At 66.7% G+C, this 48,810-nt stretch carries 52 protein-coding genes and 1 tRNA gene; 34 read left to right on the forward strand and 19 right to left on the reverse strand.

What is annotated here, in order from left to right; all coding sequences use genetic code 11:
* The 8 genes from KHO18_RS20715 to bfr all read left to right on the forward strand — a co-directional run.
* Window positions 1-1,366 (forward strand): ammonium transporter (locus KHO18_RS20715; protein ID WP_280527766.1); only part of this gene is annotated, 1,366 nt, incomplete at its 5' end.
* A gap of 423 nt (window positions 1,367-1,789) precedes the next feature.
* The gene (gene gshA / locus KHO18_RS20720; RefSeq protein WP_144198991.1) at window positions 1,790-3,085 is read left to right on the forward strand and encodes a glutamate--cysteine ligase; all 1,296 of its coding nucleotides are present in this window, start codon (window positions 1,790-1,792) and stop codon (window positions 3,083-3,085) included.
* Window positions 3,086-3,106: 21 nt separating this feature from the next.
* The gene (gene gshB, locus KHO18_RS20725; RefSeq protein ID WP_144198989.1) at window positions 3,107-4,054 is read left to right on the forward strand and encodes a glutathione synthase; all 948 of its coding nucleotides are present in this window, start codon (window positions 3,107-3,109) and stop codon (window positions 4,052-4,054) included.
* Between the two features lie 109 nt (window positions 4,055-4,163).
* Entirely contained in the window at window positions 4,164-4,619 is a 456-nt protein-coding gene (locus tag KHO18_RS20730) for a PTS sugar transporter subunit IIA (RefSeq protein ID WP_144198987.1), read from the forward strand.
* On the forward strand, window positions 4,588-4,857 hold the full coding sequence (locus KHO18_RS20735) for an HPr family phosphocarrier protein (protein WP_092292115.1): 270 nt from the start codon (window positions 4,588-4,590) through the stop codon (window positions 4,855-4,857). Before KHO18_RS20730 ends, KHO18_RS20735 begins: the two co-directional genes overlap by 32 nt.
* A gap of 49 nt (window positions 4,858-4,906) precedes the next feature.
* On the forward strand, window positions 4,907-6,664 hold the full coding sequence (gene ptsP, locus KHO18_RS20740; RefSeq protein WP_144198983.1) for a phosphoenolpyruvate--protein phosphotransferase: 1,758 nt from the start codon (window positions 4,907-4,909) through the stop codon (window positions 6,662-6,664).
* A gap of 239 nt (window positions 6,665-6,903) precedes the next feature.
* Window positions 6,904-7,209: a (2Fe-2S)-binding protein gene (locus KHO18_RS20745; RefSeq protein WP_144198981.1), complete on the forward strand. Its 306-nt coding sequence runs from the start codon at window positions 6,904-6,906 to the stop codon at window positions 7,207-7,209.
* A gap of 98 nt (window positions 7,210-7,307) precedes the next feature.
* Window positions 7,308-7,787 (forward strand): bacterioferritin, encoded by a 480-nt coding sequence (bfr, locus tag KHO18_RS20750; protein WP_011296489.1) that lies wholly within the window; start codon window positions 7,308-7,310, stop codon window positions 7,785-7,787.
* Window positions 7,788-7,973: 186 nt separating this feature from the next.
* Here bfr and KHO18_RS20755 read toward each other — a convergent pair whose 3' ends face one another.
* From KHO18_RS20755 to gpmA, 3 genes are all read right to left on the reverse strand, one after another.
* Window positions 7,974-8,726, reverse strand: a complete 753-nt coding sequence (locus KHO18_RS20755; RefSeq protein ID WP_144198979.1) for a HesA/MoeB/ThiF family protein — start codon at window positions 8,724-8,726, stop codon at window positions 7,974-7,976.
* A 106-nt stretch (window positions 8,727-8,832) separates the two neighbouring features.
* Window positions 8,833-10,461 carry a S41 family peptidase gene (locus tag KHO18_RS20760; RefSeq protein ID WP_144198977.1) on the reverse strand — a complete coding sequence of 543 codons (1,629 nt, stop codon included), beginning with the start codon at window positions 10,459-10,461 and terminating at the stop codon, window positions 8,833-8,835.
* 219 nt (window positions 10,462-10,680) lie between these two features.
* Window positions 10,681-11,427: a 2,3-diphosphoglycerate-dependent phosphoglycerate mutase gene (gene gpmA, locus KHO18_RS20765; RefSeq protein WP_149136805.1), complete on the reverse strand. Its 747-nt coding sequence runs from the start codon at window positions 11,425-11,427 to the stop codon at window positions 10,681-10,683.
* A 109-nt stretch (window positions 11,428-11,536) separates the two neighbouring features.
* Here gpmA and KHO18_RS20770 point away from each other — a divergent pair, with 109 nt between their 5' ends.
* The 5 genes from KHO18_RS20770 to KHO18_RS20790 all read left to right on the forward strand — a co-directional run bounded on the left by KHO18_RS20770 (window position 11,537) and on the right by KHO18_RS20790 (window position 15,227).
* Window positions 11,537-11,950, forward strand: a complete 414-nt coding sequence (locus KHO18_RS20770) for a rhodanese-like domain-containing protein (RefSeq protein WP_144198973.1) — start codon at window positions 11,537-11,539, stop codon at window positions 11,948-11,950.
* Window positions 11,951-12,040: 90 nt separating this feature from the next.
* On the forward strand, window positions 12,041-12,298 hold the full coding sequence (gene grxC, locus KHO18_RS20775; RefSeq protein WP_149136804.1) for a glutaredoxin 3: 258 nt from the start codon (window positions 12,041-12,043) through the stop codon (window positions 12,296-12,298).
* 174 nt (window positions 12,299-12,472) lie between these two features.
* On the forward strand, window positions 12,473-12,991 hold the full coding sequence (secB, locus tag KHO18_RS20780) for a protein-export chaperone SecB (RefSeq protein ID WP_092291614.1): 519 nt from the start codon (window positions 12,473-12,475) through the stop codon (window positions 12,989-12,991).
* 209 nt (window positions 12,992-13,200) lie between these two features.
* Window positions 13,201-14,229: an NAD(P)H-dependent glycerol-3-phosphate dehydrogenase gene (locus KHO18_RS20785; RefSeq protein ID WP_144198969.1), complete on the forward strand. Its 1,029-nt coding sequence runs from the start codon at window positions 13,201-13,203 to the stop codon at window positions 14,227-14,229.
* Window positions 14,230-14,240: 11 nt separating this feature from the next.
* Window positions 14,241-15,227, forward strand: a complete 987-nt coding sequence (locus KHO18_RS20790; RefSeq protein WP_211943784.1) for a Bug family tripartite tricarboxylate transporter substrate binding protein — start codon at window positions 14,241-14,243, stop codon at window positions 15,225-15,227.
* Between the two features lie 34 nt (window positions 15,228-15,261).
* Here KHO18_RS20790 and trmL read toward each other — a convergent pair whose 3' ends face one another.
* Together trmL and KHO18_RS20800 are read right to left on the reverse strand one after the other, a co-directional pair.
* Window positions 15,262-15,732, reverse strand: a complete 471-nt coding sequence (gene trmL, locus KHO18_RS20795) for a tRNA (uridine(34)/cytosine(34)/5-carboxymethylaminomethyluridine(34)-2'-O)-methyltransferase TrmL (protein ID WP_144198965.1) — start codon at window positions 15,730-15,732, stop codon at window positions 15,262-15,264.
* Between the two features lie 67 nt (window positions 15,733-15,799).
* Entirely contained in the window at window positions 15,800-16,414 is a 615-nt protein-coding gene (locus KHO18_RS20800) for a ComF family protein (RefSeq protein ID WP_244844952.1), read from the reverse strand.
* A gap of 141 nt (window positions 16,415-16,555) precedes the next feature.
* Here KHO18_RS20800 and KHO18_RS20805 point away from each other — a divergent pair, with 141 nt between their 5' ends.
* The 8 genes from KHO18_RS20805 to KHO18_RS20840 all read left to right on the forward strand — a co-directional run bounded on the left by KHO18_RS20805 (window position 16,556) and on the right by KHO18_RS20840 (window position 23,264).
* On the forward strand, window positions 16,556-17,494 hold the full coding sequence (locus KHO18_RS20805) for a methyltransferase domain-containing protein (RefSeq protein WP_144198963.1): 939 nt from the start codon (window positions 16,556-16,558) through the stop codon (window positions 17,492-17,494).
* A gap of 273 nt (window positions 17,495-17,767) precedes the next feature.
* Window positions 17,768-18,283, forward strand: coding sequence for a DUF2244 domain-containing protein (locus KHO18_RS20810; RefSeq protein ID WP_092291622.1), 516 nt, complete (start codon window positions 17,768-17,770; stop codon window positions 18,281-18,283).
* Between the two features lie 61 nt (window positions 18,284-18,344).
* Entirely contained in the window at window positions 18,345-19,625 is a 1,281-nt protein-coding gene (coxB, locus tag KHO18_RS20815) for a cytochrome c oxidase subunit II (RefSeq protein ID WP_144198961.1), read from the forward strand.
* A 41-nt stretch (window positions 19,626-19,666) separates the two neighbouring features.
* Window positions 19,667-21,301, forward strand: a complete 1,635-nt coding sequence (gene ctaD / locus KHO18_RS20820) for a cytochrome c oxidase subunit I (RefSeq protein ID WP_144198959.1) — start codon at window positions 19,667-19,669, stop codon at window positions 21,299-21,301.
* Window positions 21,302-21,313: 12 nt separating this feature from the next.
* Window positions 21,314-21,463 carry a cytochrome oxidase small assembly protein gene (locus KHO18_RS20825; RefSeq protein ID WP_211943794.1) on the forward strand — a complete coding sequence of 50 codons (150 nt, stop codon included), beginning with the start codon at window positions 21,314-21,316 and terminating at the stop codon, window positions 21,461-21,463.
* Between the two features lie 12 nt (window positions 21,464-21,475).
* The gene (locus KHO18_RS20830) at window positions 21,476-22,072 is read left to right on the forward strand and encodes a cytochrome c oxidase assembly protein (RefSeq protein WP_144198957.1); all 597 of its coding nucleotides are present in this window, start codon (window positions 21,476-21,478) and stop codon (window positions 22,070-22,072) included.
* Between the two features lies 1 nt (window position 22,073).
* On the forward strand, window positions 22,074-22,295 hold the full coding sequence (locus KHO18_RS20835; protein WP_144198955.1) for a DUF2970 domain-containing protein: 222 nt from the start codon (window positions 22,074-22,076) through the stop codon (window positions 22,293-22,295).
* Between the two features lie 108 nt (window positions 22,296-22,403).
* Window positions 22,404-23,264, forward strand: coding sequence for a cytochrome c oxidase subunit 3 (locus KHO18_RS20840; protein ID WP_144198953.1), 861 nt, complete (start codon window positions 22,404-22,406; stop codon window positions 23,262-23,264).
* Between the two features lie 100 nt (window positions 23,265-23,364).
* Here KHO18_RS20840 and KHO18_RS20845 read toward each other — a convergent pair whose 3' ends face one another.
* Window positions 23,365-23,574: a twin transmembrane helix small protein gene (locus tag KHO18_RS20845; RefSeq protein ID WP_144198951.1), complete on the reverse strand. Its 210-nt coding sequence runs from the start codon at window positions 23,572-23,574 to the stop codon at window positions 23,365-23,367.
* A gap of 69 nt (window positions 23,575-23,643) precedes the next feature.
* Here KHO18_RS20845 and KHO18_RS20850 point away from each other — a divergent pair, with 69 nt between their 5' ends.
* From KHO18_RS20850 to KHO18_RS20870, 5 genes are all read left to right on the forward strand, one after another.
* Entirely contained in the window at window positions 23,644-24,414 is a 771-nt protein-coding gene (locus KHO18_RS20850; RefSeq protein WP_144198949.1) for an SURF1 family protein, read from the forward strand.
* A 7-nt stretch (window positions 24,415-24,421) separates the two neighbouring features.
* Window positions 24,422-25,078 (forward strand): SCO family protein, encoded by a 657-nt coding sequence (locus tag KHO18_RS20855; RefSeq protein WP_144198947.1) that lies wholly within the window; start codon window positions 24,422-24,424, stop codon window positions 25,076-25,078.
* Window positions 25,079-25,084: 6 nt separating this feature from the next.
* Window positions 25,085-26,197: a COX15/CtaA family protein gene (locus KHO18_RS20860; RefSeq protein ID WP_144198945.1), complete on the forward strand. Its 1,113-nt coding sequence runs from the start codon at window positions 25,085-25,087 to the stop codon at window positions 26,195-26,197.
* A complete protein-coding gene (gene cyoE, locus KHO18_RS20865; protein ID WP_211943785.1) occupies window positions 26,194-27,132 on the forward strand; it encodes a heme o synthase in 939 nt (312 codons plus the stop codon). Before KHO18_RS20860 ends, cyoE begins: the two co-directional genes overlap by 4 nt.
* A gap of 95 nt (window positions 27,133-27,227) precedes the next feature.
* Complete coding sequence (locus KHO18_RS20870) at window positions 27,228-27,845, forward strand: SCO family protein (protein ID WP_144198941.1); 618 nt, start codon at window positions 27,228-27,230, stop codon at window positions 27,843-27,845.
* Between the two features lie 68 nt (window positions 27,846-27,913).
* On the opposite strand, the gene rpoH is transcribed toward KHO18_RS20870, so the two are convergent.
* Entirely contained in the window at window positions 27,914-28,816 is a 903-nt protein-coding gene (rpoH, locus tag KHO18_RS20875) for an RNA polymerase sigma factor RpoH (protein ID WP_244844960.1), read from the reverse strand.
* A gap of 410 nt (window positions 28,817-29,226) precedes the next feature.
* On the opposite strand from rpoH, the gene KHO18_RS20880 reads away from it, so the two are divergent.
* Complete coding sequence (locus KHO18_RS20880; protein ID WP_211943787.1) at window positions 29,227-30,102, forward strand: pirin family protein; 876 nt, start codon at window positions 29,227-29,229, stop codon at window positions 30,100-30,102.
* A 16-nt stretch (window positions 30,103-30,118) separates the two neighbouring features.
* Here KHO18_RS20880 and ybiB read toward each other — a convergent pair whose 3' ends face one another.
* The 4 genes from ybiB to KHO18_RS20900 form a co-directional block, all read right to left on the reverse strand.
* Window positions 30,119-31,114 (reverse strand): DNA-binding protein YbiB, encoded by a 996-nt coding sequence (gene ybiB / locus KHO18_RS20885; RefSeq protein ID WP_144198935.1) that lies wholly within the window; start codon window positions 31,112-31,114, stop codon window positions 30,119-30,121.
* Between the two features lie 95 nt (window positions 31,115-31,209).
* Window positions 31,210-32,013 (reverse strand): ABC transporter ATP-binding protein, encoded by an 804-nt coding sequence (locus KHO18_RS20890; RefSeq protein WP_211943788.1) that lies wholly within the window; start codon window positions 32,011-32,013, stop codon window positions 31,210-31,212.
* Between the two features lie 24 nt (window positions 32,014-32,037).
* Window positions 32,038-32,949 (reverse strand): nitrate ABC transporter permease, encoded by a 912-nt coding sequence (ntrB, locus tag KHO18_RS20895; RefSeq protein WP_244844953.1) that lies wholly within the window; start codon window positions 32,947-32,949, stop codon window positions 32,038-32,040.
* Between the two features lie 48 nt (window positions 32,950-32,997).
* Window positions 32,998-34,305: a CmpA/NrtA family ABC transporter substrate-binding protein gene (locus KHO18_RS20900; protein WP_144198931.1), complete on the reverse strand. Its 1,308-nt coding sequence runs from the start codon at window positions 34,303-34,305 to the stop codon at window positions 32,998-33,000.
* Window positions 34,306-34,845: 540 nt separating this feature from the next.
* Between KHO18_RS20900 and KHO18_RS20905 the strand changes: the two genes are divergently transcribed.
* Together KHO18_RS20905 and maiA are read left to right on the forward strand one after the other, a co-directional pair.
* Window positions 34,846-35,547, forward strand: coding sequence for a fumarylacetoacetate hydrolase family protein (locus tag KHO18_RS20905; protein ID WP_149136789.1), 702 nt, complete (start codon window positions 34,846-34,848; stop codon window positions 35,545-35,547).
* 4 nt (window positions 35,548-35,551) lie between these two features.
* On the forward strand, window positions 35,552-36,199 hold the full coding sequence (gene maiA / locus KHO18_RS20910; protein ID WP_211943789.1) for a maleylacetoacetate isomerase: 648 nt from the start codon (window positions 35,552-35,554) through the stop codon (window positions 36,197-36,199).
* Between the two features lie 85 nt (window positions 36,200-36,284).
* On the opposite strand, the gene KHO18_RS20915 is transcribed toward maiA, so the two are convergent.
* On the reverse strand, window positions 36,285-38,621 hold the full coding sequence (locus tag KHO18_RS20915; protein WP_211943790.1) for a carboxypeptidase-like regulatory domain-containing protein: 2,337 nt from the start codon (window positions 38,619-38,621) through the stop codon (window positions 36,285-36,287).
* A 235-nt stretch (window positions 38,622-38,856) separates the two neighbouring features.
* On the reverse strand, window positions 38,857-40,188 hold the full coding sequence (gene ftsY, locus KHO18_RS20920) for a signal recognition particle-docking protein FtsY (protein WP_377731807.1): 1,332 nt from the start codon (window positions 40,186-40,188) through the stop codon (window positions 38,857-38,859).
* Between the two features lie 60 nt (window positions 40,189-40,248).
* Here ftsY and KHO18_RS20925 point away from each other — a divergent pair, with 60 nt between their 5' ends.
* The 5 genes from KHO18_RS20925 to KHO18_RS20945 all read left to right on the forward strand — a co-directional run bounded on the left by KHO18_RS20925 (window position 40,249) and on the right by KHO18_RS20945 (window position 44,942).
* Window positions 40,249-41,799 (forward strand): M16 family metallopeptidase, encoded by a 1,551-nt coding sequence (locus KHO18_RS20925; RefSeq protein WP_144198923.1) that lies wholly within the window; start codon window positions 40,249-40,251, stop codon window positions 41,797-41,799.
* Window positions 41,800-41,808: 9 nt separating this feature from the next.
* Window positions 41,809-43,176 (forward strand): M16 family metallopeptidase, encoded by a 1,368-nt coding sequence (locus KHO18_RS20930; protein WP_211943791.1) that lies wholly within the window; start codon window positions 41,809-41,811, stop codon window positions 43,174-43,176.
* Window positions 43,177-43,293: 117 nt separating this feature from the next.
* Window positions 43,294-43,938, forward strand: coding sequence for a 16S rRNA (guanine(966)-N(2))-methyltransferase RsmD (gene rsmD, locus KHO18_RS20935; protein WP_187645087.1), 645 nt, complete (start codon window positions 43,294-43,296; stop codon window positions 43,936-43,938).
* Between the two features lie 192 nt (window positions 43,939-44,130).
* Window positions 44,131-44,616 (forward strand): pantetheine-phosphate adenylyltransferase, encoded by a 486-nt coding sequence (coaD, locus tag KHO18_RS20940; RefSeq protein ID WP_011515175.1) that lies wholly within the window; start codon window positions 44,131-44,133, stop codon window positions 44,614-44,616.
* 65 nt (window positions 44,617-44,681) lie between these two features.
* Entirely contained in the window at window positions 44,682-44,942 is a 261-nt protein-coding gene (locus KHO18_RS20945) for a YfhL family 4Fe-4S dicluster ferredoxin (protein WP_144198919.1), read from the forward strand.
* Window positions 44,943-45,051: 109 nt separating this feature from the next.
* On the opposite strand, the gene pth is transcribed toward KHO18_RS20945, so the two are convergent.
* The 6 genes from pth to KHO18_RS20975 form a co-directional block, all read right to left on the reverse strand.
* Entirely contained in the window at window positions 45,052-45,648 is a 597-nt protein-coding gene (gene pth, locus KHO18_RS20950; RefSeq protein ID WP_144198917.1) for an aminoacyl-tRNA hydrolase, read from the reverse strand.
* Window positions 45,649-45,770: 122 nt separating this feature from the next.
* Complete coding sequence (locus KHO18_RS20955) at window positions 45,771-46,388, reverse strand: 50S ribosomal protein L25/general stress protein Ctc (protein ID WP_144198915.1); 618 nt, start codon at window positions 46,386-46,388, stop codon at window positions 45,771-45,773.
* 170 nt (window positions 46,389-46,558) lie between these two features.
* Complete coding sequence (locus KHO18_RS20960) at window positions 46,559-47,512, reverse strand: ribose-phosphate pyrophosphokinase (RefSeq protein WP_092291674.1); 954 nt, start codon at window positions 47,510-47,512, stop codon at window positions 46,559-46,561.
* Window positions 47,513-47,610: 98 nt separating this feature from the next.
* Window positions 47,611-47,687: transfer RNA gene (locus tag KHO18_RS20965), tRNA-Gln, on the reverse strand.
* Window positions 47,688-47,747: 60 nt separating this feature from the next.
* The gene (gene ispE, locus KHO18_RS20970) at window positions 47,748-48,626 is read right to left on the reverse strand and encodes a 4-(cytidine 5'-diphospho)-2-C-methyl-D-erythritol kinase (RefSeq protein WP_211943792.1); all 879 of its coding nucleotides are present in this window, start codon (window positions 48,624-48,626) and stop codon (window positions 47,748-47,750) included.
* Window positions 48,623-48,810 (reverse strand): outer membrane lipoprotein LolB (locus KHO18_RS20975; protein WP_244844955.1); only part of this gene is annotated, 188 nt, incomplete at its 5' end. The genes ispE and KHO18_RS20975, both read right to left, overlap by 4 nt.

Below are 48,810 nucleotides of genomic sequence, written 5' to 3' on the forward strand. Positions count from 1 at the left end.
GGCCCCTGCCGCCGCCGCTGCTGCGCCGGCCGAAGCTGCCCCCGCCGCCGCACCCGTGCCGAACAAGGGCGATACCGCCTGGCTGCTGGTCTGCACGGCCTTCGTCATCCTGATGACGCTGCCCGGCCTGGCCCTGTTCTACGGCGGCCTGGTCCGCTCCAAGAACATGCTCTCGGTGCTGATGCAGTGTCTGGTGATCTTCTCGGTGGTGTCGATCCTGTGGGCCATCTACGGCTACAGCTTCGCCTTCACTGAAGGCAACGCCTTCTTCGGCGGCACTGACCGGCTGTTCATGAAGGGCCTGACGGTGGACGCCGTGGCCGCCACGTTCAGCAAGGGCGTGGTCGTGCCGGAACTGGTGTTCTTCGCCTTCCAGTGCGCCTTCGCCGCCATCACCTGCAGCCTGATCATCGGCGCCTTCGCCGAGCGCGCCAAGTTCTCGGCCGTGCTGGTGTTCGTGGTGCTCTGGTTCACCTTCGCCTACATCCCGATGGCCCACATGGTCTGGTTCTGGCCGGGTCCGGACGCCTACACCGACGCCGCTGCCGGCACCGCCGCCACGGCCAAGTCGGGCTGGCTGTTCCAGAAGGGCGCGCTGGACTACGCCGGCGGTACCGTGGTGCACATCAACGCCGCTGTGGCGGGCCTGGTGGGTGCCTTCATGTACGGCAAGCGCATCGGCTTCGGCCGCGAGGCGATCCGTCCGCACAGCCTGACCTTCACCATGGTCGGTGCCTCGCTGCTGTGGTTCGGCTGGTTCGGCTTCAACGCCGGCTCGGGCCTGGAAGCCAACGGCGGCGCCGCCCTGGCCTTCGTCAACACGCTGCTGGCTACCGCCGCCGCCGTGCTGTCGTGGACCTTCGGCGAGTGGATCGGCAAGGGCAAGCCGTCGATGCTGGGTGGTGCCTCGGGCGCCGTGGCCGGCCTCGTGGCGATCACCCCGGCAGCCGGCTTCGTCGGCCCGATGGGCGCCATCGTGATCGGCCTGCTGGCTGGCCTGCTGTGCCTGTGGGGTGTGACCGGCCTGAAGCGCCTGCTTGGCATGGACGACTCGCTGGACGTCTTCGGCGTGCACGGCGTGGGCGGCATCCTGGGTGCGCTGCTGACCGGCGTGTTCGCCGCACCGAGCCTGGGCGGCACGGGCATCTATGACTACGTGGCCAACAAGGTGGCGGACGATTATTCGATCGCCGGCCAGGTCTGGATCCAGTTCGAAGGCGTGCTGACCACCATCGTGTGGTCGGGCATCGTGGCCCTGGTGGCCTACAAGCTGGTCGACATGCTGATTGGCCTGCGCGTTCCGGAAGAGGAAGAGCGCGAAGGCCTGGACATCACCTCCCACGGCGAAACCGCCTACGAGGTCTGATATCCGCGACAGAGTTGTGCTGGAGAGCTGATTGGGAATCTTCTCTCAGGAGTTTCGCCCGGCCTCGTGCCGGGCTTTTTTCTGCCCGAAAGCCGCCCGAGCGGGCGCGGGGCCAGTACCGGCAAGGCCCCGCGGGGTATTCGCAGAGTGCTTAAATCGGATCTTAAAAAGTCTCAATTGTCTTTAAGGGGAGCCGCACATACAGTGCGAGTGAGGCAGTTTCCTCCACCTGCAGAACGCTCCCCGTATCTGTCAGGCCATTTGAAAGCGCGGCACACGCCGCGCTTTTTTTTTGCCCGGCCGCCCCCACATCCCAGATTATTATGCTGGCCGCTGCATATGGTTATGCGGCGGGCGCCAGCAGCCTATTGGCCGTTCCTCTACAATCGGGGCGGACAATAAAGACGATCAATTAGGATGGATATGGTCCCGCATCTCATCACCGCGCTGAACGGTCCGCTGCTCGAACTCGAAAAGAAGATCCTGGACGCGACCCCGTCCATCGAGCGCTGGTTCAGGCTGGAATGGCAGGAGCATACCCCGCCGTTCTACTGCTCCGTGGACCTGCGCAATGCCGGGTTCAAGCTGGCGCCGGTGGATACCAACCTGTTCCCGGGTGGGTTCAACAACCTCGCCCCTGAAATGCTGCCGCTGGCCGTCCAGGCCGCCATGGCCGCGATCGAGAAGATCTGCCCGGACGCCAAGAACCTGCTGCTGATCCCCGAGCGGCACACCCGCAACATGTTCTATCTGCAGAACGTGGCGCGGCTGTCGCTGATCATGCGCCAGGCCGGCCTCAATGTGCGGCTCGGGTCGCTGTCCGAAGACATTACCGAACCCACCCCGATCGAGCTGCCCGACGGCCAGACGCTGGTGGTGGAGCCGCTCGCGCGGCTGGGCACCAAGGGCCGCCGGCTGGGGCTGAAGGATTTCGACCCCTGTTCGATCCTGCTCAACAACGACCTCTCGGCCGGCATCCCGCCCATCCTCGAGAACATCAACGAACAGTACCTGCTGCCGCCGCTGCATGCGGGCTGGTCCACGCGCCGCAAGAGCAGCCACTTCGCTGCCTATGACGAGGTGGCGAAGAAGTTCGCCAAGCTGATCGATATCGACCCGTGGATGGTCAATCCCTACTTCGCCCGCACCACTGGCGTGGATTTCCACGAGCGCGTGGGCGAGGAAGAACTGGCCGATGCCGTGGAAGGCGTGCTGAAGAAGATCGCCAAGAAATACCGCGAGTACGGCATCAAGGAAACGCCGTACGTGGTGGTGAAGGCCGATGCTGGTACCTATGGCATGGGTATCATGACCGTGCGCGACCCGTCCGAGGTCAAGGGCCTGAACCGCAAGGAACGCAACAAGATGAGCGTGGTGAAGGAGGGGCTGGAAGTCTCCGACGTCATCATCCAGGAAGGCGTGCACACCTTCGAGAAGGTGAACGAGGCAGTGGCCGAGCCGGTGGTCTATATGATCGACCGCTACGTGGTGGGCGGCTTCTACCGCGTGCACACGGGCCGCGGCAACGACGAGAACCTGAACGCGCCGGGCATGCATTTCGTGCCGCTGGCGTTTGCCCCGAACGGCATTCCGGACAGCCACGCCAAGCCCGGCGCGGCCGTGCCGAACCGCTTCTATATGTATGGCGTGGTGGCGCGGCTGGCGCTGCTGGCGGCCTCGCTGGAACTCGAGAAGACCGATCCGAACCCGATCATCTGAGCCAGGAACCCAGATCCCACCATGCGCATCCTGTTCATTACCGATCCGCTGGAGACCTTCAAGACGTACAAGGACTCCACCTACGCCATGATGAAGGAAGCGGCGGCGCGCGGGCACGAACTGTCGTTCTGCCTTCAGTCGCGACTGTCGCTGGACAATAACGTGGTGGAGGCGGTGACGCAGCCGCTGCGCGTCACAGACGATGCGACCGACTGGTTCCGCCTCGGCGACCCGGTGCTGGCGCCGCTGGCCACGTTCGACGCGGTGCTGATGCGCAAGGACCCGCCGTTCGACATGGAATATGTGACGAGTACGTGGCTTCTGGAGCTGGCCGAGGCGCAGGGCGCCCGCATCTTCAACAAGCCGCAGGCGATTCGCGACCACTCGGAGAAGCTGGCCATCGCCCGCTATCCGCAGTTCGTCACGCCGACCCTGGTCACGCGCGATGCGGACCGCATCCGCGCCTTCCATGCCGAGCACCAGGACATCATCGTCAAGCCGCTGGACGGCATGGGTGGCATGGGCATCTTCCGCGTGGGGCCCGATGCGATGAATCTTGGCGCGATCGTCGAGACGCTGGGCGACAACGGCGCCCGCACGCTGATGATCCAGCGCTACATTCCGGCCATCAAGCAAGGCGACAAACGCATCCTGCTGATCGGCGGCAAGGCGGTGCCGTACTCGCTGGCGCGGATTCCGCAGGGCACCGAGATCCGGGGCAACCTGGCCGCTGGCGGGCTGGGGCGCGCCCAGGAACTGAGCGCGCGCGACCGCGAGATTGCCGAGACGCTGGCGCCGGGCCTGTTCAGTCAGGGCCTGCTGCTGGTGGGGCTCGACGTGATCGGCGACTGCCTGACAGAAGTCAATGTGACGAGCCCGACCTGTTTCCAGGAAATCACGCAGCAGACCGGCTTCAACGTGGCCGCGATGTTCGTCGATGCACTGGAAGCCGCCGTCAACAACAAATAAGACAGTCGGGCGACGCTAGGGCACCACACTCCGGGGACGGGGGCGGTATCGCGGGATTTGGCCGCGAGGCCGCCTGCTACAATTCGGGCAGTCCAACGGATTCACCATCATGGCAGGAATTCTGATCATCGCGCACGCGCCGCTGGCTTCGGCGCTGCGGGATTGCGCTGCCCACGTCTATTGCGGCCAACCGCCGCGCGTGGAGGCCATCGACGTCGTTCCCGACGCCGACCCCGCCGTGGTGCTCGCCGAAGCCCGGCGCCGCCTGGCCGCGGTCTCCGAGGCCAACGGCGCCCTGGTGCTGACCGATATTTTCGGGGCCACGCCGGCCAATATCGCCGCGCGCCTGGCCGATCCCGGCAAGGTCAAGGTGCTTGCCGGCGTCAATCTTCCCATGCTCGTGCGGGCGATCTGCTACCGCACCGAGGTGCTCGACCAGCTTGCCACCAAGGCGCTGGCCGGCGGCGCGCAGGGCGTGCTGCAGGTCGGCAACACCACCGTCCAGAACCAAACCGCCAATCATCCCGACAAATATGCTGCTGAGGGACACAACCATCATCAATAAGCTCGGGCTCCATGCCCGCGCCTCCGCCAAACTGACGCAACTGGCGGGGAGTTTCGCCAGCCAGGTCAAAATGTCCCGCAACGGTCGCCAGGTCGATGCCAAAAGCATCATGGGCGTCATGATGCTTGCGGCGGGCATTGGTTCGACGGTCACGATCGAGACCGATGGCCCCGACGAGAACGAGGCGATGGACGCGCTGCTGGCGCTGATCGCCAACCGGTTCGGCGAGGGCGAGTGAGTATCGACGCACAATACCGAATTCCTAAACGTTCCTGACGGAGCGGTTCATGCCTTTTGCCTTGCACGGCATTCCGGTTTCGCGAGGGGTCGCCATCGGGCGGGCCCACATCCTCGCGCCGGCTGCGCTCGACGTTTCGCACTATCTGGTCGATGAAGACCGGCTCGATGCGGAGGTGGAGCGATTACGCTCGGCGCGCGCCGCCGTGCGCGCGGAGCTGGTGACGCTCAAGCGTGACCTGCCGCGCGACGCGCCCGAGGAAATGGGCGCGTTCCTGGACGTGCACGCGATGATCCTCGACGACGAGGCGCTCTCGCGCGAGCCCGAGGCCCTGATCCGCCAGCGCCGCTACAACGCCGAGTGGGCGCTCACCACCCGCCTCGAGGAACTGATGCGTCAGTTCGACGAGATCGAGGACGAGTACCTGCGCGAGCGCAAGGCCGACATCCAGCAGGTAGTGGAGCGGATCCTGAAGGTGTTGGCCGGCGCACCGGTGCTGGCGCCGGCGCCCGTGCCGGCCCTGGCCCCGGATGGCGAGCCTGCGCCAGGCGTGATCGTCGTGGCGCATGACATCGGCCCGGCGGACATGCTGCAGTTCCGCCAGACCGTGTTCCATGGCTTTGTGACCGACCTGGGCGGGCGCACCTCGCACACGGCCATCGTCGCGCGCAGCCTGGACATCCCGGCCGCCGTGGGCGTGAAAAGCGCCAGCGAGCTGATCCGCCAGGACGACTGGATCATCATCGATGGCGACGCGGGGCTGGTCATCGTCGATCCGTCGGCAATCATCCTCGAGGAATACCGCCACCGCCAGAGCGAACGCGCGCTGGAAAAGAAGCGCCTGCAACGGCTGCGCCACACGCCTTCCGTGACGCTGGACGGGCTCGAGATCGAGCTGCTGGCCAATATCGAACTGGCCGAGGACGCCACCGCCGCGCTGGCCGCCGGCGCGGTCGGGGTGGGGCTGTTCCGCTCCGAATTCCTGTTCATGAACCGGCGCGATGCCATGCCCGACGAGGAGGAGCAGTTTGCCGCCTACCGTCGCGCGGTGGAGGCGATGCACGGCCTGCCCGTGACCATCCGCACCATCGACGTCGGCGCCGACAAGCCGCTGGACCTGCGTGGCGACGACTTCGAGACCGCACTGAACCCGGCGCTCGGGCTGCGCGCGATCCGCTGGTCGCTGTCCGAGCCGGGGATGTTCCTGACCCAGCTCCGCGCGCTGCTGCGCGCCTCGGCGTTCGGCCCGGTGCGGCTGCTGATTCCGATGCTGGCGCACGCGAGCGAGATCGACCAGACGCTGGACCTGATCGCCCAGGCCCGGCGCCAGCTGGACGAGCGCGGCCAGCCGTACGACCCGAGCATGAAGGTCGGGGCGATGATCGAGATCCCGGCCGCCGTGCTGCTGCTGCCGTTGTTCCTCAAGCGCATGGATTTCCTGTCGATCGGCACGAACGACCTGATCCAGTACACGCTGGCCATCGACCGCGCCGACAACGCCGTGGCCCACCTCTACGACCCGCTCCACCCGGCCGTGCTGCAACTGATCGCCCGCACCATCCGGGAAGCCAACCGGGCTGGCGTGCCCGTGGCCGTGTGCGGCGAGATGGCGGGCGACCCGGCCATGACGCGTCTGCTGCTGGGCATGGGCCTGCGCGAGTTCTCGATGCACCCGGCGCAGTTGCTGCGCGTGAAGCAGGAAGTGATTCACGCTGACTGCGAGAGCCTCGGCCCGCTGGTGGACCGCGTGCTCAACTGCTACGAGCCCGAGGAACTGGCGGCGGCGCTGAAGCAGTTGGCGCCCTGAGTCCGACCCTCTCCGGTCTCACACAACCCTTGATTCCTTAGGGTTTTTGTCTGCGATGCTGGCGAACGCGGGGTCACTTTTTCATGCGAAAAGTGGCCCCGGAAAAGCATCCGTACCGCCTGTGTGGCGCCATACCCCCAAGGCGATTAATGGGAATTGTTATCATTCTGGTTCTCTGATATTCTGGTCTCCATCGCTGTTCGGCATGCCGGTGCCGACACCGCCCCCAGGAGGTATTTGTGTACGTCTGCATCTGCAACCAGGTTACCGACCACGAGATTCATGGCGCCGCCCATCTTGGCGTCTCGACCATGGACGAACTCGCCGAGACCCTCGGCGTGGGCACCTGCTGCGGCCGTTGCCGCGACTGCGCGAAGCAAGTGCTGTGCGAAGGCGTGGCCGCTGTGCAGACGATGCGTGCCTCCTCGGTATCGACCATCCAGGTCGTAGAGATTTCTTCCTGTTCCACGGCTACGTCACGTGCGATAATGGACACTCGTGACCCGGCAGTCGCGAACGATCAGCGTACCGCGCTGGTGGCCTGATCCGTTCGGGCTGTACCGCGGTTCCGACTGCAATGGGGCGCCACTTGGCGCCCCTTCGTGCTTTTGCGCGGGTCCGGTTGTCATGACAGGAGCCCCCTATGAAAGGTGACAAGAAAGTCATCCAGCATCTGAACGCCCAGCTCAAGAACGAGCTGACCGCGATCAACCAGTATTTCCTCCACGCCCGCATGTATCGGCACTGGGGCCTGAAGAAGCTCGGTGATGTCGAGTACAAGGAATCGATCGGCGAAATGAAGCACGCCGACCGCCTGATCGACCGCATCCTGATGCTTGACGGCCTGCCGAACCTCCAGGACCTGCACAAGCTGCTGCTCGGCGAAGACACCCCCGAGATGCTCAAGTGCGACCTGAAGCTCGAGCAGACCGCGCACGCCACCGTAAAGGAAGGCATTGCGTACTGCGAGTCGGTGGGCGATTACGTGAGCCGCGAGATCCTCGTGGACATCCTCACGGACACCGAGGAACACATCGAATACCTGGAGACGCAGCTCGACCTGATCGACAAGGTTGGCCTGCAGAACTACCTGCAGTCGCAGATGGAGCCGGGCGAGCAATAAGCCTCCGGCACACCGCGCGGTGCCTGGCGGCATCGCGCATCCGTGTGGAACGGGTTATTAACCGTTCTCATTCGGATTCTTTTCTTCATCCAGCATTCTCGGCAGCACATCGCGCAATCAGGCGAACCGGCGGGGAGGGGGCTCCACCGCCGGGATCGCCGGGCCGATGGCTCGCTAACGCTTCCGTTAGTGATGCCCGCCGCAGACCTCGCAGGCCGGCGTGCGCGCCAGCCGCATCGTGGTCCACTCCATCGACATCGCATTGACCATCAGCAGCCGGCCGGCCAGTGTCTGGCCGACGCCGGTCAGCAGCTTGAGCGCCTCCGCCGCCTGCACCGTGCCGACCATGCCGACCAGCGGGGCAAACACGCCCATCGTTGCGCAGGCGGCTTCGGGCGCCGGTTCCGAGGGCGGGAACAGGCAGCCGTAGCACGGGGCATCGGCATCGCGCAGGTCGAACACGCTGACCTGGCCGTCGAAACGCAGCGCGGCGCCCGAGACCAGCGGCTTGCGATGGGCGAGGCAGGCGCGGTTCACCGCGTGGCGTGTGGCGAAATTGTCACAACAATCGAGCACGACATCGGCGGCCGCCACCAGCGCGTCCAGTTCCGCATCGCCCACGCGCTGGGCGACCATCCGCACATCGACATCGGGATTGATCCGCAACAGCCCTTCCCGGGCCGACTCCACCTTGGGCCGCCCCACGTTGGCCGTGGTGTGCAGGATCTGGCGCTGCAGGTTGGTCAGGTCCACGTCGTCATCGTCGACGATGGTGATGCGCCCCACGCCGGCCGAGGCCAGGTAGGGCAGCGCGGCCGCCCCGAGCCCGCCCGCGCCGATCACCAGCGCATGGCCCGCCAGCAGCCGCTCCTGGCCCTCGATGCCGAGTTCGTCCAGCAGGATATGGCGCGAGTAGCGCAGCAGTTGGTCGTCGTTCATGGTGCGGGGGTGCGAAAGTGCGGTCGTGCGATATCGTGCGCTGGAAACAACAACGGCCCGTCGGTGAGCACCGCGGGCCGTCGTCGGACTACCTGGATTCAGCGCGTCAGCGCGCCTTGCCAGTCGGCGTGCCCAGCGGCTCGCCAATCGGCGCGCTGGCGGGCGGCTGGCTGGCGGGCTTGGCCGGGGTCTTGTCAGCCGGCTTGGCGGCGGGTTTCGCCGGGGCCTTGTCGGCGGTCGGCGTGGCCTTGGCCTTGCCCGTGTCGGTGTCCGGCTTGCCGGCGGCCTGCGACGCCTCGAGCCGCGACTTCGACCGCTGTACCGGCTTGCCATTGAGTTGGGCGATGGCCTGCTGGAGCATGAAGTCGTCGGCCGAGCCGAATTCCACCGGCTTCTTGCGGCGATCCTTCTCGCGTTCCTCCGGCGTCTTCTTGGCGTTCTCTTCCTCGAGACGGCGCAGTTCGTCCACCCGGCGCTGCTCGCGCGCGTTCATTTCCGGCTCTTCCGACTCCTGCTTGTTGTGCAGGTGGCGCTCGGTGTCGATTTCGCGCGTGATCAGCGCGTCGTCCGGATCGCCCTCGGGATTCTGGTCGACCGGGATGTCCGGGCGGATGCCCTTGGCCTGGATCGACTTGCCCGTCGGCGTGTAGTAGTACGCGATGGTCAGCTTGATGCCGGTGTCATTGGTCAGCGGGCGCACGGTCTGCACCGAACCCTTGCCGAACGTGGTCTTGCCCATCAGCGTGGCGCGATGGTGGTCCTGGAGCGCGCCGGCCACGATTTCCGATGCCGAGGCCGAGTAGGCGTTGGTCAGCACGATCATCGGAATCTTCTTGAACAGCGGCGGGAGGTCCTTGAGCGGATCGTCCTCGAGCGACGAGAGGCGGTAGTTGTTGAAGGTGGCCTTGTAGACGCGCTTGGCATCGGGCACCTGGCCGTTGGTCGAGACCACGGTGGCATCTTCGGGCAGGAACGCCGCGGCCACGCCGACCGCGCCCTGCAGCACGCCGCCGCCGTTGTTGCGCAGGTCCAGGATCACGCCCTTGAGGCCCGGGTTCTTCTCGGCCATCTCGCGCAGGCGGCGGCCCAGGTCGGACACCGTGCGCTCCTGGAAGCTCGTCAGGCGGATCCACCCGATGGTGTTGTTGTCCAGCATCTTGGTCTTGACCGACTGCACGCGGATCTCCGCGCGCGTGATCGAGACCGGGAACGTGCGTTCCTCGCTCTTGCGGTAGATCGTCAGCGTGACCTTGGTGCCGGGCTCGCCGCGCATGCGCTTGACCGCCTGCTCCAGCGGCAGGCCGCGCACGGGCTTGTCGTCGATGCGGGTGATCAGGTCGCCCGGCTGGATGCCGGCGCGGAAGGCGGGGGTGTCCTCGATCGGGTTGATGACCTTGACCAGGCCTTCCTCCTGCGAGATCTCGATCCCCAGGCCGGCAAAGCGGCCGCGCGTGCCTTCCTGCAGTTCCTTGAAGTCCTTCTCGTCCAGGTAGGCCGAGTGCGGGTCGAGGCTGGCGACCATGCCCTTGATGGCTTCGGTCAGCAGCTTCTTGTCATCCACCGGCTCCACGTACTCGCGCTTGATCTGGCCGAAGATGTCGGACATCAGCCGGAGCTGGTCGAGCGGCAGGGGGCCGGACGAGTTCTGGGCCGTCGCCGAGATCTGCAGCGTGGCCAGCACGCCGGCAACGACGCCGACCGAGACTAGGCTAATGTTCTTGAGCGTCTTACGCATGTGGGGCAGCCTGAACAGTATGAGGATTGGCTAGGGGGGCGATCCGGGTGCCTGGCCTTCAGGCCGGCGGCGCCGGATTTGTCCGACAGTATAAGAGGGTGCGCAGAAAAAGGCCTGCGGGGGCTTGCGCGCCGGGTGGGCGCGGTCACACATGGCCATCGGCAACCCGCCCGCGCCTACCCGGACCAGACCGGGGCGGGCGCGGGCTGCGGCCTGTCGTCAGCGGGCCTTGCCCTGGTTGGCCACGGCCGCCAGCGAGGCGGCCAGGGCTTCCTGGTCGCCCAGGTAGTAATGGCGCAGCGGGCGCAGGTTGGCGTCCAGTTCGTAGACGAGCGGGATGCCATTGGGAATGTTGAGGCCGACGATGTCGTCATCCGAAATCTGGTCGAGGTACTTCACCAGCGCGCGGATGCTGTTGCCATGGGCGGCAATCACCACGCGCTTGCCCGATTGGATGTCCGGAGCGATCGATTCGTTCCACAGCGGCAGCACACGGGCCACGGTGTCCTTGAGGCATTCGGTCAGCGGCACCTGGTCGCGCGGCACGTTGGCATAACGCGGGTCGTTGAACGCGGCGCGTTCATCGTCCGGTTGCAGCGCGGGCGGCGGGGTGTCGTAGCTGCGGCGCCAGACCAGGACCTGCTCGTCGCCGTACTTGGCGGCGGTCTCGGCCTTGTTCAGGCCCGACAGCGCGCCGTAGTGGCGTTCGTTCAGGCGCCATTCGTTGCGCACCGGAATCCACATTTCGTCCATTTCGTCCTGCACGTACCAGAGCGTGCGGATGGCGCGCTTGAGCACCGAGGTGTAGGCGATGTCGAAGCCATAGCCCGCTTCCTTGAGCAGCTTGCCGGCCTGCCTGGCCTGGGCGGCGCCGGTTTCGGTCAGGTCGACATCGACCCAGCCGGTGAAGCGGTTTTCGAGATTCCACGTGGATTCGCCGTGGCGGATGAGAACGAGCTTGTACATGCTGCTTCCAGGGTAGTAAGTGACCTGCGGCGCCCGCCCGCAAATAATGACGGGGGCGCGAAACCGCGTATTTTATAATGCCGCCGACCCAACCCAACGGAATGCCATTGTGAATTTCTTCGCCGATTACAACAACCTGGCCCTGATCGCCATCGCCGTGGTCTCCGGCGGCCTGCTGGCCTGGCCCCAGATCAAGAGCGGCACGGGCGGCAAGCGCCTCAATACGGCGGCCGCCACGCAGCTGATCAACCGGCGCAATGCGGTGGTCGTGGACATCCGCGACGCCGCCGAGTTCGCCAAGGGCCACATGCCGCAAGCGAAGAGTGCGCCACTTGCCGACCTGCCGTCGCGTGCCAGCGGCCTGGCCCGCGACAAATCCGTCCCCATCATCGTGATCTGCCAGACCGGCCAGCGCTCGGGCAAGGCCCAAGCAGCGTTGAAGGAAGCCGGGTACAGTGAGGTCTACGCGCTCGAAGGCGGCATGACGGCCTGGCAACAGGCCGGCCTGCCGGTCGTCAAGTAAGCGCGACAGCCCCATTTCACAGCAGCGAAGCGGCGCGGTACCGCCCGGGGCGGACCGCGCCGCCGCATTTTGAAGACAAGGAGAATCCGCATGGCCCGCGTCGTCATGTACAGCACGGTGGTGTGCCCCTATTGCCAGATGGCCGAACGGCTGCTGAAGCAACGGGGCGTTGAAGCGATCGAAAAGATCCTGATCGACCGCGAACCGGGCAAGCGCGAGGAAATGATGTCGCGCACCGGCCGCCGCACCGTGCCGCAGATCTATATCGACGAGACCCATGTGGGTGGCTTCGACGACCTCTCCGCGCTGGACCGCCAGGGCGGCCTGGTGCCGCTGCTGGCCGCCTGATCCGGCGCGCGCCCGCCTGCCCGCCGTCTACCGGATATCTGAGACGATTCTGATTCGGCGGCGAGCGGGTGAATTCGCCATCGGCGTCATGTACCATATGCGCTTTCCAGCCGGGCCCCGCGCCCGGCAGAGACCAAAAATCGATTCCAAACCGATTCAACCGGGAAGCCTTTCATGAGCGACGAGCAACAAGCCACCCAGCAGGACGATCAGCCCTTCTTCAACATCCAGCGCGTGTACCTGAAGGACATGTCGCTGGAGCAGCCGAACTCGCCGGCCATCTTCCTCGAGTCGGAAGCGCCGGCCGTGGAAGTGCAGGTCAACGTGGCCGCCGCGCAACTGCAGGAAGGCATTTTCGAAGTGGTGGTGACCGGCACGGTGACCACCAAGGTGCAGGACAAGGTAGCGTTCCTGGTGGAAGCCCACCAGGCCGGCATTTTCGACATCCGCAACGTGCCGGTGGAGCAGCTGGACCCGCTGCTGGGCATCGCCTGCCCGACCATCCTGTACCCGTACCTGCGCGGCAACGTGGCCGACGTGATCACGCGCGCCGGCTTCCAGGCGATTCACCTGTCGGAAATCAACTTCCAGGCGCTGTACGAGCAACGCCTGCAGCAGGCCATGGAAGAAGCTGGCCAGCAGGGCGGCGAGTCGGGCATCGTGATGCCTGATGGTTCGCAGGCACGCCACTGAGGCACCGGCAAAAACGATTCTGGCGTCGTTGCGCGGCCTTGCCGTACCACTTGTACTGTCTGCGGCCGCGCGCCTAGCCAGAACCGCTTCGCTTCGTTTTGCCGGCGCCTCAGGGTGCCAGGCAGAACGGGCGACTTAAAACGGGGCTTCGGCCCCGTTTTGATTTCCCCCGCCATACTGACGTTATCCGCCATTCCGCCAGAATCGCCATGAAACTGACCTTCCTCGGCGCCGGGGCCTGGGGCACCGCCCTGGCCAGCCACGCGGCCACCGTGCACGACGTGGTGCTCTGGGGCCGCGATGCCGCGCAACTGGCCGATATCGCGCAAACCGGCATGAACGCGGCCTACCTGCCCGGGGTGGCGCTATCCCCCCGCCTGGCCTGCGAAGCCGATTTCGATACCGCCGTGGATCACGCACTGGCAGACCCGGACGGGCTGCTGGTGGTGGCCACGCCGGTTTCCGGCCTGCGCGAGATGACGCGCCGGCTGGCCGCGCGCCATGCCGGCCGGCCGGCGCCGTTGGCCATGCTCTGGCTCTGCAAGGGCTTCGAGGCTGACACCCACGCCATGCCGCACCAGATGGTGCGCGAGGAGCTCGATGCGCTCGGCGTGGCGCCGGGCCAGATCGAATATGGCGTCCTCACCGGGCCGAGCTTCGCCAAGGAGGTAGCCCAGGGGCTGCCGTGTGCGCTGACGGTGGCGGGCACGTCCCATGCGCTGGCGGACCGGGCCCAGGCGGCGTTCCATCACCACGCCATGCGGATCTACGGCAGCGACGACCTGATTGGCGTGGAGGTGGGCGGCGCGGTCAAGAACGTGCTGGCGATTGCCACCGGCGCCAGCGATGGCCTGGGCCTGGGGCTCAACGCGCGTGCCGCGCTGGTCACGCGCGGGCTGGCCGAAATGACGCGGCTCGGGCTGGCGCTTGGCGGCCGCGTGGAGACCTTCATGGGCCTCGCCGGCATGGGCGACCTGATCCTGACCGCCACCGGCGACCTCTCGCGCAACCGCAAGGTGGGCCAGCAACTGGCGGGCGGCAAGACACTCGAGCAGGTGCTCGCCGACCTCGGCCACGTGGCCGAAGGGGTGCGCTGCGCCCAGGCGGTGGCGGCGCTGGCTGCCCGGCACGGCGTGGAAATGCCGATTACGCGCGCGGTCTGCGCGGTGCTGTTCGAGGGCCTGTCCGCCGCCGACGCCGTGGCGCAACTGCTCCAGCGCGACGCGCGGGACGAATAACGCAAGTAACGATGCCTAGCCGCCGCCAAACCCTCGGGGCGATGATCGCCACGCTTTCCACGCTGTGCCTGGGCGCCGCGCCCGCGCTGGCCGAGACCTGGCCGTCGCGCCCCATCCGCATGATTGTGCCGTTCCCGGCGGGCTCCTCGCCGGACCTGATCGCCCGGATCGTCACCGAGAAGCTGGCCGTGGCGCTGGGTCAGCCGGTGGTGGTGGAAAACCGGCCCGGTGCGGGCGGCAATATCGGCACCGGCATGGTCGCCAAAGCCGCGCCGGACGGCAATACGCTGCTGTTTACGATCAACGGCCCGCTTGTCACGGCGCCGGCGCTCTATCGCCATCTTGGCTACGACCCGGTGCGGCAACTGGCGCCGGTGACGCTGGTGGCTACGTCGCCGAATGTGCTGGTTGTCGATGCGCGACTGCCTGTGCACACGCTGGCCGACTTCGTCGCGCTGGCCAAGGCCCGGCCGGGCGCGCTGAACTACGGGTCGGTGGGCAACGGGAGTGCGGCGCATCTGGCCATGGAGCAGCTCAAGACCATGGCCGGCATCGATCTCCAGCACGTGCCGTATCAGGGGTTTCCGCAGATTACTACCGCGATCGTCGGCGGGCAGGTGCAGGCCGGCTTCATGGTGCCCGCAATTGCCATGCCGATGGTGACCGCCGGCAAGCTGCGCCTGCTCGCCGTAACCTCCACCGGGCGTACCGGGCTGCTGCCGCAGGTGCCGACCGTGGCCGAATCGGGCTATCCGGGCTTCGAGGCCATCTCGTGGCAGGCCGTGCTGGCGCCGGCCGGGACGCCGGCGCCGGTGATCGACCGGCTGTACCGGGAACTCGTAACGATCATCGGCAGCGCCGACGTGCGCGAGAAGATGCGCGCCCAGTATTTCGTGCCGGCCGGTACCGCGCCGGCCTCGCTGCGCCAGACCATGGCCACCGAGACGGCGCGCTGGGCCAAGGTGATCCGCGCGGCGGGCGTGCAGCCCGAGGGCTAGGCGCCGCCCCAAGCCGCCAGGCGTTCTTCTGCCGTCAGGCGCCGCCTGCGAAGCCGTTCTGGCGCCAGGCCTCGAACACCACCACGGCCACGGTATTGGAGAGGTTCAGGCTGCGGTTGTCCGGCCGCATCGGCAGCCGGATGCGCTGGGTGGCCGGAAACCACTCGCGCCGCCCGGGCGCCAGGCCACGGGTCTCCGATCCGAACACAAACCAGTCCCCGGGACGGAAGCTGACCTGCCCGAACGGCGTGGAGCCGTGCGTGGTCAGGGCGAACATGCGGGCCGGATCGGGCTGCTCGGCCGCCATCAGGGCGTCCCAGTTTTCGTGCACGCGCATCGTCGCGTATTCGTGATAGTCCAGGCCCGCGCGGCGCATGCGGGCGTCCTCGAGCGGAAATCCGAGCGGCTTGACGAGGTGCAGCTGCGCCCCCGTGTTGGCGCACAGGCGGATCACATTGCCGGTATTCGGCGGAATTTCGGGCTCGACGAGGACGACGTTGAACATGGCGCAATGGCTGGAAAATCGGCCCCGAGCTTACCGCGCCAGGGGGTGGCTGTCATCCCGTGACTTTTTACGGGGTCCGCAGCGCAGGCAGGGCGGTCACGCGCCGGGCGCCGTGAGCCTTGAGGACGGCGGCGGCGGCACGCAAAGTGGCGCCTGTCGTCATCACATCATCGATCAGGGCGATGTGGAGCCCGTCGAGCCGCATCGGGCGGGCCAGGGCGAAGGCATCGCGCAGGTTGGCCTGGCGGGCGGGCAGGTCCAGCGTCAGCTGCGCGGCGGTGTCGCGGCGGCGGGTGAGCAGCGTGGCATCGGCGCGTACGCCGAGCCGCCGGGCCAGTGGGCGGGCAATCTCCCACGCCTGGTTGAAGCCGCGCGAGGCCAGCCGTTGCGGCGCAAGCGGCACGGGGACGATGAGATCGGGCAGGTCGGGCAGGGCGCGCAGGCGTTCGGCAAGCTGCGCGGCGATCCATCCCGCCACGGGCAATGCGGCGCCGAACTTCAGCCGCAGGATCAGGCGATCGAGCGGCTCGGCATAGTCGGCCAGCGTCACGGTGGCATCGAGCGGATCGTCAGGCACGCAGGCCGGGCAATGGCCGGTGGCCGGACTGGCGCACCGCTGGCAGCGGGGCCGCGCCGCCAGCAGCGATCCGGCGCAGGCGGCACAGACCACATCGCGCTGCATATCGGCGCAAATGGCGCAGGCGGAGGGGAGCAGGGACGGCAGCAGCCCGCCGAGCCAGCGCCCGGCAGCCCCGGCGGCGCGCGCGTATACTTGCGATCCTCGCGGTCCTGTCCGACCGCTCCCCACTGGTTCCGATTGTCCGTGTCCTTGCATGCCGCTGATTCTCCCGATGCCTGGTTGCCGCCCGCGCGGCTGACCCGGCTTGCCTTCGACCGCCGCAGCACCGCCTTCGGCCAGCTGGATTTCCTGCTCGGCGAGATCGGCCGGCGCATGCAGGAGCGCATGGAGGTGATCCGGCTCGCGCCCCGGCGCGCGCTCGATATCGGCTGCGGCCACGGGCAGGGCCTGGCGGGTTTGCGCGCGCGGTTTCCCGATGCGCAGATCGCCGGCCTCGATATTTCCGGCGCGATGCTGCGCGAAGCCGGCCAGCGCGATCCGCAGCGCCGCCCGGGCTGGATCGGCCGCATGCTCGGCAAGCGTCCGATGTTCGACCTGGTGCAGGGCGATCTTGCCACACTGCCGTTTGGCGGCGCCAGCTTCGATCTGCTCTGGTCCAACCTCGCGCTGCACTGGCATCCCGAGCCGCACCGCGTGTTCCCGGAGTGGCATCGCGTGACGGCCGACGAGGGCCTGGTGCTGTTCTCGCTGTTCGGCCCGGACACGCTGCGCGAGTTGCGCACGGCCTTCGGCGAGGTGGACCTCGATGCGCACACGCTCCGCTTCGTCGACATGCATGACATCGGCGACATGCTGGTGCACAGCGGCTGGTCCACGCCCGTGATGGACATGGAGACGCTGACCATCACCTACGAGTCCCCCGAGACGCTGCTGCGCGAGGTGCAGGCCTTCGGCGGCTTCCGGCGCCCGGGCCCGGCGGGGCTGCGCGGGCGCCGCTGGCATCGCGCCGTGCTGGACGCGCTGGAGCGCCAGCGCAACAGCGATGGCGTGATTCCGCTGACCTTCGAGATTGTCTACGGCCATGCGTGGAAGCTGGCGCCGCGCGGCCGGCAGGCTACCGACGATCAGGGCCGCGCGGTGGTGCCGATCGACAAGATCGGGCGGGCTTCGCCACGCCGCTGACACACCGCGCGGAAGGGCGCTCGGACCGTCGCGCAACAATGCGCGCGCACCGATTGTGTTGACTATCGGGGCTGTTGCAGCCATGCACAAAAACTTGAACTAGGCAAGCCCTCCGGTCAAATCCTCCCTTGTTCGAGTATGCGAAGCGCCATATAATGCGCCAGTTTGTCGCAGTGGTCCCCTGGCACAAGAACGCCCCCGGAATGCACTCCGCACGTGTGCCCGGGCGCGCCATTCGTCCCGGGTGTGCATCCGATGCAGAGTGGTTGGGCGATGCAAGACTTGGGTATCGCATTCCAGACGGCAGGAGTTGACTCCGGCGGAAATCACGACGGACGTCCCCCCTTGCCGAGCAACGACTGGCTGATGAAGCGGAATTGCTCGCTCTCCCCACGCCAGGTCGGCTGGTTCTACTTCTCCATCGTATGTATTTCCACTGCCATCGCGGTGTTCCTTGCCGCGTGGCATGGGGCCTGGCTCGTGCTGCCTTTCGCGGGGCTCGAGCTGCTCGGGCTGGGGATTGCCCTGCTGGCGTACGCACGCCATGCGACGGATTATGAACGCGTGAGTGTGACCGACGGCATGCTGGTCGTGGAGACAGCCAGCGCCAGTCGGGTCACGCGTGAGGTATTCAACCCGCGATGGGTGCGGGTGGAACTGGGTGAATCGTTCCGGGCGCTCGTGGTTCTGCGGTCGGACAAGCGTGTCGTGCGGGTGGGGTGTCATCTGGACCCGATACGGCGGCGCAAGTTCGCGCAGGAACTCGCAGCGGTCCTGCATTGCTTCTGAGAGGAAGGGAGGCAGGGCACGGCGGGGACAGATTTGAATCTGTAAATTGGGTAGATAAACAATGAAAATGTGGAAGAAGGCATCCGCAGCATGTCTGGCAGGTGCGTCCCTGCTTGCCAGCCAGGCGGCCTCCGCGGTCAGTGATATGCCAGGCGGCCCGGCCGTCCGACAGCTGAACCTGACCGAACCCGTTACAAAGATCGCCGAACAGATTCACTGGCTGAACTGGATGATGCTCATCATCTGCACGGTGATTTTCATCGCCGTGTTCGGCGTGATGTTCTATTCCATCTTCACGCACCGCAAGAGCCGCGGCGCCAAGTCGGCCGCGTTCCACGAAAGCATTACCGTGGAAGTGGTGTGGACCATCGTCCCATTCCTGATCGTGATCGCGATGGCGCTTCCCGCCACCAAGACCGTGGTCGCGATGAAGGACACCACCAACTCCGACATCACCATCAAGGCCACCGGCTACCAGTGGAAGTGGGGCTACGACTACCTGAAGGGGCAGGGCGAAGGCATCTCGTTCGTCTCCACCCTGACCACGCCGCGCGAGCAGATCAACAACGAGCAGCCGAAGTCGAACACCTACCTGATGGAGGTGGACAACGAGCTGGTGGTGCCGGTCAACAAGAAGATCCGCATCGTCACGACGGCCAACGACGTCATCCACGCGTGGATGATCCCGGCCTTCGGCGTGAAGCAGGATGCGATTCCCGGCTTCGTGCGCGACACCTGGTTCCGCGCCGAGAAGATCGGCGTCTACCGTGGCCAGTGCGCCGAGCTGTGCGGCAAGGAACACGCGTTCATGCCGATCGTCGTGCGCGTGGTCTCGGACGCCGACTACACCAAGTGGGTCGACGAGAAGAAGAAGGCGCTGGCCGCTGCGGCGGACGATCCCAACAAGACCTGGACCCTCGATGAGATGAAGGTGCGCGGGGAGAAGGTCTACGCGTCGAACTGCGCGGTCTGCCACCAGCCGAACGGCAAGGGCGCCGGCGCGTTCCCGGCGCTGGACGGCTCCAAGGTGGTGACCGGCCCGAAGGCCGGCCAGATGCACATCCTGCTGGAAGGACGCGGCGGCATGCCGTCCTGGAAGCAGCTGTCCGATACGGAACTGGCCGCGGCCATGACCTACACCCGGAATGCGTGGGGTAACCGGACTGGCGAGGTGATCCAGCCGGCCGACTTCGTGAACGCCCGCGCGGGCAAGTTCCCCGAAGGCGGTGGCGCACCGACGGCGGGCACCGCCGAGGCGGCGCCGAAGGCCAAGGCCGATCCGGCCCCGGCCACCTCCCCCGACAAGCAGGCCAGCCTCGCGGGCAACCGCGTCGCAGGCTGACCCGCAGCCGCACCGCATACAGGAATTCAGGAGTCAACGCGATGAGTACCGCTACCCCGGAGACGCTGGGTCATCCGCACGACCACGCCCATGATCACGGCCACGGCGATCACAGCCATGGCGATCATGCGCACGATCACCCGCATGGCTGGCGCCGCTGGCTGTTCGCCACCAACCACAAGGACATCGGTACGCTGTACCTGCTGTTCTCGTTCACGATGCTGCTGTCCGGCGGCGTGCTGGCGCTGCTGATCCGCCTGGAGCTGTTCGAGCCGGGCCTGCAGTTCTTCCGCCCCGAGCTGTTCAACCAGTTCACCACGATGCACGGCCTGATCATGGTGTTCGGCGCGATCATGCCGGCGTTCGTCGGCTTCGCGAACTGGATGATCCCGCTCCAGATCGGCGCCTCGGACATGGCCTTCGCGCGGATGAACAACTTCAGCTTCTGGCTGATGCCCCCGGCGGCGCTGCTGCTGGCCGGCTCGTTCTTCGCCCCGGGCGGCGCCACCGCCGCCGGCTGGACGCTCTACGCGCCGCTTTCGGTGCAGATGGGCCCCGGCATGGACATGGCCATCTTCGCCATGCACATCATGGGCGCCTCGTCGATCATGGGCTCGATCAACATCATCGTGACCATCCTCAACATGCGCGCCCCCGGCATGACGCTGATGAAGATGCCGATGTTCTGCTGGACCTGGCTGATCACCGCCTACCTGCTGATCGCCGTGATGCCGGTGCTGGCTGGCGCCATCACCATGGTGCTGACCGACCGCCACTTCGGCACGAGCTTCTTCTCCGCCGCCGGCGGCGGTGACCCGGTGATGTACCAGCACATCTTCTGGTTCTTCGGCCACCCCGAGGTGTACATCATGATCCTGCCCGCGTTCGGGATCATCTCGCACGTGGTGCCGGCGTTCGCGCGCAAGCGCCTGTTCGGCTACAGCTCGATGGTGTACGCCACGGCGTCCATCGCCATCCTGTCGTTCATCGTCTGGGCGCACCACATGTTCACCACCGGCATGCCGGTGACCGGCCAGCTGTTCTTCATGTACGCGACGATGCTGATCGCGGTGCCGACGGCCGTGAAGATCTTCAACTGGATCGCCACGATGTGGCGCGGCTCGATGACCTTCGAGACGCCGATGCTGTTCGCCATCGGCTTCATCTTCGTGTTCACGATCGGCGGCTTCACCGGCCTGATCCCGGCCGTGGCCCCGATCGACATCCAGATCCAGGACACCTACTTCATCGTGGCGCACTTCCACTATGTGCTGGTGGCCGGTTCGCTGTTCGCGCTGTTCGCCGGCTTCTACTACTGGGGGCCGAAGTGGAGCGGGTTCATGTACAACGAGACGCGCGGCCAGATTCACTTCTGGGGCTCGCTGATCTTCTTCAACGTGACCTTCTTCCCGATGCACTTCCTGGGGCTGGCCGGCATGCCGCGTCGCTATGCGGACTATGCGGTCCAGTTCACGGACTTCAACGCGATTGCCTCGATCGGCGCGCTGGGCTTCGGCCTGATGCAGGTGTATTTCTTCTTCTTCGTGGTGCTGCCGTCCTACCGTGGCGGCCAGGCCGCCGGCGACAAGCCGTGGGATGGCGCCGAGGGCCTGGAGTGGACCGTGCCGTCGCCGGCGCCGTTCCACACCTTCGAAGAGCCGCCGCAGGTGCGCTGAGTGATTGACGCCATGAAGCCGGAAACCCCGTCGCGCCTGGACAGCCAGGGTCGCCAGGCAACACAACGGGCCGCCAACCGGCGGCTGGGCCTGATCCTGCTGTCCATCGTGGTGGTGTTCTTCCTGGGATTCTTCGCCAAGATGGTTTTCCTTGGCGGTTGAGTGGAGATAGACGTGGACGCGCAGCAGAAGGCGGAAGACCGGGCAATCGAGCGGCGCTTCAACCGCGGCATGCTGCTGCGGCTGCTGGTGGTGGTGGGCCTGATGTTCAGCTTCGGCTACGCGCTGGTGCCGCTGTACAAGAAAATCTGCGAGGTCACCGGCATCAATGTGGTGACCACGCGCGACCTGTACGGCGGATCGCTGAAGAAGAACACCCAGGTGGACAAGAGCCGCACGGTCACGGTGGAGTTCGACTCCAACGCGCGCGGGCCGTTCGCGTTCCGCCCGGTGAAGTCCTCGATGGAAGTGCATCCGGGCGAGCTGACGACCATCGTCTACGAAGTGGCTAACGGGCAGTCGCGCGATATTTCCGCGCAGGCGATCCCCAGCTACGCGCCCAAGCAGGCCACCGAGTACTTCAAGAAGGTGGAGTGCTTCTGCTTCAAGCAGCAGACGCTCAAGGCCAGCGAGGCGCGCGAGATGCCGGTGGTGTTCGTGATCGATCCGAACCTGCCCAAGGATGTGAAGACGATCACGCTGTCGTACACCTTCTTCGAGATCGGCACGCCGGTAGCGCAGACGGCGGCGCCGGCGGGGCAGGGGAGCTGAGATGGGCGTGACGCCAGAGCCGCATGACCCGCTTCAGCGCAAGGCGTCGTTCGCGCAGACGGTGCGCGCGGTGCTGTGGTCGTTCATCGGCCTGCGCAAGGGCTCGGAGCACGAGACCGACATGGCGCGGCTGAACCCGGTGCACGTGATCATCGCCGGCCTGATTGCTGCGGCGCTGTTCGTGGCGATCTTGATCGGCATCGTGAAGACCGTGGTGGGATGAAGCTGTCCCCAAAAAAATAAGAGAAGTACGAGCACACCGCCGGCGGGGAGGTTGGCCGAAGGTGCTGGAACTACAACGAATCAGAGACACTGAGCTGGAGATAGAAGAATGAGTGCGAATCGCGCAAATGCTCCGTACTACTTCGTACCGGGCCCGTCGCGCCACCCCATCACGGCAGCCTTCGGCCTGCTGCTGACCGGCGCCGGCGCCGCGGGTTGGGTCAACGGCCAGTCGTGGGCCCCGTTCCTGTGCGGCTTCGGCCTGCTGTGGTTCCTGTTCGTGCTCAAGAGCTGGTTCGGCGACGCCATCCGCGAGTCGGAAGGCGGCCTGTACGGCAAGAACATCGACGTCTCGTTCCGCTGGTCGATGGGCTGGTTCATCTTCTCCGAGGTGATGTTCTTCGCGGCCTTCTTCGGCGCGCTGTTCTACGCCCGCACCATCGCCATGCCGTGGCTGGGCGACCTGAACAACAAGATCATCTGGCCGGACTTCGCGGCCGTGTGGCCCAACCTCGGCCCGGCGGGCACGGTGGAGAGCTTCCAGACCATGGGTCCGTGGCCGATCCCAACGATCAACACGGCGCTGCTGCTGATGTCCGGCGTCACGCTGACCTGGGCGCACCACGCGCTGCTGGCCGGCAAGCGCAGCCAGCTGATCCAGGGCCTGGTGCTGACCATCCTGCTCGGCGCCATCTTCATGTGCCTGCAGGTCTACGAGTACATGCACGCCTACTCGGACCTGAACCTGAAGCTGACTTCGGGGGTCTATGGTTCGACGTTCTTCCTGCTGACCGGCTTCCACGGCTTCCACGTGACCATGGGCGCGATCATGCTGGCGGTGGTGCTGGGCCGCGTGCTGCGCGGCCACTTCACGCCGGAGCACCACTTCGCGTTCGAAGGCGCCGCCTGGTACTGGCACTTCGTGGACGTGGTCTGGCTCGGCCTCTACGTGGTGGTGTACTGGCTGTAACGGCTGGAACGGGCCGCTGCGGCGGTCCTGCGGTACAAGACGAAGCGCCGCGGAGGACGATCCTCGCGCGGCGCTTTTTGTTTTGGGGTCTGGCGGCCGTTCAGGGCGACATGTGGATGCCGGTGCTGTGGATCCATCCCATCCAGTTGGCGAACAGGATGAACAGGAACAGCGCCACCGAGAAGCCGACGCGCAGCATCAGCGAGCGCATCATGTTGGGCGTGCGGCCACGGTCGCGCATCATGAAGAACAGCGCGGAGGCCAGGCTGCCGATGATCAGAATGAAGGCGACGATGATGATGAAGCGCATGCTGGGGCGAAGGGGGGCCGCGGGTCATGAAAGTGGCCATTATGGCACCGTGGCCTCGCGGGGCCATTCGTGACGACCCGCAATCGGGGGAGCCTGTGGCGCTCGCCGGGGGCGGTGCCGCTGGTGGCGGCGCTGGCCGTGGTGGCGGTGACCTGCGCGCTCGGCAACTGGCAGCTGCGCCGGGCCCACGAGAAGGTGGACCGCGCCGCGCGGCTGGCCACGCTGGCGGCGCAGGCGCCGGTGGACCTGAACACGGCCCGCATCGACGCCACGCAGGTGGTGGACCGCCGCGTGCGCGCCCGGGGCCGCTTCGACGCCGCCCGGACCGTGCTGCTGGACAATCGCCCGCACGGCAACGGCTCCGACGGCCGCGCCGGCTTCCTGGTGCTGACGCCGCTGAAGCTGGCCGATGGCGGCGCCAGCGTGCTGGTGCTGCGCGGCTGGTTGCCGCGCGATGCCCAGGACCGCACGCGGATCGCTCCGTTCCCGACGCCCGATGGCGATGTGACGCTGGACGGCACGGCGCTGGCCACGGCCCCGCGCGTCTACAGCCTTGGGCACGACGCGGCGGCCGAAGCGGGGCAGAAGATCCGCCAGAATGTAGACTTGGCGGCGTTCGCCCGGGAAACCGGGGCGCCGCTGCTGCCGTTGGTGATGCAGCAGGCCACCGATACCGGCGATGGCCTCGCGCGCGACTGGGCGCCCGCCGACCTCGGCGCGGACCGCCACTACGGCTACGCCGCCCAGTGGTTCGGCCTGGCCGCGCTGACCGTGGTGCTGGTGGCCGTACTGGGCTGGCGCCGCGCGCGCCGGGATACCGCCGCCCTGCCGAACCGATAACCGAACGATGAACGTACAGACGAACTCCATGCCATCGCAAGACCCCACGGCCACGCCGGATACCCGCATCGATGCGCGCACGCGCCGTGGCCGCCTGCAGATGCTGATGCTGCTGCTGGTCTGCGCGTCGCCGGTCATCTTCTCGTATTTCACTTATTACGTGGTCAAGCCGAGCGGCGCCAGCACCAACTACGGCACGCTGGTCGACCCGCTGCGCCCGATGCCGCCGGAGAACGTGACCAACGAGCGCGGCGAGGCCGTGCCGCTGGCGTCCTTCCGCGGCAAATGGCTGATGGTGATGACCGCCCCGTCCGCCTGCGACGAGGCGTGCGCCAAACGGCTGTTCACGATGCGCCAGATCCGCGCGGGGCAGGGCCAGGACCGCGAGCGCATTACCCCGGTCTGGCTGATTTCCGATACCGGCGCCGTGGACGAACGGCTGTCCAGCGCCTACAACGAACCCTATGCGGGCGTGCGCTTCCTGCGCATGGACGCCGTCGCGCTGCGCCAGTGGCTGCCGGCCGAGCCGGGCGCCGGGGCCGAAGACACCGTGTACCTGGTCGATCCGCTCGGCAACCTGATGCTGCGCTGGCCGAAGGAGCCCGACCCGAAACAGATCAGCAGCGACCTGAAGAAACTGCTCAAATTTTCCCGAATTGGCTGATTTGCGATGCTGCTCCAACTCGCCATCATTGGCATCCTGATTGCCCTGCTGCCGCTCTCGTACGTGCTGGTGCGGGGCAGCCGCGACAAGTACCGCAAGCTGGTCTGGGTCACCGCCTTCCTCACGCTGGACCTGATCATGTTCGGCAGCTTCACCCGGCTGACCGATTCCGGCCTGGGCTGCCCGGACTGGCCCGGCTGCTACGGCCATTCGAACCCGCACGCGGCCATGGAGCCGATCCGCGCCGCAGAGACCGCGCTGCCAAGCGGCCCGGTCACGCTGGCCAAGGCGTGGATCGAGATGATCCATCGCTATTTCGCCATGGCGGTGGGCGTGCTGATCATCTCGCTGATGGTGCTGGCATGGGTCAAGCGGCGCGAGCTGAAGCAGTCGCCGTGGTTCGCCACGGGGGTGTTCGTGCTGGTCTGCGTGCAGGGCTTGTTCGGCGCGCTGACCGTGACGATGAAGCTCCAGCCAATCATCGTGGTGACCCACCTGCTGCTGGCGATGGCGCTGCTGTCGTCGCTGATCGTGCTCGGCTCGCGCAATGACCCGCCGCACCCGGTGACCCCGCAGGCGGCCTCGCTGCGCTGGGCGGCGTGGGTGGCGCTGGCGCTGCTGGTGACCCAGATCTTCCTCGGCGGCTGGGTCAGCACGAACTACGCGGTGCTGGCCTGCACCGACTTCCCGCTCTGCAACGGCCAGCTGGTGCCGGAGATGGACTTCCGCCACGGCTTCACGCTCTGGCGCCAGCTCGGCATGACAGCCGATGGCGACTACATCCCGCACGCGGCGCTGGTGGCCATCCACTGGGTGCATCGCGGCTTTGCCTTCGTGGTGCTCGGCTTCCTGGCCTGGTTCGGCCTGCGCGCGCGCCGGCTGGAGGGCCTGACGCGCCACGCCACGTGGCTGCTGGCCGTGCTGGCGCTGCAACTGGCCACCGGTTTGTCCAACATCGTGTTCGACTGGCCGCTCGGCGCGGCGGTGGCGCACAACGGCGGCGCGGCCCTGTTGCTGATGCTGTTACTCCGTCTCCACTACAATATTGGCCTCGCGACCCTCGCGACACGTTATGCCGGCGCCGCCGCTCAATCCGCCTCAGCCGCGCGCGCCACATGAAGGACAAGATGCCTCCCGTGGTCTCCGCTACCCAAACTCATTCCTCCGTGAGCCGTATTCGGCACCTGGCTCGCCAATATGCCGCGCTGACCAAGCCGCGCGTCACGCAACTGGCCGTGTTCTGTGCCGTCATCGGCATGTTCCTGGCCACGCCCGGCATGGTGCCGTGGCCGGTGCTGCTGGGCGGCGCCGCCGGTATCTGGCTGCTGGCCGGTGCGGCGTTCGCCATCAACTGCCTGGTCGAACAGAAAATCGATGCGATGATGCGCCGCACCGCGTGGCGGCCTTCCGCCACGGGCGAGATCACCAGCGCGCAGACGCTGGTCTTCTCGGCCATCCTCGGTGGCGCCGGCATGTGGCTGCTGCACGTGTTCGCCAATGATCTGACGATGTGGCTGACCTTCGCCACCTTCCTCGGCTATGCGGTGGTCTACACGATCCTGCTCAAGCCGGCCACGCCGCAGAACATCGTCATCGGCGGGCTGTCGGGCGCCATGCCGCCCGCGCTGGGCTGGGCCGCCGTGGCCGGCACCGTGCCGGCCGAAGCGTGGTTCCTGGTGCTGATCATCTTCACGTGGACGCCGCCGCACTTCTGGGCGCTGGCCCTGTACCGTCGGGCAGACTACGCCAAGTCCGGCCTGCCGATGCTGCCGATCACCCATGGCGAAAAGTACACGTTGCTGCACATATTGCTCTACACGCTGGTGATGATCGCCGCCACGCTGCTGCCGTTCGTCTACGGCATGAGCGGCTATATCTACCTCGCCGCCGCGCTGGGCCTGGGGCTGGTGTTCCTCGGCTACGCCTGGAAGCTGTTCCGCAACTACTCGGACGCGCTCGCGCAACGCACCTTCCGCTATTCGATCCTGTACCTCTCGCTGCTGTTCGCGGCGCTGCTGGTGGATCACTACTTCAAGTTCGTGCCGCAGGTCTGATGGCCCGCCTGCGGCATCTTGCCGCGCCCGGAGGCCAGCGCCGATGTGATCGGCGATACTTCCGGGCACTCTCTCCCGACCACCGCGCTCCCCTGATGACTCTTCCCGGCTCACCGTCCCTCCTTGCCCAGTTCCGCCGATTCTGCCTGCTGGCGCTCTGCGCGACCCTGCTGGCCGCCTGCGGGCAGCCCAAGCCCTCGTTCAAGAACGTGGATATCTCGGGCGCTACCGAGTTCGGCAAGGACTTCGCGCTGCTGGACCCGAGCGGCAAGACCCGCACGCTGGCCGACTTCAAGGGCAAGGCCGTGGTGATGTTCTTTGGCTACACGCACTGCCCGGACGTCTGCCCGACCACCATGGCCGAGCTGAAAGCGGTGATGGACAAGCTCGGCCCGGACGCCGACAAGGTGCAGGTGCTGTTCGTCACCGTGGACCCGGAGCGCGACACCGGCGCGTTGCTGGGCCAGTATGTACCGGCCTTCGACGCCCGCTTCCTGGGCCTGCGTCCGGCCGACGAGGTGGGGCTGAAGAAGGTGACCAAGGACTTCAAGGTCTTCTACGCCAAGGTGCCGGGCACCTCGCCCAACAACTACACCGTGGATCACTCGGCCGGCAGCTATGTGTTCGATACCAACGGCCAGCTGCGCCTGTTCCTGCGCCACGGCCAGGGGCCGGACCCGATCGCGCATGATCTGAAGCTGCTGCTGTCGTAAGCTGCGCGCAGGACGAAAAAAGGGCCGGTCAACATGACCGGCCCTCTTGCATTGCGGGGAGCGGAGGATCAGGCGAAAGCCGCCAGCGCACCCTTCATCTTCTTCATCGCGGCCGCCTCGATCTGACGGATGCGCTCGGCGGAGACGCCAAACTCGTCGGCCAGCTCATGCAGCGTGGCGCCGCCCGAGCCGTCGTCGTTCACGTCCAGCCAGCGCGCCTCGATAATGCGGCGGCTGCGGGCGTCCAGACGCTCCAGCGCCTCGCCCAGCCCTTCCACCTGCATGCGGTCCTGGCGCTTGGCCTCGAGCACGCGGGTCGGCTCGTTGTGGTTGTCCGCCAGATACGCGATGGGGGCGAATTCCTCCTCGCCGTCGTCGATCTGGCCTTCCAGCGCCAGGTCGCCGCCCGACAGGCGGGTCTCCATCTCCATCACTTCTTCTGGCTTCACGTTCAGCTCGCGCGCCACGGCTTCCACCTGCTCGGGCGTGAACGTGTGCGCGCCGGTCTTGTGGCTGCGCAGGTTGAAGAACAGCTTGCGCTGGGCCTTGGTGGTGGCCACCTTGACCATGCGCCAGTTCTTCAGCACGTATTCATGGATCTCGGCCTTGATCCAGTGCATCGCGTACGACACCAGACGCACGCCCTGATCGGGGTCGAAGCGCTTCACGGCCTTCATCAGGCCGATGTTGCCTTCCTGGATCAGGTCCGCATGCGGCAGGCCATAGCCCAGGTACTGGCGGGCGATGGACACCACCAGACGCAGGTGGGACATCACCAGCCGGCGGGCGGCATCGACGGATTCATGGTCGCGCAGGTCGCGCGCGAGGCGCTGCTCTTCCTCGGCGGTCAGCAGCGGAATACGGTGGATAGCCTGGATGTAGCTATCCAGATTGCCCACTGCGGCCGGGAAGGCGAGCGCGAGGCTGCCAGCGGCGGCATTCTGGGGGGCCATCGGCAGACGGCCAGTCATCTTGGTTTGGTCGGCAGACAGAACTGCGGTCACGCTTATTGCTCCTTTCGCTTCCGGCGGTAGGTTGCCGGCGTGCCTCGATTCCAGAATCGGAAGAGACACCGCACTGCAACGCATATTAGCACTCAGGTTCGGCGAGTGCTAAGTTAGAGCTTCTATAGGGTTGATAGTTCCGGCCAATGGATATTGTTATTGGGATAGCGTAACCGGCCTCGGTGCGACGTCCGCGCCTTGTCTGGCAAGGGCTGGCGGGCCGCCAGCGTCGCGTACCATGATTAGAGGGAACTTGCCCCAATCGGTTTCATCGTGATTTCGGGATGCTGTATTGCGCATTTCGCTACACTGGAGCCCCGCTTTCCGCTGTTATCTCCCTGTTGTCTCGCTGTTATCCCATTGCCAGGAGTCCTGTCATGTCTGCCATCGAACACTTGCTCAAGCCCCATGTGCGGGACATCGGCGAGTTCACGGTCCGCCGCCTGCTGCCCGCCGCCGCCACGCAGACCGTGGGCCCCTTTATCTTCTTCGATCACCTCGGTCCCGTGTCCATGCCGCCGGAGAGCGGCATGGATGTGCGCCCACATCCACATATCGGCCTGGCGACCGTGACGTATCTGTTCGAGGGCGAGATCATGCACCGTGACAGCCTGGGCAGCGAGCAGGTGATTCGCCCCGGCGACGTGAACTGGATGACAGCCGGCACCGGCATCACGCACTCGGAGCGCTCGCCAGACGCCGCGCGCCAGGCCGGCCCGCTGCTGCACGGCATCCAGACCTGGGTGGCGTTGCCGAAGGCGCATGAGAAGGATGCGCCGTCGTTCCATCACCATCCCGGCGCCACGCTGCCCAAGCTGGAGCTGCCCGGCGTGCGGATGACCGTGATTGCCGGCGATGCCTTCGGCGCGGAATCCCCGGTGCGGGTGTATAGCCGCACGCTCTACGTGGCCATCGACATGGAAGCCGGCGCGACGCTGGTGATTCCGCCCGAGCATGTGCAGCGCGGACTCTATCCGGTGGAAGGCGATGTGACGATCGATGGCGAGGCGCTGGCGGGGGAACACCTCGCCGTGCTGGTGCCGGGCGAGCCGGCCACGCTGACCGCGACCACCGCCGCACGCGTGATGCTGCTGGGCGGCGATCCGACCGACGGCCATCGCTTCATCTACTGGAATTTCGTGGCGAGCACCAAGGAAGACATCGACGACGCCGCGCGCCGCTGGGAGAACGACGAGTTCCCGCACGTGCCGGGCGAGACCGAGCGGATTCCGCTGCCCCCGCGCCGGCCCTGACCGTCCACAGGCGTCGTCAGACCGGACTGGCCCAGGCCACGCGCGTGGCCTGCTTCAGGCAGTCCTGGATGGTCGCCACCTGCGTGGCGATCGGCGCCGGCACCGGCACGTCGCCATCGAGCACCTTGCGAATCCAGGCGGCGGTCTGGCCGACGTCGGTGCCGGGCGGCAGCTCGGGCACCTCGCCAATCGACCCGCTTGCCGGATCGACCATCGTCCGCTGATGGCCATCGTGGAGCCAGTCGATGCGGCTGCTGCGGCGGGCATCCGCCACCACTTCGCCCTCGGTACCGCGCGCCAGCAGCACGTTGGCGGGCTCGTGGGAGAAGTAGTCAGTCAGCGTCTCGCGATATTCCGGATGGGTGTAGCTATAGAGCCGCAGCGCCTCGGCCGGCGTGTGGCTGCCTACCGGTTGCAGCATCTTGACGATGGTGTGCGAGGAATTGCGCAGGCCGATGATCGGGCGCTTGTCGAGCAGGCGCGAAAGCGCTGGAGACAGCACATCGATCGGCAGCACGGCCAGCGGATTGGCGACGGCGCGCAGCTGGTCCTGCGCGGCCTGCGGCGTGGCGCAGAGCGGCACGCCGAGGGCCTCGAACAGTTGCATGCTCGTCACCCGGCCGTCGAACTCGCGCGAGCCGTGGACCAGCGTGGGCACGCCCTCGCGCGCCAGCAGCAGCGCCAGCAGCGGCACCAGGTTCGGCTGCTTGCGCGCGCCGTTGTAGCTGGGGATGACGACCACGGGCTTGTCCGGCGGCGCCGCCAGCGGGGCGCAGTGGCCGTGGGCGGCTTCCAGCATGCCGGCCAGCTCGTGCGGCGCCTCGCCCTTGATCCGGTAGGCCATCAGCACGGCACCGAGCTCGATGTCGGAGACGCGGCCGGCCAGCATCGCATCGAACAGCACCTGGGCGTCCTCGCGGGGCAGCGCCCGGGCGCCATTGACCCCGCGCCCAATCTCCTTGATGTACTTGCTGGCCGAGAACGGCGGAAGGGTCGGGGTGGCAGATGTCATGGCGGGAGGGGGATATGTGGATCGTTCTGCCGTTCATGATAGCGGAGCAGGGCGGCTTCGCCCACGCCCGCTATCCCACGCACCCCCCGCCGGGGTCAGGCTGCCTCGCGCAGCGCCGGGTTGCGCTGCTTGCGGTAGAGGAAGTCCAGCACGGCGGTGCGGCAGGCGTGGTAGCCCTTGTCGTCGGCCAGCGCCACGCGGTCGCGCGGGCGGGGGAGGTCCACCTTCAGGATCTCGCCCACCGTGGCCGCCGGGCCGTTCGTCATCATCACGATGCGGTCCGCCAGCAGCACGGCTTCATCCACATCGTGCGTGACCATGACCACGGTGCTGCGGGTGCGGGCAACGATCTTGATCAGTTCGTCCTGCAGGTGGGCGCGGGTCAGCGCGTCCAGCGCGCCGAACGGCTCGTCCATCAGCAGCACCTTCGGCGACATGGCCAGCGCCCGGGCAATGCCCACGCGCTGCTTCATCCCGCCCGAGATCTCATGCGGATACTTGCTCTCGGCGTGGGTGAGGCCGACCAGCGCCAGCGTGTCCTGGGTGCGCGCCTTGAGCTGGGCGCGGCCCTCCGTGGCGGCGAACACGCGCTCCACGCCCAGGTAGACGTTCTCGAAGCACGTCATCCACGGCAGCAGCGAGTGATTCTGGAACACCACGGCGCGCTCCGGCCCCGGCCCGGCAATCTCGCGCCCGGCGCAGATCAGCGCGCCCGTGGTGGGCGTGGTCAGGCCGGCAATCAGGTTCAGCAGCGTGGACTTGCCGCAGCCAGAATGCCCGATCAGCGTGATGAACTCGCCCTCGGCAATGCCCAGGTTGATGTCGCGCAGGGCCACGAACGGCCCCTTGCGCGTCTTGAAGGTCTGGCCCACGTTCTCGATGCTGACAAACTTTTCCATGGCGATGGCTCCTTCGGGGGGCGGTCAGTTGTTGCCGTAGCTGAAGCGGCGGGCCAGCGCGAGCAGCAGGTGCTCGAGGATCAGGCCCACCACGCCGATGATGAAGATGGCGATGACGATGTGCTCCACCTTGAGGTTGTTCCACTCGTCCCAGAGCCAGAAGCCGATGCCGGTGCCGCCCGTGAGCATCTCGGCGGCCACGATCACCAGCCACGCGGTGCCGATCGAGAGCCGCACGCCGGTCAGCATGTAGGGCAGCACGGCCGGGAACAGCACGCTGCGGAACACCTTCCATTCGGAGAGGTCGAGCACGCGCGCCACGTTCAGGTAGTCCTGCGGCACGCGCGTCACGCCGACGGCCGTGTTGATGATCATCGGCCAGATCGAGCAGATGAAGATGGCCCAGATGGCGGCCGGGTTGGCGGCCTTGAACAGCAGCAGGCCGATCGGCAGCCACGCCAGCGGCGAGACCGGGCGCAGCAGGCTGATCACCGGCGCCGCCATCGCGTTCAGGAAGGCGAAGCGGCCCAGCAGGAAGCCCGCCGGAATGCCGACCACTGCCGCCAGCCCGAAGCCGGCCGCCACGCGCGCCAGCGAGGCCAGGATGTTCCAGCCGATGCCCTGGTCGTTCGGCCCGTTGCGGTAGAACGGATCGGAGAACAGCGGCACGGCGGCGTTCCAGGTGGCGCCCGGCGTGGGAAGCGCCGGAATCAGCGTGGCAATGCCGTGCCACACCAGCAGGAACAGGACGAAGCCGACCAGCGGTGGCACCGTCCGGCGCACGATGGCGCCAAGCGCCTCGCGGCGGGCGGCCACCCGTTCCTGTGCGGCCAGCTGCGCCGCCCGGCGGCGGGTTTGCTCCTTGGTGTCGGTGTCGACAATGTCCGAAGTCATGGCGGGTGTGCCTTCCGGCGCGGGGTGGGCAATGGCATTCACGTCTGGCTCCTGAAGTGAGGGCAGCGGGAAATCAAGGAAACGGCGAGGTCAGGCTTTGATCTTGAATCCATCGGCATAGGCCTTGGGGTCCTTGGTGGCATCCCAGGTCACACCGTCGATCAGCTTGGCCGTCCGGAAATCGCTCTTCGGCACGGCCACCTGCGCGGCGGCGGCGGCCTGCTTGAAGATATCGATCCGGTTCACCTGTTTGGCGACGGCCAGGTAGTCCGGGTGCTCCTTGAGCAGGCCCCAGCGCTTGTGCTGCGTGAGGAACCACATGCCATCGGACAGGAACGGGTAGTTGGCCGCGCCGTCCTGGTAGAACTTCATTGAATCGGGGTCGTCCCAGGTCTTGCCCAGGCCGTTGCTGTAGCGGCCCAGCATGCGGTCCAGGATGATGTCCATGTCGGTATTCACATAGGACTTGGCGGCGATGGTCTCGGCGGTCTTGCGGCGGTTGGAGGTCGAGGCGTCGATGAACTTCGAGGCTTCCAGGATGGCGGCGACCATCGCCCGCGCGGTGTTCGGGTGCTTCTGGACGAACTCCGCCGTGGTGCCGAGCGTCTTCTCGGGGTGATCCTTCCAGATCGCCTGGGTGGTTTCCGCGGTAAATCCGATCTTGTCGGCGATGGCGCGCGCGCCCCACGGCTCGCCCACGCAGAAGCCGTCCATATTGCCCACGCGCATGTTCGCCACCATCTGCGGCGGCGGCACGGTGATGGCCTTGGCGTCCTGCATCGGATTGATGCCGTTGGCGGCCAGCCAGTAGTAGAGCCACATGGCGTGGGTGCCGGTGGGGAAGGTCTGGGCGAACACGTAGTCGCGCCGCTCCTTCATCATCAGCGCCTTCAGGCTGGCGCCGTCCTTGGCGCCTTTTTCGGCGAGTTTCGATGACAGCGTGATGGCCTGGCCGTTGTGGTTCAGGTTCATCAGCACGGCCATGTCCTTCTTGGCGCCGCCGATGCCGAGCTGCACGCCGTAGATCAGGCCGTAGAGCACGTGCGCGGCGTCGAGTTCGCCATTGACGAGCTTGTCGCGCACGCCGGCCCAGTTGGCTTCCTTGCTCGGCGTGATCTTGATGCCGTACTTCTTGTCCAGGCCGAGCGTGGACGCCATGACCACCGAGGCGCAGTCCGTCAGCGGGATGAAGCCGATGCGGACTTCGGATTTCTCCGGGGCATCGGAGCCGGCCGCCCAGGCGCCGCTGCGCACCAGCGGATCTACCAGCGTCATCACGCCGGCCCCGGCGATGGTGGCCAGCACGCGGCGCCGGCTCTGGCTGGCTGGGGCTGCGTCGGGGATGACAGGGACCACGGCGGCGGGCAGGGGCTTGGCGTCTTTGAGGCGAGAGGGCATGGCGATGGCTCCGAAAAAAGAAAAAGGCGTCCCGACCCGCAGCCCGCCTTCGCCAGCTTGCAGTTCAGGACGCCGTTGTCCCGCCGCGCGTGCCATGGTCGGCAGCGCGGACGCGTTGTTCAGGTTGTGAGTTCGGGTGCTGCGAGCTTCGTGCTTCGGTACCACGCGGCCGTCGTTGGCCGTGCAGGCGATAACGCAAGCCACGTGCCAGCGCCGTTGCGGCGCACAAGCGCGCGGAAAAGTTGCCGGAAATCCCTATCGGGAGGCGGCGCGTGGCGGGTCCGCCCGGGGACGGTGCGGACGGTGGGCCGTGGCGGGGCATGGGGGATGGATAGGCCGGTGGCGGCCTGCGCGAACTAGTGCGGGCCGGCCCGCCCCGCAGCGCCACAGTTGTGCAATGCACCAGCCGCGTGCGGAGGGGCGGGCGCCGTGGCAACTGCCCGTCGCGACTGTATGCGGCCGTACGCATGGGTGTATGCTTTTGGCCTACCGCGCCCCGCCGGCGCGGATTCCATCAGAAAAACAGTCTGGAGAGTTTGGATGACCGAGTTCGTTTTCGAGCCGCAAGCCCCCGTTGGCGTCCCTGTGCGCGGCAGCCGCGCAAGCTTTCCCGTGCGCCGGGTCTATTGCGTGGGCCGCAACTATGCCGCCCATGCGCGTGAAATGGGCTCGGACCCGGATCGTGAACCGCCGTTCTTCTTCTGCAAGCCGTCCGACGCGGTGAGCTACGTGGCCGACGGCACCGAAGGCACCTTCCCGTACCCCCCGGGCACCAGCAACTGCCACTATGAAGTGGAGCTGGTGGTGGCCATCGGCAAAGGTGGCAAGGACATCCCGGTCGAGCAGGCCGCCAGCCACGTCTACGGTTACGCCCTCGGCCTGGACATGACGCGCCGCGACCTCCAGAACGAATCGAAGAAGACCGGCCGCCCCTGGGAGACCGGCAAGGCATTCGACAAGTCGGCGCCGATCGGCCCGATCCTGCCGGTGTCCGAGATCGGCCATCCGCAGAAGGGTGCGGTCACGCTGGCGGTGAACGGTGTGGAGAAGCAGCGCGGCGATCTGTCGGACCTGATCTGGTCGGTGCCCGAGATGGTGTCGTACCTCTCGAAATTGTTCGAATTGCAGCCCGGCGACCTGATCTACAGCGGCACGCCCGAAGGCGTGGGCCCGGTGGTGAAGGGCGACGTCATGCTGTGCCGCATCGAGGGTGTGGGCGAGCTGACCGTCAAGGTGGTCTGAGCCGATGCTGAAGCTCTACAGCTACTTCCGCAGCTCGGCGTCGTTCCGCGTGCGCATCGCGCTGGAACTGAAGGGCCTGCCGTACGAGTACGCGGGCGTGCACCTGCTCAAGGAAGGCGGCATGCAGCTGAAGCCCGAGTATCGCGCGCTCAACGCCGATGGCGTGGTGCCGACGCTCGTGGCCGACGGCAAGTCGCTGATCCAGTCGATGGCGATCATCGAATACCTGGACGAGACGCATCCCGAGCCGCCGCTGCTGCCGGCGAACGCGCTGGACCGCGCCATCGTGCGCGGACTGGCGCAGGAAATCGCCTGCGAGATCCATCCGCTGAACAACCTGCGCGTGCTGAAGTACCTCAAGCACACGCTGGGCGTGGCGGAGGAGGCGAAGGATGCGTGGTACCGGCACTGGATCGAGCAGGGCTTTGCCTCGCTCGAAGGCAACCTCCAGCAGATCGGCCGCGTGGGTCGGTACGCGTTTGGCGACACGCCGACGCTGATCGACCTGTGCCTGGTGCCGCAGGTGTTCAACGCGCACCGGTTCAACGTCGATCTGGACCGATATCCGCAGATCGCGCGCATTCACGCGGCCTGCATGGAACTGGAAGCCTTCCAGAAGGCCGCGCCGGCGGCGCAGCCGGATAGCGAGTAGTCGGCTTTTATCGGATGTTCCGATGTGGATGGTGTTGTAGGAAGCCCGGCAGCGATGCCGGGCTTTTTTGTTGCCGATTTGCCGGTTACGGGGCCAACGGCTTGCAGGCCGTACTACCTTGTCCGACGATACATCGCGTCAGGCGGTTGCTGACGCCGCCGGCCGTCCACTGAGCCATCACGTAGAGATAGTCACTGCTCCACAGGCCAGGCTGACCGGCCATGCCCGAGAGGCGCCCATCCGGCGTGAGCGTCGGCCGCCACGCTGTAGCGGGGCAGGATGCGCCACTTCTCGTCAGGCACACGAGGCTCCAGGTGACGGGGGCCGTGACATCGAGCGCGGGGGCGGTGCTGCGGACCGCAAGCTGGCCATCTTTGACCACGTATTGGCCGCTGGGAACGTCCACCCCGGACGCCGCCACGCTCGGCGTGGACAGGCCCACCGGCAAGTCGATGTTCACCTTGTCGCCCACCGGGTCTTCCACCGGCACCACCTTGAGCTGCATGACGCCACGCAGACCGGGTTTGTCCGGCGAGGTCGCGCGCAGCCAGAGCGACGGCACGGCGTAGCTTGCCCCGACGACGAGGTCCATCGTGTGATCGGGCGGGATGATGGGCGACACATCGGGCATGGTCAGCGTGCCGTCGGCGGCCATGGCAGCGCCCGGCGCCCACGGGGCGCAGTCGCTCACGCCGTAGTTGATGTCCATGCCGCACGAGAGCTCCCACTGCACCGACCGCAACGGATGGCCCGCATTGCCGAAGTAGGCCTGGAAGGCGTCGTCATGGAGGTTGTGGACCGGATAGGTCGGCAGGCTGTGCAGGCCGCTGTCATCGGTGTACGTGGTCAGGTCATCGCCGGTGCGGCCGCCTGCGCCATAGCGCCGTCCGACGATGACGATCGACGGCGCTTCCAGCGTCACCCATGCCTGGCGCATGACCAGATGGTCGGCAGTGCTGCGCACGGTGATCAAGACCTGGCGGCCACCCGCATCCAGCGCGGCGTCGAGATTGGCGCCGCGCGGGGAGCGGTAGAGCCCGCTCGCCGAAATCGTGCCGACTGCCGGGTTGCCGCCGGGTACGCCATCGACCAGCCATTCCAGGGGCGTCGTGCCAAGGTTGCGGGTGGCGAGAGCGAACTGGATTGTCTTGCCGCCAGCCTTGTCGGCATCGAAGAACACCAGCGACGCGGTACCGGGCGTCAAGTCGATCTGGGGCAGCCCGGACAGGCGCACCACCACTTCGTTGGTCGCGCGCCATTGCAGCTTGTTCACGCTGGCGCCGCCGCCGAGATTGCCGATGCGGACCGAGAACCGGCCGTCGACCGCATCGTCCGGCACGGACACGGACGCGACCCCGCCGTCCAGCGTGATGACGGCCTGGCCGCTGGTGGCATAGCCACCGGGTGCCTCGGTGAACGTGGCAGTCAGGTACGCCGGGCCGGAAACCGGCGCGCCGGCTTCATCGAGCACCTTGATCCGCATGGCGCGGGTGGTCCGGAAGTAGTCGCAATTCCACCAGCTGAAATGATCCACGTCGGCTTGCATCGCCAGCCCGGTAGGGCTGTCGGCCGATGCGATCACCGTGCCCGCGATGCCGGTGGCCTGCTGCCACTGGCCAGTGTTGCTGTCCATGCTCCAGACCGGCACGGTATCGCCGGGCCTGAGCAGCTTGCCGTCCGGCGTGGTGGCGGCATAGAGCGGGACGGAGATCCGTGCGGTCTTGCCGGGCGCCAGTTGCAGCGGCTGGCCGTTCTGCGAGAACGAGAAATCGGCCATGCCCATGCTGACCATGATGCCGTCCACGCCCGCCTGGTTCAGGTAGGGCGTGCCCGGGAATCCATCCGGATTGCCGGCCGCGCTGTAGGGTGTGATGTCGATCTGCACGGTGCCGCTGACCGGCTGGCCGTCAGGGGTCAAGAACGACCCGGGGGCCACCGTGACGCTGGCGCCATCGCCGCCGGCAAAGGTGCCGCCGGACTGGAAGCCCGGCGCGGAGATGGCCGTGCCGACGGGCAGCAGCGTGGCCGCGATGCGTGCGTCGCGCGTGGCGGTCACCGGCACCACCTGCTCGACGTAGCCGGTCTTCGACAGCCGCACCACGGCATTGCCGGCGGGCACCGCGAGCGCGGCAAAGTCGCCGCTGGCCGAAGTGGCGCCCTGCGCGACCACGGCCTTGCCATCGGCATCGAACACCTTGACGGTGACATCGGCGGCATGGCCGTGGGGATTGTCCCCGCCGGCGGCCTGGTAGACCTGGCCCGACAGGGCGATGGTCTGGCGCGGCACGGGCGGCGGATCGACCTTGCCGGTGCCTCCGCCTCCGCCGCCATTGTCATCGCCGCCGCACGCCGCCATCAGCGTGGCGACGCAAAGCGATCCGAGCCAGGCGCGCATCCTGCGTGGCTTCAACGTTCCATTCATGGTTCTCGTCCTCAGGTGAGAAATGCCGGGGGCGAGCCATTGCAGCAGCCATCCCTGGGACGACGGTTGATGTCAGTCAACGTTGGCCACGCAGCTAGTCCGGCCCCTTCCGGCAGCCAAACGGGCCTGCCGGAGGGGCAAGTCGCAGCGAGGCGCTAGCGATAAAACGAGAATGGCGAGCCCGGGGGCTCGCCATGCTGGTTTTGCAGGGGAAGCTGGCCAAAGCCAGCCATGCTCAACCGAGTAGTGCTTCAGCGAATTCGTCCGCCTTGAATGGCTGAAGATCTTCCACTTTCTCGCCCACGCCGATGAAGTACACCGGCACCGGGCGCTGCCGGGCGATGGCGGCGAGGATGCCGCCCTTGGCCGTGCCGTCCAGCTTGGTCACGATCAGGCCGGTCAGGCCCAGCGCGTCGTCGAAGGCGCGGGTCTGGGACAGGGCGTTCTGCCCGGTGTTGGCGTCGATCACCAGCAGCACCTCGTGCGGGGCCGTCGGCATTGACTTGCCGATCACGCGCTTCACCTTCTTCAGTTCTTCCATCAGATGCAACTGCGTGGGCAGGCGCCCAGCGGTGTCCGCCATCACGATGTCGATCTTGCGCGCGCGCGCCGCGTTCACGGCATCGAAGATCACCGCCGCCGGGTCGCCGCCTTCCTGGGCAACCACGGTGACGTTGTTGCGCTCGCCCCAGATGGTCAGTTGCTCGCGTGCGGCGGCGCGGAAGGTGTCGCCGGCCGCCAGCAGCACCGACTGGTGGTAGGCCTGGAAGTGCTTGCAGAGCTTGCCGATGCTGGTGGTCTTGCCGGCGCCGTTCACGCCCGCGATCATCATCACCAGCGGCTGCTCGCGGCCCAGTTCCATGGTCTTCTCGAGCGGGCGCAGCAGGTCGGTCAGCAACTCGCGCAGGGCGGTCTTCACGGCTTCGGCGGTCTCGAGGCGCTCGTTCTTCACGCGGCGGCGGAGTTCGCCGAGCAGGAATTCGGTGGCTTCGACACCAGCGTCGGCCATCAGCAGCGCGGTTTCGAGTTCCTCGAACAGGGCCTCGTCCACCTTGACGCCGACGAACAGCGTGCCGAGGTTCCGGCTCGTCTTCGACAACCCGGCACGCAGGCGCGTCATCCAGCCGCGCTTGGCCTCGGCGGTCTGGGCTGGCGGCGGCGTCAGTTCGAGTTCCTCGACAACCGGCGGGTCATAGGCGACCGGCGCCGGCGGCGGAGGCGGCACTTGGGCGGGAACCGGGACCGGCACGGGTACGGGCACCGGAGCAGGCGCCGGTGCGGGAGCCGGAGCCGGCGTGGGGGCTGGAACCGGGACGGGAACAGGGACTGGCACCGGAACCGGCACCGGCACGGGGACCGGAACCGGGGCAGGCGCAGGGGTTGGAGCAGGGGTTGGAGCAGGAACAGGCAAGGGCGCCGGCGCCGGGCTGGGCGACGGCTGGGGTTGGGGGACAGCGGTGGGCGAGGCCACCGGTGCCGGCGTGATGGCCGGCGCCGGCTCGGCAGCCGGCGGCTCGGCGGGCGCAGGGGCCGGCTCGGCCTTGCGCTTCTTCCAGAAACTAAACATTGGGAAAGGGGTCAATACCCCGGTAGAATCAATCGCCAAAATTCTAGCAGACGGGGTCGCATGAACCATTGCGCTGTCTTGTCCGGAGCGGGCGCCGCCCGAATCCGATCACTGTCCACCGCCCGCCTCTCGCGGCGCGTCCTTCCCACACTGGTTGCTGCTTTCGCCTTCTCCGGCCTGTCAGGATTGCCCGGATTTGGCGGATTCGCCGGATTTAGTGGCGCGGCAATGGCCCAGACCACCGCGCCCACGCCGCAGGGCCCGCCTTCCGGAGCGCGGACCGCTTCCGCGGTGGGCCAGCCCCAGGCGGGCACCACCGAATTCCAGCTTTCCAACGGCATGCGCGTGATCGTCAAGGAAGACCATCGCGCGCCCACCGTGGCGCACCAGATCTGGTACCGCACGGGCGGCATCGACGAGGTGAGCGGCACCACGGGCGTGGCCCACATGCTCGAACACATGATGTTCAAGGGCACGCCGAAGGTGCCGGTGGGCGAGTTCTCGCGCCAGATCGCCATGCTTGGCGGCCGCGAGAACGCCATGACCAACCGCGACTTCACGCTCTACTACCAGCAGATCGCCAAGCAGTACCTGCCGAAGATGATGGAGCTGGAAGCCGACCGCATGGCCAACCTCATCATCAAGAAGGACGAGTTCGATCGCGAGATGAAGGTCGTGATGGAAGAGCGCCGCCTGCGCACCGACGACTCCCCGCGCGGCACCGTCTACGAGCAGTTGCTGGCCACGGTCTACACCGCCGCCGCCTACCGGCATCCGGTGATCGGCTGGATGGACGACCTCGTCAACATGCGCGTGGAGGACGTGCAGGCCTGGTACAAGGCCTGGTACGTGCCGAACAACGCGCTGCTGGTGGTGACCGGCGACGTCAAGCCGGACGAGGTGCGCGCGCTGGCCGAACGCTACTACGGCAAGCTCAAGCCGCGCCCGCTGCCGCTGCGCAAGACCCAGCTCGAAGCCGCCCAGAAGGGCATCAAGCGCATCTGGGTCAAGGCGCCGGCCGAGAATCCGTACATGGTCATGGCCTACAAGGTGCCGCGCCTGCACGACGTGGAGAAGGACGTCGATCCGTACGCGCTGGAGGTGCTGTCCGCCGTGCTGAACGGCTACGACAACGCCCGCCTGACCCGCGAACTGGTGCGCGAGCAGCGTCTGGCCGATGACGTGAACGTGGGCTACGACAGCATCAACCGCGGCGAATCGCTGTTCGTGCTCGACGGCACCCCGGCCAACGGCCACACCACCGACGAGATCGAAAAGGCCCTGCGCGAGGAGATCCAGCGCATTGCGAAGAACGGCGTGTCCGAGGAAGAGCTGAAGCGCGTCAAGGCGCAGGTGGTGGCGGGCCAGATCTACAAGCGCGATTCGGTATTCGGGCAGGGCATGGAGATCGGCACGGCCGAGATCTCGGGCATCTCCTGGCGCCAGATCGACCGCATGCTCGACAAGATCAAGGAAGTCACGCCGGCCCAGGTGCAAGCCGTGGCGGCAAAGTATTTCAATGATGACAACCTGACCGTGGCCACGCTGGTGCCGCAACCAATCGACCCCAACAAGCCCAAGACCGCCGCCCCCGAAGGGCTGCGTCACTGAGGAGCCACGATGTCCTTGTCCGTCATGACGATTGCCTCGCCACGGATGGTGCGCCGGCTTGCGGCGGTGGCCTGCGGGGCGGTTGCCCTCCTGGCCGGCTCCTTGGCCCAGGCCGCACTGCCCATCGAGAACTGGACGGCCTCTACCGGCGCGAAGGTGTTCTTCGTGCCGAGCCCGTCGATCCCGATGCTCGATGTCAATATCGATTTCGACGCCGGCGGCCGCTACGACCCGCCCGGCAAGGCCGGACTGGCCACGCTGACCGCCGCGCTGCTCGACAAGGGCGCGGCCGCCCAGGACGGCCAGCCCGCGCGCAATGAAGCCCAGGTGGCCGATGCCTTTGCCGACACCGGCGCCGATTTTGGCGGCGCGGCCGGCGGCGACCGTGGCGGCATCGGGCTGCGCACGCTGACGGCCTCGCCGGAGCGTGAGCAGTCACTGCGGCTGGCCGGGCAGCTGATCAAGGCGCCGACCTATCCGGCAGCCGTGGTCGAGCGCGAGAAGCAGCGCCTGATCACCGCCATCCGCGAGGGCGACTCTCGCCCCGGCGTGATTGCCGACAAGACGCTGTCGAAGGCCGTGTATCCGAACCATCCGTACGGGGTGTCGGCCACGCCGGAATCGGTGGCGGCCATCTCGCGCGATGACCTGCTCAAGTTCTGGCGCGACAACTACACCGCCAAGCGCGCCGTGGTGACGCTGATCGGCGCCATCGACCGCAAGCAGGCCGAGCAGATCGCCGAGGACCTGACGCGCGGCCTGCCCGAAGGCGTGGCAGCGCCCAAGGTGCCGGACGTGCAGATGACGATTCCCGGCAGCGAGACGCGCATCCCCCATCCGGCGCAACAGGCCAGCGTGGCGATGGGCCAGCCGGCCATTGCGCGCGGCGATCCCGATTACTTCGCCCTGCTGGTTGGCAACTACGTGCTCGGCGGCGGCGGGTTCAGCTCGCGGCTGACCGACCAGGTGCGCGAGAAGCGCGGGCTGACCTACGGCGTGGACAGCTACTTCGCGCCGGCCAAGCAGCCCGGGCCGTTCGGCATCACGCTCCAGACCAAGAAGGAAAACACCGACGAGGCGCTGCGACTGGTGCGCGAGATCCTGAAGCAGTACGTGCAGACCGGCCCGACCGACGCCGAACTGCGTGCCGCCAAGGACAACCTCGTCAATGGCTTCCCGCTGCGCATCGACAGCAACCGCAAGCTGCTGACCAACGTGGCGAACATCGGCTGGTATGGCCTGCCGCTCGACTACCTCGACACCTGGACGGCGCAGATCGGCAAGGTCACGCGCGAGCAGGTGCGGGCGGCGTTCCAGAAGCATGTGCATCCGGATGCCATGGCCACGGTCATCGTCGGCGGCCCGGCGCAGCCCTGAGTTGGCGCTAACTTGGCGCCAGGTTGGCGCTGCCTCGATCGTTGAGACGATTCTGATTGTGAAGCCGCGCAGCCGCCAGAGGGTGTGGCGGGGCGCGGCAGGCTCTACAATCACGGCATGAATTCGCGCACCAGACCGTCGCCCGCACCGCGCGGGCGTTCTGCTTCTCCCTCCCCCCGCCAGGCGCCGGCGCAGGTCCGCATCATCGGCGGGCGCTGGAAGCGCTCGCTGCTGCCGGTCCTCGAGGCCGAAGGGCTGCGGCCCACGCCTGACCGCGTGCGGGAAACCCTGTTCAACTGGCTGGGCCAGGACATGTCCGGGATGACCTGCCTCGACCTGTTTGCCGGCTCCGGCGCACTTGGCTTCGAGGCGGCATCCCGTGGCGCGGCCGCCGTCACGCTGGTGGAGGCCAATCCGCGCGTGGCGCGCCAGTTGCGTGACAATCAGTACCGGTTCGACGCTGCACAGGTCAAGGTGATCCAGGGCGATGCCTTCGCCGTGGCCGCGCAGATGCCGGGCGCCAGCTTCGACGTGATCTTCCTGGACCCGCCGTTCGCCGAGGACTGGCTCGGGCCGGCGCTCGAGCATGCGGCACGGCTGTCGCGGCCGGGTGGGGCGGTCTATGTGGAGACCGACCACGCGCTGATCGGGCCCGATGCGCCAGTGCCGGCTTCGCTCGAGATCGTGCGGCAGGCCCGTGCGGGCGCGGTGTACTTCCACCTGCTCCAGCACAAGGTGCCGGGGCAGGGCGAGCCAGGGTAGTCGTACGACGAGTTGCCGCGCCGGGCAAGCGTTTGCGGGCGTGCTGCAATGCCGCAGAAAGCTCGTGGATGGCCTTCCAAATGCCGCATTTGGCGTTACACTACGCCGCTGTTGTTTGTTCAACGCTCGTCGCGCAGCCAGAATCCATCGATCGGCCACAAGGCCGGCAGCGGGCACCCCAAAGGAGGAAATATGGTCGTCGCGGTCTATCCCGGTACATTCGATCCCATGACCCGGGGACACGAGGATCTCGTCCGTCGCGCGTCGAATATCTTCGACGAGCTGGTGGTCGGCGTGGCGCATAGCCCCAACAAGCGCCCGTTCTTCTCGCTGGAGGAGCGCATCGGTATTGCGCGGGAGGTGCTCGGGCACTATCCCAACGTGCGCGTGGAAGGCTTCTCGGGCCTGCTCAAGGACTTCGTGCGCAAGAACAATGCGCGCGTGATCGTGCGCGGCCTGCGCGCGGTGTCAGACTTCGAGTACGAGTTCCAGATGGCCGGCATGAACCGCTACCTGCTGCCGGACGTGGAAACCATGTTCCTGACCCCCTCGGACCAGTACCAGTTCATCTCGGGCACCTTCGTGCGCGAGATTGCCGTGCTGGGCGGCGATGTCAGCAAGTTCGTCTTCCCCTCGGTGGAGCGCTGGCTGCAGGAGAAGATCGGCAAAGCGGAATAGAATGGAGCCTTCGAACCCGCCGACGCGGCCAGTCGGGCGCGGGCGGGTCGCAGGAAGGAAATATCATGGCGCTATTGATCACTGACGACTGCATCAACTGCGACGTTTGTGAGCCCGAGTGCCCGAACGAAGCGATTTCGATGGGGCCCGAGATCTACGAGATCGACCCCAACAAGTGCACCGAATGCGTCGGCCACTTCGACGAACCGCAATGCCAGCAGGTATGCCCGGTGGCTTGTATTCCGAAGGACCCGAACCGCGTGGAGTCCCACGAGGTGCTGATGCAACGCTATCGGCTGCTGACCGCCGCGCGGCATGCAGCTTGAGCATTATTCGGCACTCAGGCCACTTCGTTCCGGGTTGTCCGGCAAATAAGAAACCCCGCACTGCGGGGTTTCTTATTGTCTGCGGCCGGCGAGGCCGTTACATCGCCCCTTATTTGCCGGTGTGCAGTTCCATCATCGCGCGCTCGTTCTCGCCACGCGCCAGCAGGCCCAGCGGGCCGATGCTACGGTCGATGGCGGTGTCGATGGCTTCCTGCTCTTCCTTGCGTGGCGGCTTGAGCACATAGTTGACCACATCCTCGCGGCCCGCCCCGGCACCGCCCGGCGCATTGCGGGGATGGCCCACGCCAAGCCGCAGGCGCCAGTACTCCTGGGTGGTCAGGTGTGCGGCAATGTCCTTGAGACCGTTGTGGCCGCCCGCGCCGCCGCCGCGCTTGAGCTTGACCGCGCCCGCGGGCAGGTCCATCTCGTCGTGCGCGACCAGGATCTCGTCCGGCAGGATCTTGTAGAAGCGCGCCAGCGACACCACGGCGAGCCCGGAGCGGTTCATGAACGTGGACGGCTTGAGCAGCCAGATGTCCTGGTCCCAGAGCCGGGCGCGTCCGGCCAGGCCGTGGAAGCGGCCCTCCACGCGTAGCGTTGTGCCGCCCATGCGGGCGAGCTGGTCGACGAGCCAGAAGCCGGCGTTGTGCCGCGTGGCCTCGTATTCCGCCCCGGGATTGCCGAGGCCGACGATGAGCTTGATCATGCGATGAATCGGGAAGGTCGGGAGGGTCTGGCGCGAGACAGCATACGTCAAAACGCTGGCGAAAATCCCGCGCGAAAAAAAACCGCCGGCGAACCGGCGGTTTCTTCGATGCGGGAGAAGGCTTAGGCAGCCGGCGTTTCGCCAGCGGCTTCGCCACCTTCAGCAGCTTCGGACACACCGCCGGCCGGCAGCGAGATGCTGGCGATGGCGGGGTTGTCGTCACCGTGGGTGATGGCGGTCACGCCCTTCGGCAGCTTCACGTCCGACAGGTGCAGGGTCTGGCCCAGTTCAGCCTGGCCCAGATCCACTTCGATGAACTCGGGCAGGTCGGCCGGCAGGCACGACACTTCCAGGTCGTTCAGGATGTGGTTCACGATGCCGTGGCCCAGCTTCACGCCAGGAGCGGATTCCTGGTTCATGAAGTGCAGGGGCACCTTCACGTGGATCTTGTCGGTGGCCGACACACGCTGGAAATCAACGTGCAGCACCAGCGGCTTGAACGGGTGCATCTGGAACGCGCGCAGCAGCGCCTTCTCGGACGAACCGCCCACTTCCAGGTCCAGGATCGACGAGTGGAACGCTTCCTTCTTCAGGGCGTGCCACAGCGCGTTGTGATCCAGTTCGATCATCTTGGGCTCGGCGGCGCCGCCATAGATGATGCCGGGGGTCTTGCCGGAATTGCGCAGGCGGCGGCTCGCACCCGTTCCCTGTACGCTACGCTCGAAAGCGATGACTTTCATGGTGTACTCCAAATAGTAAGAAGGCTGTCCGCGACCAGACAGCCTCGACTGAAGCGGCACGACGAAAATGTTATGCCGCTTGAAGCACATTGGCCGCCAAACCTGGCAGCCAATGCGGTAAAGCCCAAAATTCTAGCAGGTATCGCTATGCAGCGGCTACCCAGCGCGCATCAGTGGTCGGCAAACAGCGACATGATCGAGTCGCCCTTCACGATCCGGGTGAAGGTCTCGGCCAGCAGCGGGGCGGTGGAGACCTGGCGGATCTTGCCGGACTGGCGTGCCTCGTCGGACAGCGGGATGGTGTCGCACACCACCACTTCGTCCAGCTCGGACGCCGCGATGCGGGCTGCGGCGCCGCCCGACAGCACCGGATGGGTACAGTAGGCGAAGACCTTCAGCGCGCCGCGCTCCTTGAGCACCTGGGCAGCCTTGCACAGCGTGCCGCCGGTGTCGATCATGTCGTCCATGATCACGCAGTTGCGGCCCGCCACTTCACCGATGATGTTCATCACCTCGGCCACATTGGCCTTGGGACGACGCTTGTCGATGATCGCGAGGTCGCAGTTCAGTTGCTTGGCCAGCGCACGGGCGCGGACCACGCCGCCAACATCGGGCGAGACGACGAGCAGGTCGCCGTAGTTCTTCTCGCGCAGGTCGCCAAGCAGCACGGGCGACGCGTAGATGTTGTCGACGGGAATATCGAAGAAGCCCTGGATCTGGTCGGCGTGCAGGTCCATCGTCAGGACGCGCTCCACACCGGCCACTTCGAGCATGTTGGCCACGATCTTGGCCGAGATGGCCACGCGCGCCGAGCGCGGGCGGCGATCCTGGCGGGCATAGCCGAAGTACGGCATGGCGGCGGTGATGCTGCGGGCCGAAGCACGCTTGAGGGCATCGACCATCACCATCAGTTCCATCAGGTTGTCGTTGGTCGGCGCGCAGGTGGACTGCAGCACGATGACGTGCTTGCCGCGAACGTTTTCCTGGATTTCGACCTGGACTTCGCCGTCGGAGAAACGGCCTACCAGCGCCTTGCCCAGCGGAATGCCGAGGTGCTGTACGACAGCCTCCGCGAGTTTGGGGTTGGCGTTGCCGGTAAATACCATCAAGCCTTCGCTGCTCATTCGGGGCACCTGTCTTGCTGCTGGGGGAGATTTTTGGGCCGCCGGCCAGTGCCGGCAGCCGATTCTGCGAGTGTTCGTCAGAACACTATAGGAAGTAATGGCAGGGGAGGAAGGATTCGAACCCTCGCATGCCGGAATCAAAATCCGGTGCCTTGACCAGCTTGGCGACTCCCCTACACAACCTTTATCGACCGTCGCGGCGCCAAACTGAAGCACCTCGCCAGACGAAAACTTGCTATGCGAACGTTGCGAGCGGGTGATGCGACAAACTACTCACACACCGGCCATCCCATTCCGATGGCACCTGTTCCACAACCTGCTGCGCAGTTTGCTGATCGTCGAAACGGGCAAACACGCAGGCTCCGGAACCGGTCATCCTTGCATGCGGACAGTATTGTCTCAGCCATTCAAGGGCTCGGGCAACTTCGCCGAATTTCGCTGTTGCTATCGCTTGCAGGTCGTTGCGACCGAAAGCGAATTTGTTTGTGCAAGCAGCGAAGTCCGTAATTATGGAGATAGGCGTATCCCTTGTCAAGCGTTCGTCCGAAAATATTGCAGCGGTGGGCACATGCTGGCGCGGGTGGATGACGACGAACCAGCTGGACGGCAAATCCACTGCGGTCAACTCCTCGCCCACCCCTTCCGCGAAGGCGTTCTGGCCGAAGACGAACACCGGCACATCGGCACCCAGCGAGAGGCCGATCCGCATCAGTTCGGCACGCGGCAGCCGCACGCCCCAGAGGTGGTTCAGCGCCAGCAGCGTGGTGGCGGCGTCGGACGATCCGCCGCCGATGCCACCGCCCATCGGCAGTTGCTTGTCGATGGCGATGTCCGCGCCGAACTGCGTGCCGCTGGCCTGCTGCAAGGCACGCGCCGCGCGCACCACAAGGTCGGTGTCGGCGGGCACGCCGGGGATGTCGGTGGTGCGGGCAATCACGCCGTCGTCGCGGCGGTGAAAGTGCAGGGTGTCCGACCAGTCGACCAGTTGGAATACGGTCTGGAGCGTGTGGTAGCCGTCCGGGCGGCGCCCGGTCACGTGCAGGAACAGGTTGAGCTTGGCCGGCGCCGGGCAGTCGCGCAGGTCCGCGGGCGGCAGCAAGGTCTCGGCGGTCATTGGCGCGCCTCCGGGTCGATCACGAGCCGCACGGTCAGCGGCGACGGGCCGCCATCGCGCGCCATGTCGATGCGGCGCGGCCGGGCGGTGGCCACGGTGGCGTCTTGCGGCGGTTCCTGCCAGTCCACATAGCGCACGGTCCAGCCGGCCTGCGTGAGGGTGTCCAGGCGGCCGCGCACGTCGC

Source organism: Cupriavidus campinensis, assembly GCF_905397395.1.
Lineage (GTDB): Bacteria > Pseudomonadota > Gammaproteobacteria > Burkholderiales > Burkholderiaceae > Cupriavidus > Cupriavidus campinensis.

Coding starts and splice junctions, on each gene's coding strand:
- gpmA (WP_149136805.1), bottom strand. CDS start 11,427: ATGTACAAGCTCGTTCTCATCCGCCACGGCGAATCCACGTGGAATCTC.
- coxB (WP_144198961.1), top strand. CDS start 18,345: ATGAAAATGTGGAAGAAGGCATCCGCAGCATGTCTGGCAGGTGCGTCC.
- rsmD (WP_187645087.1), top strand. CDS start 43,294: ATGAATTCGCGCACCAGACCGTCGCCCGCACCGCGCGGGCGTTCTGCT.
- ptsP (WP_144198983.1), top strand. CDS start 4,907: ATGCCTTTTGCCTTGCACGGCATTCCGGTTTCGCGAGGGGTCGCCATC.
- KHO18_RS20790 (WP_211943784.1), top strand. CDS start 14,241: ATGCCTAGCCGCCGCCAAACCCTCGGGGCGATGATCGCCACGCTTTCC.
- gshA (WP_144198991.1), top strand. CDS start 1,790: ATGGTCCCGCATCTCATCACCGCGCTGAACGGTCCGCTGCTCGAACTC.
- KHO18_RS20785 (WP_144198969.1), top strand. CDS start 13,201: ATGAAACTGACCTTCCTCGGCGCCGGGGCCTGGGGCACCGCCCTGGCC.
- bfr (WP_011296489.1), top strand. CDS start 7,308: ATGAAAGGTGACAAGAAAGTCATCCAGCATCTGAACGCCCAGCTCAAG.
- KHO18_RS20915 (WP_211943790.1), bottom strand. CDS start 38,621: ATGAATGGAACGTTGAAGCCACGCAGGATGCGCGCCTGGCTCGGATCG.
- grxC (WP_149136804.1), top strand. CDS start 12,041: ATGGCCCGCGTCGTCATGTACAGCACGGTGGTGTGCCCCTATTGCCAG.
- KHO18_RS20870 (WP_144198941.1), top strand. CDS start 27,228: ATGACTCTTCCCGGCTCACCGTCCCTCCTTGCCCAGTTCCGCCGATTC.
- KHO18_RS20855 (WP_144198947.1), top strand. CDS start 24,422: ATGAACGTACAGACGAACTCCATGCCATCGCAAGACCCCACGGCCACG.
- KHO18_RS20755 (WP_144198979.1), bottom strand. CDS start 8,726: ATGAACGACGACCAACTGCTGCGCTACTCGCGCCATATCCTGCTGGAC.
- cyoE (WP_211943785.1), top strand. CDS start 26,194: ATGAAGGACAAGATGCCTCCCGTGGTCTCCGCTACCCAAACTCATTCC.
- KHO18_RS20900 (WP_144198931.1), bottom strand. CDS start 34,305: ATGCCCTCTCGCCTCAAAGACGCCAAGCCCCTGCCCGCCGCCGTGGTC.
- trmL (WP_144198965.1), bottom strand. CDS start 15,732: ATGTTCAACGTCGTCCTCGTCGAGCCCGAAATTCCGCCGAATACCGGC.
- KHO18_RS20840 (WP_144198953.1), top strand. CDS start 22,404: ATGAGTGCGAATCGCGCAAATGCTCCGTACTACTTCGTACCGGGCCCG.
- ispE (WP_211943792.1), bottom strand. CDS start 48,626: ATGACCGCCGAGACCTTGCTGCCGCCCGCGGACCTGCGCGACTGCCCG.
- KHO18_RS20930 (WP_211943791.1), top strand. CDS start 41,809: ATGTCCTTGTCCGTCATGACGATTGCCTCGCCACGGATGGTGCGCCGG.
- KHO18_RS20735 (WP_092292115.1), top strand. CDS start 4,588: ATGCTGCTGAGGGACACAACCATCATCAATAAGCTCGGGCTCCATGCC.
- secB (WP_092291614.1), top strand. CDS start 12,473: ATGAGCGACGAGCAACAAGCCACCCAGCAGGACGATCAGCCCTTCTTC.
- KHO18_RS20945 (WP_144198919.1), top strand. CDS start 44,682: ATGGCGCTATTGATCACTGACGACTGCATCAACTGCGACGTTTGTGAG.
- coaD (WP_011515175.1), top strand. CDS start 44,131: ATGGTCGTCGCGGTCTATCCCGGTACATTCGATCCCATGACCCGGGGA.
- pth (WP_144198917.1), bottom strand. CDS start 45,648: ATGATCAAGCTCATCGTCGGCCTCGGCAATCCCGGGGCGGAATACGAG.
- KHO18_RS20925 (WP_144198923.1), top strand. CDS start 40,249: ATGAACCATTGCGCTGTCTTGTCCGGAGCGGGCGCCGCCCGAATCCGA.
- KHO18_RS20845 (WP_144198951.1), bottom strand. CDS start 23,574: ATGCGCTTCATCATCATCGTCGCCTTCATTCTGATCATCGGCAGCCTG.
- ftsY (WP_377731807.1), bottom strand. CDS start 40,188: ATGTTTAGTTTCTGGAAGAAGCGCAAGGCCGAGCCGGCCCCTGCGCCC.
- rpoH (WP_244844960.1), bottom strand. CDS start 28,816: ATGACTGGCCGTCTGCCGATGGCCCCCCAGAATGCCGCCGCTGGCAGC.
- KHO18_RS20800 (WP_244844952.1), bottom strand. CDS start 16,414: ATGCAGCGCGATGTGGTCTGTGCCGCCTGCGCCGGATCGCTGCTGGCG.
- KHO18_RS20760 (WP_144198977.1), bottom strand. CDS start 10,461: ATGCGTAAGACGCTCAAGAACATTAGCCTAGTCTCGGTCGGCGTCGTT.
- KHO18_RS20905 (WP_149136789.1), top strand. CDS start 34,846: ATGACCGAGTTCGTTTTCGAGCCGCAAGCCCCCGTTGGCGTCCCTGTG.
- KHO18_RS20890 (WP_211943788.1), bottom strand. CDS start 32,013: ATGGAAAAGTTTGTCAGCATCGAGAACGTGGGCCAGACCTTCAAGACG.
- KHO18_RS20730 (WP_144198987.1), top strand. CDS start 4,164: ATGGCAGGAATTCTGATCATCGCGCACGCGCCGCTGGCTTCGGCGCTG.
- KHO18_RS20810 (WP_092291622.1), top strand. CDS start 17,768: ATGCAAGACTTGGGTATCGCATTCCAGACGGCAGGAGTTGACTCCGGC.
- KHO18_RS20955 (WP_144198915.1), bottom strand. CDS start 46,388: ATGAAAGTCATCGCTTTCGAGCGTAGCGTACAGGGAACGGGTGCGAGC.
- gshB (WP_144198989.1), top strand. CDS start 3,107: ATGCGCATCCTGTTCATTACCGATCCGCTGGAGACCTTCAAGACGTAC.
- KHO18_RS20880 (WP_211943787.1), top strand. CDS start 29,227: ATGTCTGCCATCGAACACTTGCTCAAGCCCCATGTGCGGGACATCGGC.
- KHO18_RS20860 (WP_144198945.1), top strand. CDS start 25,085: ATGCTGCTCCAACTCGCCATCATTGGCATCCTGATTGCCCTGCTGCCG.
- ctaD (WP_144198959.1), top strand. CDS start 19,667: ATGAGTACCGCTACCCCGGAGACGCTGGGTCATCCGCACGACCACGCC.
- KHO18_RS20835 (WP_144198955.1), top strand. CDS start 22,074: ATGGGCGTGACGCCAGAGCCGCATGACCCGCTTCAGCGCAAGGCGTCG.
- maiA (WP_211943789.1), top strand. CDS start 35,552: ATGCTGAAGCTCTACAGCTACTTCCGCAGCTCGGCGTCGTTCCGCGTG.
- KHO18_RS20825 (WP_211943794.1), top strand. CDS start 21,314: ATGAAGCCGGAAACCCCGTCGCGCCTGGACAGCCAGGGTCGCCAGGCA.
- KHO18_RS20960 (WP_092291674.1), bottom strand. CDS start 47,512: ATGAGCAGCGAAGGCTTGATGGTATTTACCGGCAACGCCAACCCCAAA.
- ybiB (WP_144198935.1), bottom strand. CDS start 31,114: ATGACATCTGCCACCCCGACCCTTCCGCCGTTCTCGGCCAGCAAGTAC.